Origin of the sequence: Variovorax sp. 160MFSha2.1, from assembly GCF_048305075.1 — a bacterium.
Classification (GTDB): Bacteria; Pseudomonadota; Gammaproteobacteria; order Burkholderiales; family Burkholderiaceae_C; genus Variovorax; species Variovorax guangxiensis.
Genome location: NZ_CP157624.1, coordinates 5,028,903 through 5,085,450 on the forward strand (window position 1 = coordinate 5,028,903; position 56,548 = coordinate 5,085,450).

Sequence of the window (56,548 nt, forward strand, 5' to 3'; positions counted from 1 at the left end):
CAGGCTGTTGTTCACGCTGTAGGTGCCGATGCAGCAGAAGAACAGGATCGACGGGAACAGGACCGCATACGGAATCTTGAACACCGACAGCCAGTAGCGCACCAGCGGCACGTTCAGCACCAGCAGGAACACGTTGCCGATCCACATGCTGGCCACCAGGCCCCAGAAGAGTTCGGGGTGGCTGCCGATCATGTTCGGGCCGGGCTGGATGCCCTTGATGATGAAGGCGGCCAGCATCAGCGCCATGACCGCGTTCTCGGGGATGCCGATGCTCATCAGCGGAATGAAGCTGGTGCGCGCGGCGGCTTCGTCGGCAGCGGCCTGGCCGGCCACGCCTTCGATGCAGCCGGTGCCGATCTCGTGCTTGTACTTGCTGACCTTCTTGTCGATCGCGTAGGCGGCGAACTGGGCGATGGTGGGGCCGCCGCCGGGCAGGATGCCCAGGAAGGAGCCGACCGCGCTGCCGCGCAGGGCGCTCGGAATGATCCGCTTGAACTCGGCCCAGGTCGGGATCAGGTTGATCTTGCCGTTGAAGGGCGAGCGTTCCTCGCGCGAGTCGAGGTTCTTGGTGATCTCGGCGATGCCGAAGCAGCCCAGCGCGATGCTCACGATGCCAACGCCGTCGACCAGGAACGGCAGGTCGAGCGTGAAGCGCTGCATGCCGCTGTTCACGTCGGTGCCGATGGTGCCGAGCAGCACGCCGATCATGCACATCGCCAGGCCGTTGAGCAGGCTGCCGGTGGTCACGAAGCTCACGCACACGAAGCCCACGAGCATCATCGCGACGTAGTCGGCGGGCCCGAACAGGAAGGCCACTTCACCGAGCACGGGCGCGAGGAACGACAGCACCAGGATGGCGACCGTGCCGCCGATGAAGCTGGAGAAGCCCGCGGTGAAGAGCGCGAGCCCCGTCTGGCCCTTGAGCGTCATCGCATAGCCGTCGATGCAGGCCACGATGCTGCTCGCATGCGGGATCTTCATCGTGATGGCGCTGACGCTGTCGCCGTACTGCGCGCCGTAGTAGATGCCGGCCAGCATGATGAGCGCGCCGGTGGTGGGAATGGAATACGTCAGCGGCAGCAGCAGGCTGATGGTAGCCAGCGGGCCGAGGCCCGGCAGCAGGCCGACGAGCGTGCCCACCGTGCAGCCGATGGCACAGAACAACAGGTTCTGCATGGTCAGAGCATGCGAGAACCCGAACGCGAGGTTGTTGAGGACTTCCATGATGCTCGTTCCTTCCTCAGTACAGCGGAAGGTTCAGGCCGAGCAGCTTCTGCAGGGCCAGCGCCATGACGACCAGCCCGGCGGAGATCTTCACGTTGCGCACGACCGAGTAGGACGACGCGGCGAAGCCCGAGCAGAAGACCATGAAGATGATCCCGGCGATCATGTTCACGTACATGGAGATCACCGCCAGGCCGCAGAGGCTGCCGAGGATCAGCGAGATGTTCTTGAAGTTGAACTCCAGCGCCACGCGCTCCACGAAGAACGACCGGATCACGGTGGAAACCGCGATCACCAGCAGCATCGCGCTGATCATGGCGGGGAACAAACCGGGGCCGGCACGGCTCAAGTCTCCGATGGGGTAGCGAAGCGAGGTCAGGCCGAAGGCCAGCGCTATCGCCATGAGGAACAAGCCTCTGACAAGGGTTCTGTTTTTCATCTCTTCTTGTGCGATGGGTTTCGAAATCACCGGCACCGGCAAACCGGGGCTGATCGTCTCCATCCGGGCGGAAGTCCGGACCCCTGCATGCTCTGGCGCCAAACTGATTGCAATCTGACCGGACCGTAAGGGGAATTACGTACGGGCCATGCGGCCAGTACTGCCCAGATGCCGCCCGGAGACCGCCGACCTATACTCGCCGCGCCCCAAACAGCACGGCTGGCGCCCTGCCCCGCCCCGCCGCACAGACCATGCAGACAGCTCCTTCCCTGACCGACCGCCTCCCCCGCTTCACCGCCGCCCTCGACCGCCACGAAGCCAGGGTCGAGGAACTCGCCCGGCAGGTCGCCCGGATCGAGGACGAAGACGCGGCCGAGGATTTCGGATACGCCTTCTCGGCGGTCCGCCAGGCCCCCGAGACCCCTGACGCCATCGAGCGCCTGGAGGCCCGCATCGGGATGCGCCTGCCCGAGCCGCTGAGGGCGCTCTATGAATCGCTGGGCGCCTTCTCGCTGCTGCCCGAGAACCGCATGCGCCATCTCGACCTGCTCTCCATCGACAGATTGCTCTCCTGGGCCGAGAGCCCGGACGTCGACGACGCCTGGCCCAGCCTCATGGGAGCGCTGTGCACCTTCGGCAGCCGGCGGGAGTTCGGCGGGCTGAAGCCGGCCTCGCAGGAAGCGCTGACGGAGCACTACGTGGTCTTCGGCTGGGCGCACCACCGCTATGAAGACCGCACGCTGCTGGCCTTCGACCGGAACGGCGCCTTCCACAACGTCGTCTACGAGCACGACGCGGGCGAAGAGGACTGGGTGGCGCGCTACCAGCCGCTGTGCCGGAAGGCGCTGGCCGGCATCGACCTGGACGAGATGCTCGCCGCCCATGTCGCGCTGGCGACGCGGCGCATGGAGCACCAGTTCGACGAGGGCGAGTTCTTGGGCTGAAGCGGCCCGCCCGGCGGCCTCAGGTCGGCTCGGTCGCCGTTTCGCCGGCGGCCGCCACCGCAGGCCGCGTGCGTCGCCATGCGACCCGCATGCCCACGCACAGGAACAGTGCGGCAATGAAGAACGGCGCGCCCGGCAGCTGCACCGGTGCGTCCACGCCGATGAAATAGCCGAAGCTGCCGGCGAAGGCCGCGGGCCCGACGATGCCCGCCACCGACACCAGGCTCGTCAGCGCGCCCTGGATGCGCCCCTGCTGCGCCGCGTCGACCTGCCGCGTGACCAGCGCCTGCGCTGCCGGCCCCGCGAAGGCCAGCAAGGTGCACAACGGCAGCGCGAGCATGAAGACCGCCACGGCATCGGCCACGCCGCAGATCGCGAAGCCCAGCACGCCGCAACCCAGCCCGAACAGCAGCGCCGCGCGCTCGCCGAAACGCTTCACGCCCGGCCCGATCAGCAGCGCGTTGACCACCACGCTCAGCACGCCCACCAGGCCGAGCACCCAGCCCACGGTGTCTTCCTTCCACTGGAAGCGGTAGTCGGCGAAGAGCACGAACACGCTCGGGTACACGTACTGCGCGAGGTTGACCAGGAAGATCACCGCCGCCAGGCCGAACACCTGCGGATAGCGCTTCAGCAGCATCAGCGAGCCGACCGGGTTGGCATGCGACCAGTCGAACTTCAGGCTGCGCCGCTCTGGCGGCAGCGATTCGGGCAGCACGAACCACCCGTAGCAGAAGTTGAGCATCGTGAGGCCGGCCGCGAACCAGAACGGCAGGCGGGCATCGATGTGGCTCAACTGGCCGCCGAGCACCGGACCGAGCACCAGCCCCACGCCGAAGGCCGCGCCCACGATGCCGTAGCTCCTGGCTCTTTCTTCCGGCGCCGTCACGTCGGCGATGTAGGCATTGGCGGTGGTGAGGCTGGCCGAGAACACGCCCGACACCACGCGGCCGATGAAGAGCCACGGCAGGCTGTCGGCAAGGGCCATGAACACGAAGTCGACGGCAAGGCCCAGGCATGACAGCAGGATCACAGGCCGCCGCCCGAAGCGATCGGACAGCGCGCCCAGCACCGGTGAGCACACGAACTGGATCGCCGCGAACGCCGTGCCGAACACCGCGATCCAGTACGCCGCGGTCGCGGCGCTGCCGCCGGCCAGCCGCTCCACCAGATGCGGCAGGCCTGGAAGGATCAGGCCGAACGCGAGGAAGTCGATCAGCACCGTGACGAAGATGAAGGCGAGCGCGGCGCGGCGCACGCGCGGTGCCTGGAGGGTCGGACTCATCGCTGCAACCTCAACCGCTGCGGCTCAGGTACCTGCCCACGCGCGGGCGAACCTCGCGGATGCCACCGAGCCTGCCGAGCAGGCCGTCGATGCAGCCGACCAGCAGCGCGATGCTCTTCCTGAGCCGGTCGCGCTCGAAGATCAGCATGGGCAGGATCTGCTTGAGCGTGTAGACGTTGATGAACAGGATCGCCGGAAAGGCACGCATGTGCGCCAGCGAGAGGTCGAGTGCATTGCGCGAGATGTAGTAGCGCCGCACGGCCGGATAGTTGATGACGTAGATCTTCCAGCCGAACAGCGACTTCGCCTCGAGGTCGCCGATCTGGTGCCGCAGCACCACCTGCGTATTGAGATAGAGCGGCACCTCGCTGCGCAGGGCGCGCATGCAGTAGTCGGTGTCGACGTGGTCGATCACGTAGCGCTCGTCGAAGCGCCCGACCTTGGCCCAGGCCCCGCGCGAGATCAGCGAGCCCGAGGAGATCAGGAAGGCGCAGCGCGCCAGCGGCTCGGTGAAGGGCTTGCGCAGGTCGAGCTGGTAGACGCGCCTGCCCTGCAGGCCGAATTGCGGGATCAGCGCGTCGAGGTTGGTGTCGTGGACGAGCGGGCCGATCAGGAAGGCAGCGGCTTGCTTGCCTTCACCGGAAGCCTTTCCCTGTGCCGTCTCCGCCGCCTGGCACATTGCGTCGAAGTAGCCAGCGGGCAGCACCGAATCCTGGTCGAGCAGGAAGAAGAGTTCGACGCGTTGCGCTTCGAGCTCGGTGATACCGCAGTTGAATGCGCCCGCGATGCCGCCACGGTTGCCGTTGTGCAGCACGGTGATTCCCGCATCGGCGAGTGCGCCATGCCAGTCGCCCGGCTCCGGCGTGTTGTCGACCACGCACAGACGCGGACACGAGCGCGAAAGCTTATGGAGATTCGTCAGTTGCCCGTCGGTGGGGAAGTACGTGACGACGACGGCACCGAACGAAAAGGACATCGCGGCTTCTCCGGTTGATGGAGCCGGGCGGACGCCCGGACCGGCGCGATTCTAGGTATGGGAATGCGTGCCGACGCCTCATCCGGCACGGCGGAATGCGGGTATTGCGAAAGAACAACGCGAGCGGGACTGCGAAAGTTCTAGTCCGCGCCAACGACGCGGACTCAGCTGCTTTCCAGGCTCCAGTGCACGCGCGAGAAGTCGCCCAGGGCCAGGTCCTTCTCGTGGATGCTGAAGGTGAAGGTGCCGGCATCCCAGAAGCAGAAGCCGGGCTTGTTGTCCGAATCGAGCGTGAGCAGGTTGATCCACTCCTGCGGCAGGCCGCCCCTTTCGCGCGAGGCCTGCTCCTGCGGGTTCTCGTGCTGTGTGAAGACGTGTGCGTTCATCAGGTGTGCGCCGTTCCTGCGCTCGCCATCGCCGGCGAGTTCGGCTTCGAGCGCCCAATACGCTTCCTGCAGCTTGTCGTCCCTGTCGATCTCGAGCAGCGAGGCGTCTTCACCGCTCAGGCGACCTCCTCCGGCGTTGTAGAGGTTCGGCAGCGACACGGTGGCGTCGATGCGGACCTTGTAGCCTTCATGAGCGTCGCTCACGTCGGAACCATCGGCAAACTCCGCGCCCTCCGGCCATGCATAGGGCTGCAGCTCGGCGGCAGAAGCATTCGAATGCAACACGCGCACACCGTCGCCCTCCTCCTGGCCCTCGCCGAAGAAGTAGAGGCGGCCGGTGCGCGGTAGCCACGACTGAAGCCCGGCGATTTCTGCAAGATCGATCTGCGCGTAGAAGCGCCAGAGCTTTCCGTCGGTGGCCGGGTAGTCGATGCCGGGCGGCAGGTCCGGCCTGCCGCCGATGCGCGTGCCGCCCGGGATCGCATAGTTCTCACGCTCCGTGGTGCACAGGCGCAGCGCCTGGCGCGCGTGGCGCCGAAGCGGCCCTTCGTAGGCCTTGAGATCGTGACGTGCCAGCGCATCGCTCAATAGCGCCACATGCCGCGGGCTGTTGCGTGCCATGAAAGCCTCGCGGTCGATCTTCACCTCCACGTCGGGGCGATAGCGGATGTCACGGAAGAGCGCTTCGGTCTTCCTCTCGATATTGACCTTCGCGATGTTCCGCAGCGAAGCCGGCAGCGACTCGAAGGGATTGCGGTTGATGCTCAGCAGCTGGAGGGCCGGCAGGTGGCCTACTGATTCAGGTAATGTCTTGAGCTGGTTCCCGTCCAGCAGCAGTCGTTGCAGATGCACGAGCTCGCCGATGCTGTCGGGCAATGTCTCGATCTGGCAGTACTGGAGCGAAAGCACTTCCAGCGATTCGAGCGCCCCGAGGTTCTCGGGAAGACGGGCGATATGGCGGCTGCGCAGATGCAGTTCGCGCAGGCGCGTCAGCGTGCAAAGGGATTCGGGCAAGGCCGTGACGGCCTTCTCGGGGTTGCCCGTCCACTGGTCTTCCATCGACAGGAACTCGAGCTGCGTGAAGCGCAGCAGTTCCTCGCGCCACACGGCATCCCAATGGCTGATGATCAACCGCCGCACGCGCTCTGGCGGAGCAGCCATCGCCTCATCGAAGCTGCCGTAGGTGTGCGCGCGCAGTTCCACCTCTCCCGGCGTGCAGTGCCACACCACGTCGACCGCAACGCCCTCCTCGTCCGTCTCGTAGTCGTGCCGCAGCAGGCCGTGCATTTCGATGCGGTCGGGCCGCAGGTCGATCTCGCCGAAGAAGCGCGTGCCGAAGTCGAAGCCCTTCTCCCAGAGATAGAAGCCGTGCGTCGGCTGATCCTTCAGGTAGCGCACGCACCGGTGCGGCGTGTCGTGGTTGTCATGGAAGTGAAAGGTCGAGGAGCGGAACGAAGGAGCAACCTGCCCCGGCGCCGGGTTGTCGAAGCCCTCGGGGTCGAAGGGCGGCGCGTGCAGCGCCTTGTCGAAGGCGACGGGCCGCGCCTTCAGTTCGAAGGACATGCCGCCGTCCTCGAAGACGACCTGGGTATCCGGCGCGAACTCGAATGCGCACTTGCCGATCTGGAACTTGTTGCTGGACATTGTTGAGAGACTTCTTCCGGGGGATGAGCAAGCGAGCCTGGCAGCCGATGGATGGCCGGGCTCAGGGTTCGCCGTCGAACAGCGCCGTCCAATGCTCGCCGTCGAACTCCAGCGCCCCGTGCCAACCGGCAACCAGCATCCTGCGGCCATCCGGCGACACATCGAGCCGCCGCGATGCCAGCGAGCAGCCCTTGGGCATCGGTTGCCGGCGTGCATCCATGGCCAGCACCATCCTGCTGCCCTGGAGCACGTAGCAGCCGCCCGTGCTGCCGGTGCACCAGAGCCGGCCGGCGAACCAGGCGCTGTCGAGAAAGCTTTCGCTGTGCGGCTTCGGAGTCAGGCAACGCCAGCTGTCGTCGCGCCCTTGCCATACGTGGCCGCGCTCGTCGGTGACGTAGGCCGTGCCGTCGGGCGCAACGGCTACAGTCTTCAGATCCAGCGTCGAGGGAAAGGGCAGCTGCCTCCAGAGCCCCTCATGCCGTCGCCAGGCGGCGCCGCGCGAGCCGACCACGTACAGGTCCTGCGCGGACAGGCCGGCAAGATCGTTGAAATCCGAGTTCGACAAGGTGTCGTCCGCTACGTCCGGCTCCGTGCTGCCAAGCCCCTCGGGCAGCGGGATTTCCATGTGCTCGCGCCATTGCCCGGGGCCCAGTCGCTCGAACACCCGGAACGGCGCACCGACCGAGAACACCGTGGTGCCGGCGCGCGCGGTACGCAGCACGATGCTGTCGTACATGAGTCCAGAAACGGGATGCGGCTCGCCCGCGCCATGAAACGGAATGCGCGCCTCCTGCCCCTTGTGGACTTTCGGCTTGTAGGCCAGCGTCTCCCGCCCGATGCCCACCGAGACGAACTCCGAATGGTCCGGCGCCCAGGCGCTGGACAGATCGCAGCCCAGCCCCAGCGCATGGGTGGTCAGCGTGAAGAACCGCGTCTCGACCGGATTCGCCAGCTTGACGGCGAGCAGCCGGACCTTGAACGGCTCGTCATGGTCCTTGTCCTCCTGCTCCTCGAACAGCAGGAAGCCAAGGCGGCCATCCTCGAAGCCGATGGTGCAGTCGCGGATGAAGTAGCCGTCGAAGAAGCGGCGGTAGGTGTCGCGGTCGAAGATCATCGGGCGGAAAAGACCTGGCCTTGCAATACCTTCAACCGCGCCCGCCGCTGCGCACGCGCAGCAGGTTGTCGTGTTCGTGCAGTTCGATGAATTCGCCGCTTGCCGCGGCTTCGAGGTAGATGGGCGCTTCGCCCGGCATGAGTGCGGTCATGCGGGCAATGTAGTTGAAGAAGATTGCTTCACGCCGAGAGCCGGCCGGGCTCCTTCATTTTCGGTGGCGGGCTTTCTCTTGCGGCTCGAAGCCCGTCGGAAGCCCCAGCCGCATCGCCAGGTGCGCCGCGTCGTAGGGCGCGCGCACCTTGGTGTCGTTGTCGAAGTAGCAGTACACATCGTGCCGGCCCCGCCGTGCACCGACATCCGAAGCAAGCCTGGCGTCGCCGACCTGGCGGCCCTGGCTCCACGCTTCGATGCGCTCGGCCCAGCGGTCGAGTGCGGCGTCGCCATAGCCGCTGGCGTAGAGCTCCTTGTCTTCGTGCAGCCGGATGTAGACGAAGTCCGCCGTCATGTCTTCGAGCATCGGCCAGCGGCCCGCGGTGTCGGCCACCACCAGGGCAACGCCGTGCCGGCGCAGCGTGGCGATGAAATCGGGGTCGGCAAAGCTGCGGTTGCGCACTTCGATGGCATGGCGGATGCGAAGGCCGCGCGCGGCCTTCATCGAGGACCGCCCGTTCATGCGCTCGTCGTGCTCGCGCGCCAGCGCCGACGCGGCCTTGGCATCGTGCGGCAGCAGCGAGAGAAAGCCTTCGACGCGCTCGGCGTCGTAGCGCATGCGCGGAGGAAGCTGCCAGAGGATGGGGCCGAGCTTGCGGCCCAATGTGAGCACGCCCGAGGCGAAGAAGTTGGCGAGCGCCGGGCGCACGTCCTTGAGCTGCAGCATGTGCGTGATGTAGCGCGAGCCCTTGACCGCGAACACGAAGCCGTCGGGCGTCTGGTCGCGCCATGTCTCGTACGACTCGGGGCGCTGCAGCGAATAGAACGATCCGTTGAGTTCGATGCTGGGCAGCATGCGCGAGGCGAAGGCAAGCTCGTTGCGCTGTGCCAGCCCGGCCGGATAGAAGCGGCCCCGCCACGGCGCGTACCGCCAGCCGGAGATTCCGATGCGGATGTCTCCATGCGGCTTTTTCGCCGCTCGCGTGCGCGTTCTTCGGGTGGACGGGGTTGCCAAGTCTGTGCTCCGGTGCCGGTACTCGATCCGGAGTCGATGCTTTTGCGCCGCGATGCGGGCGAATGTGGGAACGGCCGGGCAACCCGTGTAGGTGCGCAGGCATCGCCTGCCTGAATCCGCCCCGCCCTGCCCCGCCGGCCTGGCTTCAGTGCGCGGCGCCAGGCTTCATCTGCATCAGCGGCAGTTGACGTCGTAACCGACGACGTTCGGGAGGCTCTTCTCGCCCGCCGTGGTCACGGTCAGCCGGCCGGCCGGGCCGGAATAGCCGAAGTCGCAATAGGCAAGGCCGGTGCCCGCGCAGGACTCGGCTTCGGCGATGCCGCGCTTGACAAACCCGGCCTGCCGGGACTCGCTGCTGGCCCCGCCGCGCACCGGATTCCATCCGCTGGCAGCCAGGACCTTGCGCGCCTTGTCGATCGGCATGCCGTAGACGTTCGGCACCTTGGCGCGGCCCTTGCAGACCGACTCCTCGTCGGCCAGCTTGCCCAGGCGCAGGGTGCCGTCGGCCTCGACGCGCAGGTCGCCCACCGGCGAGCCGATGAGGTCGCCGTCCCACACGCGCACGGAGCCGCCTTCCAGCGCGGTCAGGTTGCCGATGGCGGGGTCTTCGGGCGACTTGCCGTAGGCCAGCGCGACCAGCCTGTCGCCATCGAACACCGCCACGTTGCCCTGGGTGATCGTGCAGGTGCCGCTGGTTCCGGCTTCCATCTGGCCAGCGAAGCTGACGGCGCGATAGGAACCCATCGGCACATCGGCGGTCACCGCCCAGCCCTGCGCGGCCACCAATTTGGCCGCTGGCGACTTCGGCTGGATCACGCGCCATGAGCAGCTATTGCGGTCGTCGGCGCTGCCGCCCGCCTTGGGCAGGCTGGTGATCGCCCGCATGCGGATGTCCTTCAGGTCGGACTGCACGCGCGGCGCCGGTGCGCCCGTTTGGGCCACGGCCGGCAAGCTCGGCGCAAAGCCGAGTGCGAGGGCGGCGGATGCAGCAATGGCGGGGAAGCAGAAGCGGGAAGACATGACGGGGATGGAGAGAAGTGGTGGGAAGGCTCCGAAGCGGCGTTGCCACTCGGGACCGGCCGGGATTATCACGACGAGTCGCGGCATGCGCGCTTCCCCGGACACCGCGTCCGGCATGGAAATATCAAATTCAATAAAAAATCAAATAGATTTTCGAGCGCAATCCATGTCAAAAATGTGATTACAACCTATACCTTAATAGCTGATTTTTAAAACTACAGCAAAATAATTCAAAGAGTATCTTTATATTACTATTTGGACATTCGGCCTGATTTAAAATTCAAATAAATTCAACCGATTGACTCCAAAATGAGACATTAAAAGGCACCCCCTTCAATTCATTTCATAAGATTTGTTTGCAGAAAATAATTTAGAAATTGCACAGGGAGCCCGAATGGCCTTGGCTATTCAACGATCTTTTAATGGATGGGACGGGGCTCATGAACAAGACTTATCGTTCGTTGTGGAACGAATCCCTCGGCGCCTGGGTAGCGGCGTCTGAAATCACTTCCGCTGGAGGAAAACGCAGCGGGAGCCGGGCGGCGGCTGCAGGGAGCGCGCTCATCCCTCCTCCGTCGGGGCATCTGCGCAACGGGATCGTGACCGCGCTGTTGGCGATGAGTGGACTCGGGTGGTCTTCGCTGGCGCAAGCACAGTCAGTGACTTGTGCTCCGGCGCCCTACAACGCTTACGACAGCACAGCCTCCTGCATGGGCCTTGGCTCCGCAGCGTCAGGCATCGGGGCCACCGCGCTCGGGGCTAGCGCACAAGCCCAATTGCTCGGCGGACTCTCAGTGGGATATGCCTCCCTGAGCGCCGGACAGAATTCCATCTCCCTGGGCTTCCAAGCCTACTCCTCGGCCATCAACTCTATCTATCTGGGCGCTCGTACCGCCCCCACGACAGGCGCTACGGCAGGCGGTGCCATCGGGATCGGTACGGACGTCACCGCCAGCGGCGCCAATGCCATTGCAACGGGCTCGGTTGCCATTGCCAGCGGCGCCAATGCCGTTGCAACGGGCTTGCTCGCCATTGCCAGCGGGGACAACGCCATCTCTTTGGGCGCCAGCTCAAAAGCGACCGGACTGCGCAGCGTCGCCCAGGGATACCAAGCGAATGCGGCCGCATTGGATGCCGTCGCTCAAGGTACCACTGCCACCGCGACGGCCCAGAATGCCGTCGCCGTTGGCTTCCAGTCGGTCGCGACCCAATTGAATTCGGTTTACATCGGCTCGCGCACCGCTGCGGGAACAGGGGCCACAGCGGTGGGGGCCGTTGCCATCGGCACGGACGTGACGGCCTCCAAGGACAACGCGACCGCGATCGGCTTCCAGAGCAAGGCGGATGCGGCAACCTCGGTGGCGCTCGGCCCCAATGCAGCGACCTCGGGCGCCGGCGGCGCGATGGCACTGGGATCCGGCACGATCGCAAGCAATGTCAATGCAGTTGCACTTGGCGCTGCCTCCCAGGCCACCGCAGCCGGAGCCACCGCACTCGGTACTTTCGCCACGGTTACGGGAGGGAATGCCACCGCGGTCGGTGTCGGCGCCAACTCCAGCGCGAACTTCGCGTTCGCCGGCGGCTATCAGGCCCACGCGGCAGCCGAGAATGCCGTCGCCGTAGGCACGCTGGCCAACGCAACAGGAATCAGCTCGGCGGCGCTCGGCAATCTCGCCAACGCTTCGGCGGACTTCTCGCTGGCCATGGGCAATCAGGCCGTGTCGGCCGGAATCGGCTCGGTCGCGGCGGGGTCGGGAGCCAGCGCCGCCGCCGATGGTGCCGTGGCGATGGGCAACAACGCCGCCGCAACCCTGACCCGCGCAACTTCCATCGGATTTGGCTCGGCGGCAAGCGGTCAGAACGCCACCGCCCTGGGCGCACTCGCCGCTGCGTCCGCCGACCAAGCAGTCGCAATCGGTAACAGCGCCAAGGCCTCGGCAATCAACGCAATCGCGATGGGCAACAGCACCGTCGCCGATTCGGCCGATGCAGTCGCGATCGGCAACAGTTCCAGGGCCACCGGCGGCAAGGCGGTGGCCATCGGCTCCGGCAATGTTGCCAGCGGCAATGGCGCCGTTGCAATCGGCGACCCGAACACCGCCACCGGCAACGGCGCGATTGCGAACGGCCTGGACAACACCGCCACCGGCAACGGCTCCGTGGCGATGGGTAATACCAACAAGGTCGGCGGCGGCGGCCAGGATGTGAGCGTACCTGGCACGCCGGCACAGGGCGCGGTCGGCATCGGCTACCAGAACACCGTAGTCGGCCAGGGCAGCGTGGCCATCGGCAGCACCAGCAAGGCGCTGGCTGCGGGCGCGGTCGCGTTCGGCGACACGGCGGTGGCGAACAATGCCGGCGACGTGGCACTGGGCTCAGGCTCGGTAACGGCGACTGCGGTGGGAACGCCAGGCATAACGATCAACGGCACGCCGTATATCTTCCAGGGCACTACGCCAACGAGCACGGTCAGCGTCGGCGCGGTGGGCTCCGAACGCACGATCACCAACGTGGCGGCCGGCAGGATTTCCGGCACGTCGACCGATGCGATCAACGGCTCGCAGCTGGCCGCCACCAACTCAGCGATCGCCGACGTGGCAACGACGGCGGGCAAGGGCTGGAACCTGAGCGCCAACGGCGGCGCGCCGCAGAACATCGCGCCGGGCGGGACCGCGGATTTCGCCAACGGCAGCAATACGACTGTCACACGCACGGGCAACCAGATCAGGGTCGACGTGGTGCCGGATCCGACCTTCAATTCGGTGACCACCGGCAACACGAAGATCGACAACAACGGCCTGACCATCGTGGGCGGTCCGAGCGTGACGCTGACTGGCATCAACGCGGGCGGCAAGGTGATCACCAATGTGGCGCCCGGCGTGGCAGGCACCGATGCCGTGAACATCGACCAGCTGACCTCCACGGTGGCTGGTAGCAAGACCAGGTACTACCACGTCAACTCCACCGGTGGGGGCAACGAAGCCAACGACGGTGCGACAGGTGCCGACGCCATCGCATCAGGCAAGAACGCGACAGCCGCTGGTGCCTCGAGCGTGGCCATGGGCCTGGGCGCCACGGCCGGCACCGCCAACAGCGTGGCGCTGGGCGCGGGCTCTGTCACTGCGACGGCGGTGGCAACACCGGGCACGACGATCGACGGCAAGGCCTACAACTTCCAGGGCATCGCGCCGGTGGGCACGGTCAGCGTCGGCACGTTCGGCGGCGAACGCACGATCACCAATGTGGCGGCCGGCAGGATCTCCGGCACCTCGACCGACGCGATCAACGGCTCGCAGCTCTTCGCCACCAACCAGTCGATCGAGAACCTGAGCAGCACGGTCACGGCCAACAAGATCAGGTACTTCAGCGTCCAGTCCACCGGGGGTGGCAACGAAAACAACAACGGCGCCACGGGTGCCGACGCTGTCGCCGTGGGCAAGGATGCGAGCGCCACCGTCGACAACGGGGTCGCACTAGGCTCGGGCTCCGTTTCCGACCGCACGGTCGCGGGCAGCACCGGCAACATCCCGGCGGGCAGTTCCCTGATCCCGTTCAACACGACCGACCGCACGCTGCTGGGCGCCCTCTCCGTCGGCAGCGCGACCACCTACCGCCAGATCACCAACGTCGCCGACGGCACGCAGGCGCAAGATGCTGTGACGGTGCGCCAGCTCAGCGGCGCGCTGCAGTCCTTCGCGGTCACGCCGATCCAGTACTTCCACGCCAACTCCACGGCGGCCGACTCGCTGGCCATCGGCGCGGAATCCGTCGCGGTCGGCCCGCAGACGGTGGTCAACGGCAACAACGGAGTGGGCATCGGCAACGGTGCCGTGGTGCAGCAGAGCGCGCCCGGCGGCATCGCGATCGGCCAGGGCTCGACCTCGCACCTGGCCGACTCGATCGCGCTGGGCACGCAGTCTTCGGCCGCCGCGGTGCAGGGCGTGGCGCTGGGCGCCGGCACCAGCGTGACGCAGGCAGGCGGCGTGGCGCTGGGCGCGGGCTCGGTGGCTTCGACGGCGGCGGGCGTGGCCGGCTACGTGCCGCCCACCGCGACCGACGCGCAGCGCATCGCCATCGGTGCGACCACGAGCACGCTGGCGGCCGTGTCGGTGGGCAATGCCGCCAGCGGCCAGTTCCGCCAGATCACCGGCGTGGCCGCGGGCACGGCCGACAGCGATGCGGTCAACGTGTCGCAGCTGCGGGGCGTGCAGGGCCAGGTGGCGGTGATCGATCAGTCGACGGTCAAGTACGACACCAACGCCGACGGCACGACCAACTACAACAGCGTGACCATGGGCGGCAGCAACGCCACCGGCCCGGTCACGGTGCACAACGTGGCACCGGGCGTGGCGGGCACCGACGCGGTCAACGTCAACCAGCTCAACGCGACCAGCGCCGGCCTGAACAACCGCATCAACGCCCTGGGCGACCGCCTCGACGGTGTCGAGAAGAACGCCTATGCCGGCGTCGCCGCCGCCATGGCGCTGCAGATGCCCGGCAGCTACGTGCCGGGCAAGACGGTCATGCGCATCGGCGCGGGCTCCTTCAAGGGCCAGAGCGCGGTGGGCGTGAGCTTCCGCCGCACCGCGGAGAACAACGCCTGGAGCATCACCGGCGGCGTGGCCACCAGCCGCGCCGGCGTGGGCGCCACCGTCGGCGCGGAATGGGTCTTCAACTGAAGGGAAAGCGATACAGATGAACCGGACGAACCCCATCATGAACAAGCTCTCCCGCTTCAGGACCCCCTGCGCTGTTTCCGCGCTCTGCATGGCGGCATTGCTGGCCGGCGGCTGCGCCAGCCCGAGCTACACCGTCACGCCCGAGATGCAGGCCCGCGCCGCTTCGGAAAACCCGGCGCCGCCGAAGGACGACGAGTTCCCCTCCCCGGACTCGGCCAAGTGGAAGCAGGGTGCGTTCCCCAGCCTCGATGCCGTGCGCACCATGCGCACCGGCATGGGCAAGGACCAGGTCCGCGAACTGCTGGGCTTCCCGCACTTCAGCGAAGGGCTGGGCGGCGTGCGCGAGTGGAACTACATCTTCCACTTCCGCACCGGTGCGGGGCCGGAGTACATCAGCTGCCAGTACATGGTGCGCTTCAACGCGGACGTGCTGACCAACGGCATGTACTGGAAAGGCCCGGGCTGCGCCGACCTGCTGCGCCCGACGCGCGCGGCGGCCACGCCCGTAGCCGCCCGGCCGGCCGCTGCCGCCACGAGGACCACGCTCGGCGCCGACGGCCTGTTCCGCTTCGACGGCCGCTCGCTGTCCGACCTGCTGCCCGAAGGACGGCGCAGGCTCGACGAACTGGCGGGCGACATCAGGGGCAGCGCCGGCCCCGTGGAGTCGATCAGGATCACCGGTCACACCGACCGGCTCGGCACCACCGCATACAACCAGGCACTCTCGCTGGCCCGCGCCGAGACCGTGCGCGACTACCTGGTGCGCTCGGGCGTGCCGGCGCAGGCCATCCAGGTGCAGGGCAAGGGCGAGTCGGAGCCGAAGGTGCAATGCGCGCAGACGGCGAAGCGGGCCGAGCTGATCGACTGCCTCGCGCCGAACCGGCGCGTGGAGATCGAGGTGTTCGTGCGGTGATGACGAGAGCCGGGAACGGCTGGCGCCTCCTCAGGCGCTCCCCCAGCCACCCCCGAGCGCCTTGTAGAGGTTCACGAGGTTCACCGCATCCTTGAGCTGCAGCTCGATCAGCTGCTGCTGCTCGGCGTACAGCTCGCGCTGCGCATCCTGGCTGGAGAAATAGTCCTCCAGGCCGCTGCGGAAGCGGGTGCGCGAGATGCTGGCGACTTTCTCGAGCGACTGCACGCGCAACTGCTGCGCTTCCAGCTGCGGGCGCAGGTGGTCGCCGGCGATCAGGGCGTTGGCGGTCTCGCGGAAGGCCACCTGCGCGGCCGATTCGTACGAGGCCATCGCGGCCGCGAGCTTCTCTTCGTTGCTCGTGACGTTGGCCGAGCGGCGCCCCCAGTCGAACAGCGGCAGCGACACGCCGAGCACGCCGGCCCAGCTCCTGTTGCCGCTGCTCAGCAGCGTCGAGAACTCGTTGCTGACGCCGCCCGCCAGCGCGGTCAGCGAGATGGTCGGCAGCATGGCCGCCTTGGCGGCGCCGATGCCCGAGTTGGCGGCTTCGACGCGGGCGCGGGCGGCCAGCAGGTCGGGCCGGCGCTGCAGCAGGCTGGAGGGCAGCCCCGCCGCCACCGACTGGGTGGAGCGCTCGGGCCAGGGCCGCGCGGAGCCGGTGTCCGGCGGCACGGGCTGGCCCACCAGCACGTTCAGCCCCTGCAGGTCCTGCGCGACGCGCATGCGGTATTCCTCCTGCCGCACGCGGGCGTTCTGCAGCAGCGACTGCGCGCGGTACACGTCGAGCTGCGCGGCGCCGCCCACGGCCTTGGCGCGGCCGATCATGTCCGCGTTGGCCGAGAGCGAAGCCGCGTTGGTGTCGGCCAGCGCGAGCAGCGCACGATCGGCGCGCAGCGTGAGGTACGCGTTGGCCACCTCGCCCACCAGGTTCATGCGGGCCGCCGCGTAGTCCTTGTCGCCGGCCTCGGCCAGGGAGCCGCTTTGCTGCGCCGTGCTCTGCTGGCGGCCGAAGAAGTCGAGCTCGTAAGACATCACGCCGGCCTGGACATCGAAGCTGTTCGACACCCGCCCGTCCGACGGAATGTTGCCCACCGGGCTGAGCGAGCCCTGCGGCGTGGTCTTCGCGCGCTGCGCGTTGCCGGACAGCCCCAGCTCCGGGAACAGCGAGGCGCGGCTTCCCGCGTAGACCGCTCGCGCTTCGCGCGCACGCGCCGCATACACGCGCAGGTCGCGGTTCTGGCGCAGGGCGGTGTCGATCAGGCCTCGCAGCTCGTCGTCCTGCACGAAGCCGCGCCAGTCGGCAGGCTCCGCCGAGGGCACGGTGGCGCCGGCGGGCCAGCTCGACGGCACCGTCAGGTCGGGCTGCTTGAGCGGCGGCGTGAGGTTGCAGCCGCTCGTCACCAGCAGCACGCACACCGCCAGCACGAGGAGCGAAAGCCGCAGGAACATGCGCACGACGCCGGCTCCCGGCGAGCCGAAGCCCGCGCTCGCGAGCAGCGCCGAGGCCGCGCCCCAGGGCCGCACCTGCACCGCGACGTGGCTCGGCGGCACGTTGAAGACATGGCTCACCAGCTGCTCGCGCTGCGCCTCGGTGGCGGCGAAGCGCAGCTCCGCGCTGGCGCGCTTGCGGCGGTCGATGAAGGCCGGCAGCCAGCCCACCGGGTCGACAAAGACCTCCAGCGGCTGGCCCACGCGCAGGCGCTTGAGCAGCGCGCCGCCTTCGATCAGGGCGCCGTCCGCGGCGATGTTGACGAAGCGCGACTCGCCCTCGCCCGCCGCCGTTCGCACCCGCGTCGCGACGCGCCACGGGAATCGCTCCTCGCCATCGGGCCTCGGCAGGTCCACGCAGGCGATGAGCGCGCCGAGGCACAGGACGAGCGCGATGCCGGTCCACACCAGGTTGAGCTGGTCGCCCGGCGCGAGCGACGGCCCGGTCATGATGGCCGTCGCACCGCCCAGCTGCAGCGCGACGAGCAGCCCGCCGAACACGGCAACCAGTTTCCAGTGCACCACCGTCTTCGATCGGTCCAGCCCCTTGGCAGTCACCTTGAACGGATGGCCGAAGGGCTTGAGCATCGCGGCGAGCAGCGTGCCCGTGACGGCCATGGCCGCGACGAGCTGGCTCACCTCGCTGAACACCGGTAGGCAGCGCCGCTGGCTGATCCAGTAGCTGTACGCCCAGAACATCATGAGCGGCGGCAGCCCGTAGGCGGCGAAGGCCTGCGGCGTCGCATGGAAGGCCGACACGTCGGCATACCAGTACAGCGCGGGCGCCAGCATGATCAGCGCCATGAACGGCTTGCCCAGCCAGTGCAGCAGCCCGTGCAGGAAGTGCAGCCGCGCCGAGAGGCTGTATCCCTTGCCGCGCAGCGGCCCGTTCGGCAGCAGCGCGAGCTGCACCGTGCCCAGGCACCAGCGGCTGCGCTGGTTGATGTAGTCGACGATGCTCTCGGCGGACAGCCCGTTCGACAGCCGCTCGCCCAGCCAGCGCGTGACGTGGCCGCGGCGCAGCAGCAGGTAGGTGGTGTGGATGTCCTCGCACACGCTGCCCACCGGGAAGCCGCCCGCGGCCGTGATCAGGTCGCGGCGCACGATGAACGAAGTACCCACGCAGAAGGCGGAGTCGACCGCATCCTTCGCGGGCTGCAGCACGTCGAAGAAGACGCGCTGCTCGTCGACCCAGCTGTCGGTGGCGCGCAGGTTGTGCTGGATGGGGTCGGCGTTGTAGTAGAACTGCGGCGTCTGCACGAGCCCTACCTTCGGGTCGTCGAAGAGCCCGAGCATGCGCCAGGCGATCTGCCGGCGCGGCGCGAAGTCGGCGTCGAGCACCAGGATGAAGGGCGCGTTGGTCGTCTGCGCAGACAGCCGCAGGCCGTTGTTGAGGTTGCCCGCCTTGGCGTGGCTGTTGTCGGGCCGGCGCGCGTAGTTCACGCCCCTGCGCGCGCAGTAGTCGCACAGCCAGTCGCGCCGGGTGTCGTCGAGCACCCAGACCTGCAGGCGCGGGTAGTCGATGGCCTGCGCGGCGATGATGGTCTTCTCGAGCACGGCCAGTTCCTCGTTGTACGTGCAGATGAACACGTCCAGCGCCGGCACATCCGCGCCGCGCGCGCGCAGCGCGGCCTCGCCCAGATCGGCGAGCCGCCGGTTGTCGCGGCGCCGCACCAGCATGTGGATGGACATCAGCGTGTAGACCACGGCCGTCATCTCGAAGAACAGGAACACCCAGGCGAACAGGGTCTCGAAGCCGAGGTCCGAGGGCGGCATGGTGGCCGTCACGCGCCATACGGCATAGCGCATGAGCAGCAGCGCGGTCAGCGCCCCGAACACGGCGCGGTGGCCCGTGCGCTCGACACGGCCCCACGTCATCAGGAGCAGCGCGAGCCCCGCCACGAGGGCGTTGAGCTGGAACTCCGGCGTGGCGATCAGGTGGGACATGATGGAATGGCTCCTGCTGCGGCGGTCTTGCCGGTGAATGGGTTGAAGCCGTTGGCGGCCAGCGCGATCCACGCGGTGGCGCCCAGGTGCGGCCAGTGGTAGTAGAAGAAGTCGGCGCCGGGCGAATCGGGCCCGATGGCCAGCCCCGTGGAAATGCGCGCGCTGGGCGTGGCGTAGTACAGGCCGTTGTCCGCCCGCTGCGATGCGAGCAGCCGCCACAGCGCCTCGGGCGCCGAGCCCTTGCGGGCCACCAGCGTCGCGGCGAACTGCGCGCTGCCTTCGGTCCAGATGCCGTCGGGATCGCGCGAGAAACCGTAGCCCTCGCCGGAGCGGTGGTGCTTCTGCGCCCAGTCGAGCGCGCCCGTCCAGGCGCAGGAGCGGTCGGTCGCCGCCAGCAGCGGCCAGAGCTGCGCGTCCAGGCCCGAGCTTTCGGTGGAGATGGTCGCGCCGTCTTCCTTGGTCCCGATGTTGAAGCGCTGCTCCGACGGGTTCCACATGCGGCCGACGAAGTCGAGTGCGGTGCGCGCCTGGCGGCGCATGGCCTCGCCCTGCCCACCCGCCTCACCCGATCGGGCGGCCCACGCGGCGGCCACCGCGATGTCGATGTTGTGCTCGGTCGACTTCCAGGTCTGCGCACGCTGCGCGTTGTCCCAGCCGTACCAGCCGCCGTTGTAGCCGTCGGGGTCGTTCTTCGCGCGCGTGCGCTGCTCGATCCAGCCGAGCAGCCTGCGCGCGCCCGCCGAATAGGCCGGCGTCGGCTCGGCCTGCGACAGGTTCAGCAGCAGCAGCGCGGCCCAGGCCACGTTGCCGGTGGCGGTGCTCACCTGGTAGGCGTCGGCGATCCACTGCTTGCGGCCCTCGTCCCAGCGGCCGGGCAGCGCGGCCTTGTCCTCGGTCATCGGGCCTGCGCGGTAGGCGTTGCGCACGCGGCCGTCGGCGGCGTTGGGGTCGCGTTCGATGGCGCGCACGACGGCATCGCCGATGCGCCTGGCGGAAGCCGCGTCGCCGCATGCGAGCAGCGCGATGCCGGCCAGTGCGTTGTCGTAGGTGTAGGCCGCGTTCGCCAGCGCCGGCTCCAGCGGCGCAGAGCCGCGGTCGTTGCCGGCAACGCGGTAGCTCGCAAGGAAGAGCGGGCCGCTGGTGGTGCTCTTCTGTGCGTCCTTGACCGCCTGGCGCAGGCCCTCGCAGCTTTGCTGCGCGAGGCGCTGCTGAGTCGATGTCGCCGCGGGCTGCTGGGCAAAGGCCGCCGCGGGCAAGGCAACCATGCAAAGCGCCAGGGCACGCAGCATCGGGATCGCTCGCATGGCTCGTCCCCTCGATCCCGGCTCAGGAGCGCAGGCTCGCCGCGACCACCTTGCCAGGAGCGCACAGGCTGCTTCCCTCGGTGGCCTTCTGCGCCGCGTTGCCCTCGAAGTCCGCGACGGCGTAGATGGAGCCTTGTTCGGCAAAGGGGAAGGGCACGCTGTAGGTGCTCTGCAGCGCATCGGACGCCACCGGCAGCAGCTGCTGCACGCGCGCCGGCATCGCGGGACCGTTCTGGTCGAGCTTCACGTCGAGCATCGAGCCGATGCTCAGCCGCTTCGCCACCCGCGCGGGAAACACCGCCACCACGCCCAGACGCCGGCAGTCGGTGACGCGCACCAGCGAAGCCCCGGCGGTGACGTAGGCGCCTTCGGGCGCCAGCACGGTATGGACCTGGCCCGGCTGGCTCGCCTTGACTTCATACGCCGAGAGCTTCTCCACCCGCTGGCGCTCCTCGTTCTCCAATGCCGTCACCTGCTTGAGCTGCGCGAGGATGGCCGTGCCGTCCTGCTTTGCGCGATTCACGCTGTTGCGCAGCACCTCGCGCCGGCTCTCCAGCGTCTGGAAGATGCTGTTGCCGCCGGTGCCCACGAAGGCGCCCTGCCCCGCGCTGGCCACCGTCTGCGCCTGGCCGGCGAAGGCCTGCTCGGCCACCGACGCATTGGCGCGCGCCGTGTTCAGCTGCGCCTCGGCCGCGTTCATCACCTGCTCGCTGATCGCGCCCTGTTCGAGCAGCGCCTTGTTGACCCGGACCTTGTTCTCCTGCTCCTCGACCACGCTGTGCGCGACGTCGCGCTGGCGCTGCGCGATCTGCCATGAGTCCCAGGCCTGCGCCAGCGAAGCCTCGCGGTGCACGTTGGCCTCGTGCCCGACGAACTTCAGCTCCTGGCTGTCGGCCTTGAAGTGGTTGCCCAGTTGGGCGAGCTGGCTCTGCAGCGCGAGGCGCTGCGAACTCAGCGTGGTGAGGATCTCCTGGTTGATGGTCGGGTTGCGCACCGTTGCCACCACGGTGCCCGGCTCGACCGTGTCGCGCGCATGCACCACCATCTGCGTGACCACGCCGTTGATCGGCGAGGTGATGAGCCCCACGGGCGCCTGCAGCACCGCCCGGGTGGCCTGAGAGGACAGCAACGGCTGCACCAGCGTCGAGACCATCAGCCAGAGCACGAACGCCAGCAGGCCATAAGCCGCGAGCTTGGGCACGAAGGCGCCGCGCTGCCGAAACCGGCCGCGCGGACCGGAAGGCGGACGCACCGCCGCACGGGCCGCGCCCCTCGGGCGCCGGGAAGGAAGAACTGAACGGAGTTTCGAAACACGCATGACCACCCCTTGGCGACGAACGTGCGCAAGGGTCGGAACTCCGGCGCACGTCCACTGGTTGAAGAGACTCAGGCACCGCGTTCGCGAACATCTCGGGTATTTCCGCCGTCCGCGTGCTTGCTGCAGTGCAATATCAAGGTAAGGCGGAACCCCCGTTTTTGGCTGCATCGGAGCGAAACAGAGTGTGCAAAGTTCACATTTGGGCCACAGCACGGTCGGGCGAAAGTCCTACATCGCCACGGCATGAGGGTCACGCGGCGACGAGGTGGCGCAGCCGTTAGGCAAGGCCGAAGCCGGCACCGCGCGTCAGAGGGAAGCGCGGAAATCGCGACGCCGATGCACCGCGATGCGGGCGCGAAGGGCGAGGTCGCGGCGGCCGGATATTCGGTAACGTTACTGACGGATCCGTCCAATCATGAACGGCTCCTGACTCACTCCCTGCTCCCGAATCGCTCGGCGCGAAGTGAATTCGTCCGACATGAGTGCACACGCCAGAGGCACAGATTGGTTTTCTTTCTGGAGGCCGCCATGTCCGGACCAGACCTGAAGAAACTCATCGTCCTCGCCGCAGCCTGCCTGGCTGCGATTCACGCAACGGCGCAGCAGGCGCCGCTTCCAGTGCCGGCGGAAATCGATGCGACCAAGCCCAAGGGCGACGGCAACGCGAACAAGCCTGCCGAGGCAGCAAGGCAGGAGGCCATCCGCCGGGCGGCCATCAAGAAGTGCGACGACCTCAGGAGCGCGGCGGAGCGATCCGCCTGCGCGGCGCAGGCCGACGCTGACAAGGCCAGGGGCGGCGCGAACAGCGATGCGTCCCTTCCCGACAAACCCGCCGCGCCGGTCGTCGCGCCGAACGGCCAGGCACCAGACAGGAACAGCAAATGAGCAAATCCCCCGGTCACCGGAAACATCCCGGCCACCAGGTCCGTGAAACGCGGCTGCAGCAATCCGTGGAGGTCGAGGCCGAAGGCGTTGTCATCGCCACGTCCAACAATGTCGTGAGGGTCGACGAAGACCACGCCCCCGCGCGCTACTACTTCCCGCGCTCCGACGTGCGGATGGAGAAGCTGGCGCGTTCGCAGACCACCACCGAGTGCCCGTTCAAGGGAACGGCGCACTACTACAGCCTGAATCTCGGCGAGAGACGGCTGGAGGACGCGGTATGGAGCTACGAAGACCCGTACGACGAGCACCAGGGCCTGAAGGCGAGGCTCGCGTTCTACGACGACAAGTTCCCCGAGATCCACGTGCGGGTCGGGTCCGGCGCATGAGCGCCCCCTGCACGTCCAGAACTAGAACTTCGTCGCCGCTCTCGGCCGCTGTTCCTCGTCGGCGCTGCTTTCGTCGTCGGCTGTCGCGATCCGCAGCCTCGCCTGCTCGTGCCGCAGCGAGAGTTCGCTGCGCCGCTCCTGCGACGGCTCGTCGTCCGCTGCCCCATCGTCGTCGTCGAAGTCGATCAGGAACTGCGATTCCTCGAAGGTGAGGCCGTGCACTTCCTGGCTCCTGGCGTTGATGGCCAGGAGGCCATCCGCCAGCAGGCGGGCGCGCCGCTCGCTCGAAATCCGGAGCATCTGCATGGGGGTCCTTTCCTGATCCAGGGTTTTACCCCTGTCCGGATGTTGAACGGCGCACGAGCGCAGCCGGTCGGAAGGCGCAGCGCATCGGCGTGAGAACAGTCCGTCACCGCATCGCGCGTCAGCATGCACTGACGGGCGCATCGCCCAGCGTCCTATCGACGCATCCTCGGTGCTTTCTAGTCTGGATTTCATGCGCCGGACAACCCGAACCGGGTGAACCAGCTATCCGATCCTTTTCCGATCCTTTTCCCGGTTCCATCCTGTGTGCAACGAGCGCCGGCGTTCCAAGGAGATGGACATGAACAAACTCATCTACAGCTGCATTGCCGCATCCTGCCTCACGGTGCTTTCGGCCCATGCGCAGATGAACGCACCCACGGCACCCGCGGCCGATCCGGCGGTCGCCGAACTCAAGGCCGGCCGCGACAAGATCGCAGCCGACTACAAGGCCGACCGCGCAGCCTGCGATGCCATGAAGGACAACGCAAAGGACGTCTGCGTGGAAGAAGCCAAGGGCAAGGAAAAGATCGCCAAGGCCGAACTCGACCAGAAGGTCAGGCCCAGCGACAGCGGCGCCCGCAAGGTGGCCGAGGCCAAGGTCGAGGTGGCCTACAGCATCGCCAAGGAAAAGTGCGACGACCAGAAGGGCGACGCCAAGTCCGCGTGCATGAAGCAGGCCAAGGCCGACGAGGACAAGGGCAAGGCCGAAGTCAAGGCCATGAAGAAGTAGGCCCGCAGCGCAGCGACAGCAGTTCCGCCGGGCATGAAGGAAGAACAGCGGCCGCAGGGTGCCGAACGCGAAGAGCGCCGCGTCTTCGCGTGGGGCATCGTGGCGGCGGTGATCGCGCTGTTGGGCGCGCTCGCCTACTTCCACGTGCTCCAGAAGCGCTTCGAGGTTCCGGTGGAACTGCCGGCCACGCCCACTGCGCCGACCGCGCCGGGCGAACCGGCTCCCGGAACTCCCCGGGGCAGTTAGCCCGGTTTCTCCAGCAGCCAGCTTGCCGGCGGCGAGCCATGGCTGCCCATTTCAGAAAAGGATTTCCAGATGCGAAAGATCAACGATGTGATGACCCGCGACGTCGAGGTCATCAGCCCCGATGCGACCATCGCCGAAGCAGCGAAGCGCATGCGCGACGGCGACTTCGGGATGATGCCGGTGGGCGAGAACGACCGCATGGTCGGCGCGATCTCCGACCGCGACATCGCCATCCGCGGCGTGGCCGAGGGCCATGACGGCAACACCAAGGTGCGCGACGTGATGTCCGACGGCATCCGCTGGGCCTACGAGGACGACGCGGCGCAGATCATGGCCGAGCACCAGATCAGGCGCCTTCCGATCGTCGACCGGGACAAGCGGCTCGTCGGCATCCTCGCGCTCGCCGACGTGGCGGTGAAGGAGCGCAAGACCAAGCCGGCCACCGAAGCGCTCTGCGGCATTTCGCAGCCGGTGCCGGCCTGAGTGCCGCGGTCCGGTTCCAGGCCGGCTTCGATGACTTCCCTGACAACGAAGTCCATGCTGGTGGCCGGCGCCCTGATGCTGTGCGCCGGACCGGCCGCCGCGCAGCCCGCGGCAGGGCAGCGGCCGCCGGCCGGCACCGGCGAAGCTCAGCCCGGCGCAGACCCGGCAATCATCGTGAAGCCGCCCGGCAACGGCGATCCGCGGCTGGTGAAGCCCGCTCCGCCGCACAGAGACCAGGGCCTGATCGAGAAGCCGCCCGCGGATGCCGTGCCGGGCGAGCGCGATCGCGCCAAGCCCCGCGCCGGCCCTCCCCCGCGGTCACGCGCGGACCGCCCATGCAAGGGGTCCACCGAGGATTGCAGGCGGTGAAGCAAGTCACGTCCACAGGAGCTCCCGCAGATGAAGTTCAAGATTCTCAACAAGCAGCCCGAGCGGACCATCGCCCTCGTGTTCGAAAAAGGCGACGACGTCATCCCCATCCTCGAGAGATTCGCGAAAGAGCACGCACTGACCGCCAGCCGCTTCAGCGCCATCGGCGCGCTGCGGTCCGCCGAACTCGGGTATTTCGACTGGGAGCGCAAGGACTACGAGCGCATTCCGGTCGATGAACAGGTCGAGGTGCTTTCGCTCAACGGCGACATCGCACTGGATGGCGACCGGCCCAAGGTGCACGCGCATGCGGTGCTGGGGCGGCGCGGCGGCAGCACCATCGGCGGCCACGTGCTGCAGGCCACGGTGCAGCCCACGCTGGAGGTACTGCTTGTCGAATCGCCAGGCTACCTGCGCAAGACCTGCGACCGCGAAACGGGGCTGGCGCTGATCGACGTCGACGCCTGAGCGGCGTCATTCGCCCTCGTCCTTCGCCTCGTCCTTCGCCTCGTCCTTCGCCTCGTCTTTCGGTTTCTTCGCCTGGATGTCCTCGGTCCACGCCGCCACGTCCTCCTGCGTCATGCCGCTGGCCGGGGTGAGGCGCATGTCCACGTAGCCCATCTGGCGCACGTCGGGCAGGTACTGCTCACGCGAGAGCAAGGTGCCGGCGCAGACGTGGTCTTCCGGATGCGGCGCCTCGCGCATCTCGTCGGCGAGGCGGTCGATCAGGCGGGCGACCAGCCATGCGGGAATGCGGTGGCGCTCGCCGGGATAGATGTAGCCGAACAGCGTCACGTGGGCCATCAGCACCCGCCAGTGCACGCCGAAGCGCTCCAGCAGGCCGGCCCAGTCGAGCCGCTCCGCGCACGCGAGCATCAGGTGGGCGATGTCGCCTCCGTCGAAGCGCTCGCGCTCCATGATGAAAGCCTTGGACAGCACGCAGTCCTCGGCATTGGCCACGAGCACCGGCACGCCCAGGACCTCGGCACTGCAGTTGCCCCTGAACCAGCGCTCGTCCACCGGGAACAGGCCGTTGCCCGAATTGAAGATCAGGTCGATGAACTCGCGGCCGTCGTGCACCTTGGCCAGCCAGTGCGGGTGGCGCATCTCGGCGCGCCAGCCGTACTTCTGCAGCAATAGCTGCGCGATGCGCTCATAGTCCTCGCGCCGGATGAAGAGGTCCAGATCCTTGGTCGGGCGGCGGATGCCCGTGTAGCAGGCCTGGGCGAAAGTGCCGCCCACCAGAAAGGGAATTCCGGCGCTGGCCAGCGCGCGCAAGGTCCGGCGGTAGAAGTCGGCCACGCGGGGATCGACCTCGTCCTCGAGCGAAGGCGCGAGAGCGGGAGCAGCAACTGCTGCCGCGGCAACTGCAACGGCCGGATGATCCATGTCGGGCAGCGTAGGTACCGCGAGCGAACCCGGGCCCGGCGCGAAAGGCCCCATCGAACGTCGGCGGGCACATACAGGCGCAGCGGGATGGGGCCGATGAGCATCCATCGCGTGCTGGCGCAGGCTGGCATCGCCATGGCTCATCCCAAGTCTTCTTCTCACGTCCGCTTTGCCGCGGTGGGCGATCTCCATGTTCATCGCGACTCTGCAGGCTCGCTGCACGGCTTCTTCGCGCAGGCCGCCGACGAGGCCGACGCGCTGCTTCTGTGCGGCGACCTCACCGACTATGGCACCGCGGAGGAAGGCAGGATCCTCGCCGCGGAACTGAGCGGCGTGTCCGTTCCCATCGTCGCCGTGCTGGGCAACCACGATTTCGAATCCGGCACACCCGGGCAGGTGGTCGAGGTGCTGACCCAGGCCGGCGTGCGCGTGCTCGACGGTTCCATCTGCGAGATCGAGGGAGTGGGCATCGCCGGAGTCAAGGGCTTCGGCGGCGGCTTCGGGCGCGGCTCGCTCGGCGCCTGGGGCGAGCCGGCGATCAAGCTCTTCGTGCAGGAAGCACTGAACGAAGCGATGAAGCTCGAGTCGGCGCTCGCCAAGTTGCGCACCCGGCGCCGCATCGCGCTGCTGCATTACTCGCCCATCGTCGGCACGGTGCAGGGCGAGCCGGTGGAGATCTTTCCCTTTCTCGGCAGCAGCCGGCTCGAGGAGCCGCTGCTGCGCTATCCGATGGATGCCGTGTTCCACGGCCACGCGCACCGCGGCACGCTGCAGGCGCGCACCATCAACGACGTGCCGGTCTACAACGTGGCGAGGCCGCTGCTGCTGCGCAGCCGGCCGGGCGAGCCGCCATACTTTCTGTACGAGCTGCCGCGCGAGGCAGCCGAAGAAGCGGCACCGCCACCCGCCGCCTGACCTGGCGTTCAACAACGGGCGCGGCTGCCGGCCATTTCCCCGCCGGCCAGCCTGCCCCGTGCCCGGGAATACCCTCTGACGCCCTCCTTGCCATCTTGCCTACATTTCTTGCATGCAAGAAATGGCATTGCTTGCATGCAAAACCAGGCAAGACAAACAGCAGGTAGACAGACAGGAGACACCCCATGCCCCGCTTCGCCAAGTCGCTTTTCGGTCAGGTGGTCATCGCGCTGGTGCTCGGCGTGCTCGCGGGGCTGCTGGCTCCCGAGTACGCCATCAAGCTCAAGCCGCTCGGTGACGGTTTCATCAAGCTGATCAAGATGATCATCCCGGTGCTGGTGTTCTGCGTGGTGGTGCATGGCATCGCCGGCGCGGGAGACCTCAAGCGCGTGGGCCGGGTGGGCGTGAAGTCGCTCATCTACTTCGAGGTGCTGACGACCATCGCGCTGGCCATGGGCCTGGTGCTGGCCTTCGTGTTCCAGCCGGGCACGGGCATGAACGTCGACCCGTCGAAGCTCGACCCGGCCGCGATGAGCGCCTATGCCTCGAACGCCGACAAGCTCACGAGCGGCGGCACGGTCGAGTTCCTGATGAAGCTCATCCCGACGACGGTGGTGAACGCCTTCGCCACCGGCGACGTGCTGCAGGTTCTGCTGTTCGCGGTGCTCTTCGGCTGCGCGCTCACGCTGCTGGGCGATCGCGGCAAGCCGGTGGCGGCGGTGATCGACGCAACGTCGCTGGTGCTCTTCAAGATCATGGGCATCATCATCAAGCTGGCACCGCTGGGCGTGCTGGGCGCCATCGCGTTCACGGTGGGCCAATACGGCATCGGCTCGCTCAAGCAGCTGGGCATGCTGGTGGCGCTCTTCTACGGCGCGGTGCTGGTCTTCGTGTTCGTGGTGCTCGGGCTGGTGATGCGCATGTCGGGCTTCAGCCTGATCAAGCTGCTGCGCTACCTGCGCGAGGAACTCACCATCGTCTTCGCCACCACCTCTTCCGACAGCGTGCTGCCGCAGGTCATGGCCAAGCTGCGCCGCATGGGCATCCGCGATTCGACGGTGGGCCTGGTGATTCCCACGGGATACTCGTTCAACCTCGACGCCTTCTCGATCTACATCACGCTGGCGGCCGTGTTCATCGCACAGGCCACCAACACGCCGATCTCGATGGCCGACCTGCTGACCATTCTGGCAATCGCGCTGGTCACCTCCAAGGGCGCCCACGGCGTGCCCGGCTCGGCCATCGTGGTGCTGGCGGCCACGCTGCACGCGATTCCGGCGATTCCCGCCATCGGGCTGGTGCTGGTGCTGTCGGTCGACTGGTTCATGGGCATCGCCCGCGCGCTGGGCAACCTGATCGGCAACTGCGTGGCGACCGTCGCCATCGCCGCCTGGGAAGGCGACATCGACCGCGAACGCGCCCATGCGGTGCTCGACGGCAACTATTCGCCCGACGACGAGCCGCTGGCCGAAGCCGAATCCGGGGCCAGGCCCGTGGTAAACACCGCAGCACACTAATTGATAGAGAAAGAAGCCGGACCATCAACATGCCCGCCCCCGACGTCAGCCCCACCGTCATCGCCGAACGCGTCGTCGAGGCCATCCTCGCGCAGAAGCTCGCGCCAGGCGAACGGCTGGGCGAGCAGGCGCTGGCGGAGAACTTCTCGGTAAGCCGCACCATGGTGCGCGAGGCGCTGATGCAGCTGCAGGCACGCGGTTTCGTCGAAGTGCAGTCGCGCCGCGGCTGGTATGTGGTGGAGCCCTCGGCCGAGGAAGCGCGCGACGCCTTCTCGGCCCGGCGCATCGTCGAGGCCGGCATCCTCGAGGCCAGCGAAGGCCGGCCGCTCGCGAAGGTGATCCGCAAGCTGCGCGACCACATCGCCGACGAACAGCGCGCCATCGAGGGCGCCGACGCCGCCACCCGCGCTTTCCTGCTGGCCGACTTCCACGTCTGCCTGGCCGAGCAGATGGGGCATCAGTTGCTGGTGGATGTGCTGCGCGACCTGACGGCACGCACCACGCTGGCGGCCACGCTTTACCAGTCCAAGCATGAAGCCGGGCAGTCTTGTGCGGAGCATGGCGCGATCGTCGCGGCGCTGGAGGCCGGCGACACGGCCGGGGCGCGGCGGCTGATGCTGGAGCACATCGGCAATGTCGAGCGGGCGCTGGAGGTGGATGCGGCGGCGGAGCCGGATGCGACGAGCAGGTTGAGGGCTACGCTGGCGCCGGTGGCGTTGCCGCGGGCGCGGCGGTGAGTGCTGCACGGCCACTCGCTTCGCAACGCGCGGTGTAGCCGGCAATGACCCCGGATTTCCATTGGTCCGTCGCAGTCGGGGCAATGCGCTCCTCATGGTCCGTGAATTCATGCGGCGTGCTCAGGTGGTCACACTGGCAAAACGCAATTAATCCCTTCATCTGACCTGATTGAGCTGCTCGATGGCGATTTGAAGATCCGCATTCACTGAGTCAGAGGGTTTCAATTCATTTCCTGATGCAAAAAAAATCCTTTAGGCCCGCATAAAGAGCATTAAAAAAATCAATCTTGCCACAAACAATTTTCGCCTCTTCTTTCCGAGAGATCTCAAACTGCTTTCCCCTGGATTTAAAGCTCATCCAAAAAGAAGAATCTGCCCCCACAAAATCAAAGGTACCGCGCGCATCATTCAATCTCAAAACGCCGAATATCAAATCAGAAATTGCTATATAGATCATCATCAAATCTCGAGAACTTCCTTGAGATGATATTTTTTCACATCCCAGCTCAATCGAGATATTTCCCATATCGAAGCCTCGAGGCTCGGAGTTTGGATCTACCCTAGAAAACGAAATCTTCATCCTCGCTCGCTCCTCACCACTCAAATAACTTGCCTTAGGCGCGAAAGAACTTTGAAAATCAATTCATCTCGCCGCACACTCAATTCCTTTTCAAGAGAAAACTCCTCGCCAACGAAATTAAAAATCTCCTCACCCTCTTTGCCTTCCTGGTTCATTATTTCCGCGACAACCAGACAATTTCCGTCCTCGAGATTATTAAGCTGAATTATTAAATCGAGCTCCTGCGGATAAAAACTTGCATAAGCATAAAAAACCCGTCCGTTGTCATTCACTCCAGAATTAGCTTTCATCACGTTACCCACAGTTAGGAAGTGCGCTCCGATTTCTTTAATATAGTTTTCCAAAAAATACTTCATTTGCGATTACTTCCTGCCTTTTGATCGAATTCTGCCAAGCAAGCCTTCTGTATATAAATGTGGTCTTCCGATGCCGCGAGTAGCCGACCAGGATTTGAGCCTTTCATCATTTGGATCATTTCTTGGCCGTATGGTGACATGCCCATCAGATTTATCATGGATTACGTCCAATCCGAAGGAGCATGCATGTGCGACGTCTAGTTCGACATATTTCCCCGAGTCCAATCCGTCAACACTTGTAGCAGCAGAAAGCCCGGGCAGTCGACTTCCTTTTCTAACATCATCAACCCCTGGACGAGGAGTCATGCTATCGGCGGTTCCAGAGGCATTTCGATAAATGCTTCCGGCTTTAAGCGGTTTGGGTAGAAATACGCTTAAACCACGTGGATCGATCCACATTATTGAGTTGGGGGCATACGCATGCAAATTGATGCCACCCAAGATGCCAATTGGATCTTTCGAGACGAACCGTCCACTCACCGGGTCGTAATACCGATACCGGTTGTAGTGCAGCCCCGTCTCGTAGTCAAAGTCCTGCCCTTGGAAGCGGATAGGGTTGCGGAAGCCAGCCCTCCTGCCCACCTCACTGATCGCCTGCTTCGCTTCCCCCAAGCCTTGTAGCTCGCCGACCACGCCACACGTCCCTCGTGATCCGTCAGCTCCTGCGGCGTGCCCAGATGGTCGCACTGGTAGAAGGCGATTTCTTCCTCGCTGAACGGCGCAGGTGCTCGGTTCTGTTCTCCGTTCCATAACAGGTCCAGCTCGATGTCGAAGCGTTCGCCTTTGTCGGCCCTCAACGCTCTCGCATCTGTCGTCCGGCTCAACCCAACTGCTTGGGCCTTGCCGGATCAGCGCCAGCGGCACGAATAAGTCAGGTTCTTGGATGCAATGGACGCCGATTATTGATATCAGCCTTCAAACCTAAATCCGAAGATGCCATTCGAAAGGAAATATTGCCCCCCATGATTTGGAGATCAAAAATCTCACAAGCAGCACTTTCATGACTCTTAGAAATCACGAAAAAACCCATGCTTGCAAATTTCAAATCCATCTCATCAACTGCTGAAAATTGCTGAGACTCAACGAGTATCTCATACTCCAAAAATATGGCTTTATATTTTTCAAAAGAATCATTTGGAGAAAATTTTCCAATATAGATTCCATTCTCCAAAGAATTAATCGATATGACTCCCAAGTCAACAAAAGCAAAATCCAAAAGATCAAAATTCATTTCTTCAGAGGACATGATGTTTGAACTCCAAGTGCGCTGGAAAGACTTCGAAGATTCTCATCGTTGAACCCTTCAGTACCATGTGGGTGCACTATTCGCGCATGATTTGGAAATTTGCCTGTTGGGTCAGAGATAACATCGAAGCCGGAATTTCTTATTTGATCTGAAGTTCCAGAGGCTATAGTACCTGCAGCTTGCTGCAGTCCTGTCGCCCGAGGAAAAGCATCTCTCATCTGAGTTGATGCCGTGCAGGGGCAGCAGCTGTGAAGCACCGAAATTCCTGGCGGATTCAGATTTTTCTCGCCAGGTTTTAGCCGCAAATTCTCTATCGAATTACCACCAATACGATTGACAGACGTTCCATTCGGGAGGGATTTCCCAACCAGACCCAACGGATCAATCCATTCGAGCGGGTTCGGCGCGTAATGTTGGAGATTGATTCCACCCGCCAATTTGATCGGATCGCTGCTTACGAACCTCCCTACCAGCGGATCGTAATAGCGATACCGGTTGTAATGCAGCCCCGTCTCTTCATCCCAGTACTGACCTTGAAAGCGGATGGAGTTTCGAAAGCCAGCCCGCCGTCCAGCCTCACTGATCGCCTGCTTCGCCTCCCCCCAAGCCTTGTAGCTCGCCGACCACGCCACACGCCCCTCATGATCCGTCAACTCCTGCGGAGTGCCCAGATGGTCGCACTGGTAGAAGGCGATTTCCTCTTTGCTGAACGGCGCAGGTGTTCGGCTCTGTTCCCCGTTCCATAGCGGGTCCAGCTCGATGTCGTAGCGCCCGCCGTTGTCGGCCATCAGTGCCTTCACATCCGTAGTCCGGCTCAACACGACGGCCTGGGCCTGCCGGATCTGCACCAGCGGCACGAACGAGCCGGGTTCATGTATGTAGTGAACGCTGTCGCCAAGCCAGCCACCCTCCTGCCAGCCCTCGATGCTCTGCGTGCTCTCGAACGCCAGCGTGTCCCCGTCCCAGCCGAACAAGGTGCAGGCATGCCGCGTGCGCTTGGCGATGCGCCGGCCCAGGGGGTCGTAGCTGAAGCTCGTGGTTTCGCCGAAGGTCTCGGCGCTGCGCAAGCGGTTGTAGCCGTCCCAGGTGAACACCGTTTTTTCGCCGTTGCGGCTGCGCTCGATGAGGTTGCCGCGCTCGTCCCACTTGTAGCGGGTGCCGGCGTAGTCCTTGAGCAGGTTGTCCATCAGCTTGCCGGCCAAGCTGAGGCCGTCCCCGCCCGCGCGAACGGCGGCTCGATTGGTGATGCGGCCTGTCGGCTGCACCGTGCCTTCCGCTTCTGAAGAAGGGTTGCCGATGTTCCCCGCCGGATCGAACGCGAAGGTCTCCCGTCCCAGTCGGCTGTTGGCTTCGAGCAGGCGGCCTACCGGGTCATAGCGGTAGCTCAGGTTGCCGCGGCGGCTGTCGCCAATGGCGATCAACTGGCCCGCCTTGTCGTACTGGTAGCTGCGGCGGATGCCGGTGGGCTGAAGAGCGTCTCGCCTGGTCTGGGATATCTGCTGCTCCAGCAGTCGGCCGGCCGGGTCGTAGCTCTGTTTCTGCAGGAGCCCATTGGCCTGTTCGCGCCCGATCTCGCGGTGCAGGTCGTCGCGCTCGAAGCCGACGATGTCCTGCCCGTCGACGAGCAATCCGTGCACGTGGCCGGAGCCATAGGTGAGCCACTGCGTCACGTGGCCGTCGGGGCGGATGGTCGCAACGCGCTGGTTGAGTTCGTCGTAGCCGTGCTGCCAGACTGCGGTGAGAGCGCCCTCCACATAGTGCTGATGCTCGCGCGTCAGGTTACCCGCGGGGTCATAGAACCATTGCAGCTTGGCGTCGCTGTTGCCGGCTTCGACCAACCGGCCGTTCCGGTCGTAGGCGAAGCTCTCGGCAACACCGCCGGCCCTGCGCTCGGTCAGGCGGCCGATAGCGTCGAATTGCAGCATCGTGGTGTGATCGCCCTCGGCCACTTCCGCCAAAACTCCCGTGGAGTCTTCATAACGGTACCGTGTGGTCTTGCGGTCGAAGCCCACTTCTTCCAGCAGACGGCCCACGGGGTCATAACGGAAGTCGTAGCGGCTGCCGTTCTCGTTGTGCAGTTCGCTCAAGCGTCCGAGCAGGTCCCAGCGGTACTTGAGCGTGTGCCCCGCCGCATCGGTGCGCCTGGACACGAGGCCGGAGCGCGTGTAGTCATAACTCGTCCTGCGCCCCAGCGCATCGGTGTGCGCAAGCAGGCGTCCCTCGGCGTCATGCACGAAATGCTCGCTGCTGTTGTCCGGCAGGGTGATTTCCTCGAGCTGACCTGGACGGTTGGCGTTCGCCGCAGCGGCAGCGTTCCCGTGCCCGTTCGCCCCGGTGTAGCGATATCGCGTGCCCTGGCCCATGGCATCGATCGCCTTGATAAGGCGCCCCTGCGCGTCGTATTCCCACCGCGTGGTCTTGCCCGAGCAATCGGTGTGGCTGGCAAGTTGCCCAGCGCAGGTGTAGGTCAGCGTCTTGGCGCCGCCCTTCGCATCGGTGATTCGCACGGGCCGGCCGGCCTTGTCGTAGGCGTATGCGGTCTTGTGCCCCAGCGGGTCGATCTCTTCGACGAGGTTGCCGTCGGCGTCGTAGTCGCGCTTCCAGACACCGCCCTCGGCGTCGCGCAGGCCCGTCACGCGTCCGCGCTTGTCGTGCGCGAAGTGCACCTGACTGCCGTCGGCCCGCGTGTGGGTCCGCAGGTTGCCGTCGGCGTCGTAGCTGAAGTCGTCGGTGCTGCCGTCGGTGTGGACATGGCGCGTGATGTTCTTCGCCTTATCGCGAAAGAACCACTCCTGGCGCTTGTCGGGATGGATGATCCGGTAGGTGTAGCCGAGGATGTCGTAGTAGTACCAGGTCTCACCGCCGAGCGCATCGGTCGCATAGGTCAGGCGGATGTTCCTGTCCCACTCGAGCCTGAGGGCGAAGCTCCCGTCATCGCTCCACTCGCGAACCGCCCTGGCATCGACGCCGGTGCCGTCGTACTCGAGGTTGATGCCCCGGCCCGTGCGGTCGGTGTACCGGGTCACGAGATGGCGGCTGTAGCTGTAGTTCCAGGTTTCGCCGTTTTCGTCCTGGGCCGCGACGAGGTCGCCTTCGGCGCCGTGCACATAGCCCGCGAGTTGTCGCACGACCTGGCCGCCCTTGATCTCCCACAGGCTGGCGATCAATCCGCTTCTCGCATCGGGGCGAGTGCCCACGTGGGCCACGGTGACATCACCCTGCTTGCTGACGATGTCGCTCAAGACCTGTTCGCCGGTGGCTGCGATCACATGGTCGTAGCGCAGGCCGATGCTGGCCTCCTTGCCGGCGTGCAGCGCGACAAGCCGGAAGTGCTGTCTGCCTTGCGTAGCGACCTTGCGGGCGGAGGTATCCACCAGCTCGTAGACCTCGCGCCAGTCGCCGGATTCGCCGCTCGATACGGGCTTGCCGAAATCCAGAGCCAACAGCCTCTCGCTCAGCCGCGTGAGCGTCACTTCTTCGATGGCATCGCGGTAGCTCCGGCCCACGGCCAGCAGCGGATAGGCATGGCTGCGGCCGTCCGCGCCGTGATAGACCAGGCTGGGCTCGCCGGCCCGCGGGCCCTGCGTCGGTGTGGCGATGTCCACGCGCGTGCTGTAGGGAGTGAGCCATCTCGCGCCAAGGGTGCCCTCGTCGAAAGCGCCAAGATTGCTGCGATAGGTGCGCGCCCAGGTGATGGGCAACGGCGCAACCAGTGTGAAGTCGACGTGGGTGAAGCTTTCGCAGCCGGTCGCCAGGCTGATGGCGAACCTGCTTGCCGAAGGGACCGTTGTGCCCGAAAGCGGGCAGTTCTTGCAGCCGGGGTCGCCGTGGGCCGGCGCCTGTACACGCACGTGCTCGACCCGGGTGCCGGGCCTGCTCTTGGTTGCTTCGGCACCTGCACCTGGCGACATGATGGCCGCGCGCAGGCTCTTCTTCTGCGCCATGGCCGACAGCAGCTGGCGCAGCAGCCACATGATGCTGCCCTGCAGTTCCTGGTTGGCGAGGTCGGTCAGTTGCCTGCGGAAGTCCGCCTTCAAGGCAACCAAGCTCTCGATCACCTCGCTGACCCTGGCCCTGACGCTTTCGGGCAGGTAGGCTGCGGCCTTCCTTGCGGCGTAGTTGGCGGCGCGCCTGGCCGTGCCCTCGGAGTACTTCACCGCGCGGCGCCACATACCGCTCCATGTGCTTTGGGTCCTGGGGTCGTAGTCGTTGGTTTCGGGGGCACCCGGCCTGGCGACGGTGAAGAGGTCCTGCCCGCCGAGCACGCGCTGAAGAATGCCGATCAGGTTGTCCAGGATGCTGTCGGAGAGCCTCGCGCAATCTTCCAGAATGCCCGAGAGCCTTGCGATGGCGCCGTCGATGAAGGTCTCCAGCTCACCGACGATGGATGCATTCAGGTGCCCCACCAGCATGGTGACGATGGTCTGGCCGAGATTCCTGGCCCCGTGCAGGAGTTCCTGCCTGACGAGGTGCAGCGTGGGCCGCAGGCTCATGCGCGCCGCGGCCATGGTGGGCGGCGCTGGAATCAGGCCGATGAGATTGATGCCGAGGCTCGCCCAGTTCAGGAACCTCGTGACGGCATCGGTGGACTTCTTGTCGAGGATAGTGACGATGTCGAGAAACACATCCACCAGCGCCATGATGTTGCCCACGATGGGGATGCCGCCCAGCACAGTGGTCAGCCGGTCGAGCGTGACATAGCCGCCGGTGAAGGACCGCAGCCACTCGTCCACCGCCTTGCTCGCGGCGGCGATGTCTTCCTTGGCGATGGTGTTCAGCGGGGCGACGGCCGTCTGGGGCTCGCGCTCGGCGATAGATGTCGGCGCGGGCTGGCCTTGACGTGTGCCCGATGGTGGCCGCTGCGGCGTGCCTGGTCCCATAGTCCAGTCTCCCTGACTGCGTCTGTTTGTTTCGTGAAGATCAATTGGGAAAGAAAAGAGGCTCGGCCGCGCAATCGGGCTGCCGGCTTGCAGAGTTACGGCGCCTCTGCCGACGGGTTCTGAATCCGGACGTGCAGGACCATTGCCGAATCAATGCCTGCAGGCACGACAGGAATCCCGGAGCAATTCGTGCTGCACGAATTGCAATTGCAAATTGAGCTCACGCTCACCTCCCTCTTTTATTTCTTGCAGAAAATCCTAGGACGCAAGCCGACGCGAATGCGGGCATCTGAAATAAACGAGCGGGCTTTGGTGCGATTTGTCTCGATATTCCCAACGCAGGAGAGCAGATCCTCGATCGCTCGAGCGAGCCGAAGCCGGCAAATGGGTTCTGCTGTCGCTGCGCTCGGCTACAGTCCGAGACACTTATGAACTCACCCCAACTCCAGCGCGGCGTGTTCCTCGCCCTTCTCGCCGCCGTGACCGTCGCCTTCCTCTGGGTGCTGATGCCGTTCTTCGGCGCGGTGCTGTGGGGCGTGGCGCTGGCGATCCTGTTCACGCCGCTCTACAAGCGGCTGCTGAAGACGATGCGCGGCAAACCCAATGCGGCGGCGCTGTCGACGCTGGCGATCTGCCTGTTCATCGTGATCCTGCCGCTGGCCATGGTGGGGGTGTCGCTGGTGCAGGAGATCGCGCTGGTCACACAGAGCATCCGCTCGGGCCAGATCAACTTCGCGGCCTACTTCCAGCAGATCCTCGACGCCTCGCCGCAGTGGCTGCTGAACCTGGTGGAGCGCTTCAACCTGGGCGACATGGCGGCATGGCAGGCACGCATCTCGGCGGCCGCCGGGCAGGCCAGCCAGATCATCGCGAGCCAGGCACTGGCCATCGGCCAGAACACTTTCGACTTCATCGTCAGCTTCTTCGTGATGCTGTACCTGCTGTACTTCCTGGTGCGCGACGGCTCCGACCTTTCCAAGCGGATGCGCGACGCGCTGCCGCTGGCCAAGCCCCACACGCACTACCTGCTGAACAAGTTCACCACCGTGATCCGCGCCACGGTCAAGGGCAACGTGGCCGTGGCGGTCGCGCAGGGCGCGCTGGGCGGGCTGGCCTTCTGGTTCCTCGGCGTGCAGGGCGCACTGCTGTGGGCGGTGCTGATGGCATTTCTCTCGCTGCTGCCGGCCGTGGGCGCGGCGCTGATCTGGGGGCCGGTGGCCATCTACTTCCTGGCCACGGGGCATTTCTGGCAGGGCGGCGTGCTGATCTTCGTGGGCGTATTCGTCATCGGCCTGGTCGACAACATCCTGCGCCCCGTGCTGGTGGGCAAGGACACGCAGATGCCCGACTACATCGTGCTGATGTCGACCATCGGCGGCATGGCGATCTTCGGCATCAACGGCTTCGTGATCGGGCCGGTGATCGCGGCGCTGTTCATGGCGGCATGGAGCCTCTTTGCCGACTCCGGCCATGTGGGCCCAGGGCACGAGCAGGCCGAGGACGCACAGCCCAGACAAGTCGCCAAGGACGAAAAAGCCGGCTGAAGCCGGCGCCGTCCGCTCCCCGCCGCGCGCATTTCGCGCGCGCAATCCCGCATTCCGTCGCATGAGGCTGGGCGCCGCGCCCGGCCTGCGGGATCGTCGGGCCTCCAACAACCAACGAGGCCCGTCATGCAACTCCGCCTTCCCCCGTTCCGCCCCGCCGTGCGCGCCCTGTGCGCGGCCGCGATCCTCGCGCCCCTGGGCGCCCTCGCCGCCGACCTGAGCCTGAGCGTCGCCGACGGCCCGGCCGCGGACGCCACGCTCTACGTCGCGGTGTACGGCGACGCCGCCAGCTACACCGACGGCAAGCCCGTGGCCTCGCAGACCGCACCGATGCGCGAGGGCAAGGCCCGCCTGCTGTTCACCGGCCTGGCGCCCGGGCGCTACGCGCTGCGCGTGTTCGCCGACGAGAACGGCAACGGCAAGCTCGACACCAACCTCATGGGCATGCCCATCGAGCGCTACGGCTTCTCGAACGACGCCAAGGGCAACCGCGCGGCGCCCGGCTTCGACGCGGCGGCGATCAGTGTCGAGGCCGACATGCAGACGGTCATCCACCTGCACTGACGACGAAGGGAGACAGCCATGGAACGACGCGAACTCCTGCGCCTGCTGGCTTCGGCCGGTGCCCTCCCCCTTCTGGCGCCGCTGGCGCGGGCAGCCGGCACGGCGGACGACTGGCAGGTCCAGTTCGAAGCCTCCGGCGCCCCCTGGAAGACCGGCTTCGCCACGCCCCGGGACGACTTCCCTCCGACCCGCGCCACCGTGCGCGGCCGCTTCCCCGATGCCGTCGCTGGAACGCTGTTCCGCATCGGCCCGGCCGGCCATGACCTGGGCGGCGAGCGCTACCACCACTGGTTCGACGGCGACGGCATGGTGCACCGCTTCGTGATCGAGGGCACCGACGTGCGGCACCAGGGCCGCTACGTCGCCACGCCCAAGCGCGTGGCCGAGACGAAAGCGGGCCGCCGCCTGTGCGAGGCCTTCGGCACCACGCCGCCGGGCGTCGAGCCGCCGACCTCGGCCGACAGCATCAACGTCGCCAACACCAGCGTGCTGCCGATGGGCGGCGAGGTGCTGGCGCTGTGGGAAGGCGGCTCGGCCACGCGCATCGACGCGAGCACGCTCGACACGCTGGGCGTGAAGACCTGGCGCGCCGATCTCGCGGGCATGCCGTTCTCGGCCCATCCCAAGATCGATCCGGACGGCACGGTGTGGAATTTCGGCGTGAGCTCCGGCCAGGGCCTGCTGGCGCTGTACGAGATCGCGCCCGAAGGCACGCTGCGTCGCGCTGCTGTGGTGCCGGTGGCCGACATGCCAATGGTCCACGACTTCGCCGTGACCGAGCGGCACCTGGTGTTCCTGCTGCCGCCGCTGGTCTACGACGGCAAGCGCAAGACGGACGGCACGAGTTTTCTCGATGCGCACGTCTGGCGGCCCGAGCTCGGCATGCGCGCGCTGGTGGTCGACAAGCAGAACTGGGAGCGCCGCCAGATGCTCGCGCTGCCGGCGGGCTTCCTGTTCCATGTCGGCAACGCCTGGGAGGAAGACACGCCGCGCGGCACGCAGATCCACATCGACTACGTGCGCTCTGACAACGCCGACTCGGTGTTCATCAGCAACCGCGAGGTGATGCGCGCGCGCCGCGTGAAGACCACCGAGCCGCACCTGACTGTCGCCACGCTGAATCTGTCCACCGGCCGGGCCACGCAGACGGCGCTGGCGCAGGAGGCCGAGTTCCCGCGCATCGATCCGCGCCGCGTCGGCCTGCGGCATCGCCAGGTGGTGCACGCCACGCAGATCCGGCGCGACCTGCCCGGCTTCGGCGCCGTCGCGCGCACCGACGTGGAAACCGGCCGCAGCCAGCGCTTCAGCTACGGCGCGCAGACCATGGTGGAAGAGCACGTCTTCGTGCCCGACGGCTCGAAGCCGGGCTGGGTGCTGGGCACGGCCTTCGACTTCGGGCGGCAGAAGACGGTGCTCTCGTGCTTCGCGGCCGACAATCTGGCGGCGGGACCGGTGGCACAGGCTACGCTGCCCTACGCCCTGCCGCTGGGGCTGCACGGCGCCTTCGTGGCGGCCTGAGGCCATGGCGAGGAGGCGCTCAGGCCTCCCACCAGCCCTCGTCGAAGCGCCCCTGCAGGAAGGCCACGAAGCCCGACACCTTGCCCGGCACCAGCTTGGGCGAGGGGAAGACGGCGTGGATCTCCTGCTCGGGCAGCGCATGGTCGCCCAGCACCTCGCGCACCTTGCCGGCTGCCAGCGAATCGCTGGCCACGTAGCGCGGCATGAGCGCGATGCCCAGGCCGTCGCGCGCCGCTGCCAGCACGGCCGAGAGGTTGTTCGAGCGGAACCGGCCCGACACTGGCACCGTGACCGGCTCGCCGCGCGGCGTGTGCATGCGCCAGAACTCGTCGCCCACCACGCTGCTGTAGATCAGCGCCACGTGCGCGCTGAGGTCCTGCGCGCGTTTCGGCGTGCCGTGCTTCTTCAGGTAGGCGGGCGAGGCGACCATGACCCACGGATTGGCGCCCAGGTAGCGCGCGCCCAGCGACGAGTCGGCGAGCTTGCCCATGCGGATGGCCACGTCGATGCCTTGCGCGATCAGGTCCACGTAGCGGTCCTCGAAGCTCAGGTCGAGCTGCACCTGCGGATGCCGGTTCATGTATTCGAGCGCCAGCGGCACCACCACGCGACGCCCGAAGGCCACCGAGGTGCCCACCCGCAGCAGCCCCTGCGCCTGGGTCTGCCGCAGCTGCACGATGCTGTCGGCCTCCTCGGCCTCGCGCACGATGGTCTTGCACTTCTCGTAGTAGAGCGCGCCCGGCTCGGTGAGGCTCACGCCGCGCGTGTTGCGGTTGAGAAGGCGCACCTTCAGCCGCTCCTCGGTGGCGGCGATCTGCTTGGTCACCGTGGGCTGCGTGGTGTTGAACTCGCGCGCGGCCTTCGAGAAGCTGCCCGTCTCGACCACGCGCACGAACATTTCCATTGCAAGCAATCTGTCCATGGGCCGGATGGTAGTCACTTATTCCAGCCTGGAATAGGTTTTATGGTCCGCAGCCGTCTTCTTGGAATCCGCCCGGATTTCTACAGTGAGCCCATCCCAAAGGAGACTTCACAATGGCAAAGATGACAGCGGTCCAGGCCGCGGTTCTGGTGATGGAAAAGGAAGGCGTGACGCAGGCCTTCGGCGTGCCGGGCGCGGCGATCAACCCGATGTATTCGGCGCTGCGCCAGCGCGGCAGCATCGCGCACATCCTGGCGCGCCACGTCGAGGGCGCATCGCACATGGCCGAGGGCTACACCCGCGCCGTGGCCGGCAACATCGGCGTGTGCATCGGCACCTCGGGCCCGGCGGGCACGGACATGATCACCGGCCTGTACTCGGCCTGGGCCGATTCGATCCCGATCCTCTGCATCACCGGCCAGGCGCCGCGCGCGCGGCTCTACAAGGAAGACTTCCAGGCGGTTGATATCGAGTCGATCTCCAAGCCCGTCACCAAGTGGTCGGTCACGGTGCGCGAGCCGGGCCAGGTGCCGCAGGTGTTCCAGCAGGCCTTCCACCTGATGCGCTCGGGCCGCCCGGGCCCGGTGCTGATCGACCTGCCCTTCGACGTGCAGATGGCGCAGATCGAGTTCGACATCGACAGCTACGAGCCGCTCAAGCCCTACAAGCCGGCCGCCACGCGCGCCCAGATCGAGAAGGCCATCAGCATGCTCAACGCGGCCGAGCGCCCGCTGATCGTGGCCGGCGGCGGCGTCATCAACGCCGATGCCTCCGACCTGCTGGTGCGCTTTGCCGAAGCCACCGGCGTGCCGGTGATCCCCACGCTCATGGGCTGGGGCTCCATTCCGGACAACCACCCGCTCATGGCCGGCATGTGCGGCCTGCAGACCAGCCACCGCTACGGCAACGCCACGATGCTGGCCAGCGACTTCGTGCTGGGCATCGGCAACCGCTGGGCCAACCGCCACACCGGCTCCATCGACGTCTACACCAAGGGCCGCACCTTCGTGCACGTGGACATCGAGCCCACGCAGATCGGCCGCGTGTTCACGCCCGACTTCGGCATCGTGTCCGACGCCAAGGCCGCGCTGGAGCTCTTCGTCGAGGTGGCCGAGGAAATGAAGGCTGCGGGCCGCCTCACCGATCGCCGCGACTGGGCCAAGGCGTGCATCGAGCGCAAGAAGACGATGCTGCGCAAGACCAACTTCGACGAAGTGCCGATGAAGCCGCAGCGCGTGTACCAGTGCATGAACAACAACTTCGGCAACGACACCTGCTACGTGAGCACCATCGGCCTCTCGCAGATCGCTGCGGCGCAGTTCCTGCACGTGTACAACCCGCGCCACTGGATCAACTGCGGCCAGGCCGGCCCGCTGGGCTGGACCATTCCCGCCGCGCTGGGCGTGCGGGCCGCCGACCCCACGCGCAAGATCGTCGCGCTCTCGGGCGACTACGACTTCCAGTTCATGATCGAGGAGCTGGCCGTGGGCGCGCAGTTCAAGCTGCCGTACATCCACATCGTGGTCAACAACTCCTACCTCGGCCTGATCCGCCAGGCGCAGCGCGGCTTCGAGATGGACTACTGCGTGCAGCTCGCGTTCGACAACATCAACGCGGCGCCCGACGCGGGCATCGAGAGCAGCTACGGCGTCGACCACATGAAGGTGGTCGAGGGCCTGGGCTGCAAGGCGATCCGCGTGAACCGGCAGGAAGAGATCGCGCCGGCCATCCGCCGCGCCGAGGCCCTGATGGCCGAGTTCAGCGTGCCGGTGGTGATCGAGGTGATGCTGGAGCGCGTGACCAACATCGCGATGGGCACCGAGATCGACAACATCACCGAGTTCGAGCCGCTGGCCGAGACGCCGGCCGACGCGCCGACGGCTGTTGCGGCGCTGCTGGACTGATCAAGGACCGCTGAATACGGGCAGCCGAACGCAGAAGGAATACAAAAACTACGCAGAAGTCGCAGAAGAAAACTTCTTTGGTTTTTCCTTCTGCGACCTCTGCGAAACCTTCGCGACTTCTGCGCTCGGTTCCCGATCCCTCATGAACGACTGAAAGACCCGACATGCCCAAGTTCGCAGCCAACCTCACGATGCTCTTCACCGAGCTGCCCTTCATGCAGCGCTTCGAGGCCGCCGCCAAGGCCGGCTTCAAGGGGGTGGAGTACCTCTTCCCCTATCCCTTCGAGAAGAAGGAACTCGCCGCCGCCCTGCGCGCCAACGGCCTGGAGCAGGTGCTGCACAACCTGCCGGCCGGCGACTGGGACAAGGGCGAGCGCGGCATCGCCTGCCATCCCGACCGCACGGGCGAGTTCGCCGAAGGCATCGGCGTGGCGATCGACTACGCCACCGCCCTGGGTTGCCCGCAGGTCAACTGCCTCGTGGGCAAGGTGCCTGCCGGCGTCGACAGGGACGCGGCGCACAAGACCGTGGTCGCCAACCTGCGCCTCGCCGCGCGCGAGCTCGAAGCGGCGGGCCTGCGCCTGCTGATCGAGCCCATCAACACCTTCGACATCCCGGGCTTCTTCCTCACGCGCACCGACCAGGCGCTGGCGCTGATCGACGAGGTCGGCTCGGCCAACCTGCGGGTGCAGTACGACATCTACCACGCGCAGCGCATGGAAGGCGAGCTGGGCAACACGCTCTCGAAGAACCTGGCGCGCATCGGCCACATCCAGCTGGCCGACAACCCGGGCCGCGGCGAGCCGGGCACGGGCGAGATCAACTACCCGTGGCTGTTCGGGCACATCGACGCGCTGGGCTACGACGGGTGGATCGGCTGCGAATACAAGCCCCGCGCCACCACGGTCGAGGGCCTCGGATGGCGCCACGCGCTCACGCAGCAGCAATGAAATGAATGACTGACATCGGACAAGGAACAAGAGACATGACGACCCAGCAACAGAAGATCGGATTCATCGGCCTCGGCATCATGGGCGCGCCCATGGCGGGCCACCTGCTCGAGGCGGGCTACCAGCTCTTCGTGAACACGCACGGCAACACGCCCGAGCCCTTCGTGTCGAAGGCCACCATCTGCGCCTCGGCGGCCGAGGTGACGCGCCAGTCCGACGTGGTCTTCATCATGGTGCCGGACACGCCCGACGTGGAGAAGGTGCTCTTCGGCGCACCCGGCGCCGAGGGCGTGGCCGACGGCCTGAAGGGCTCCAGCGGCAAGATCGTGGTGGACTGCAGCTCCATCGACCCGATCGCCACCAAGGACTTCGCGCGCCGCATCACCGCGCTGGGCGCCGGCTACATCGACGCACCGGTCTCCGGCGGCGAGGTGGGCGCCAAGGCCGCGAGCCTCACGATCATGTGCGGCGGCGACGAAGGCACCTTCGGGCGCGTGAAGCCGCTGCTCGACAAGATGGGCAAGAACGTCACGCTCGTGGGCGGCGCCGGCGACGGCCAGGTCTGCAAGGTGGCCAACCAGATCATCGTGGCGCTGAACATCGCCGCCGTGGGCGAGGCGCTGGTGTTCGCATCGAAGGCGGGCGCCGATCCGGCCAAGGTGCGCCAGGCGCTGATGGGCGGCTTCGCGAGCTCGCGCATCCTCGAAGTGCACGGCGAGCGCATGATCAAGCGCACCTTCGCACCGGGCTTTCGCATCGGGCTGCACCAGAAGGACCTGAACCTCGCGATGCAGAGCGCCCGTTCATTGGGCGTCTCGCTGCCGCAGACGGCCGGCGCGGCGCAGCTCATGAATGCCTGCGCAGCACTGGGCTACGGCCAGCTCGACCACTCGGCGCTGGTGCGCGCGCTGGAGGCGCTGGCGCAGCACACAGTCACGCCTGATTGAGGTTCTTCGAAAGCGGACTTCCGAACGCAGAAGAAATACAAAAGCTACGCAGAAGTCGCAGAAGAAACCATGAAATCCTTTTTTGGTTTTCCTTCTGCGACTTTCGCGAAACCTTCGCGACCTCTGCGTTCGGCTGTCCGCTTTACTTCAACGCTTCCAGCGATTCCTTCAGGTTGCGGCGGCGCCAGGCCCAGGTCTTCACGGCCTGCGGAAGGATGCCCAGGCAGGAGGCGTAATAAGTCACCTTGAAGCCCCAGAAGCGCGGGCCGATGGGCGTGTTGCGGAACAGGTCGCCCGCCAGGATGGACAGCAGCGCCTCCTGCATGCGCCAGATGTTGCGTGGGGCCATGAACAGGCGCCGGATGGCCGGCGAGGTGATGCGGTAGATAAACCACGAGAACATCTTCGGTCCGTGCTTCATCACCTTCTCGTAGTGCCTGAAGGCCTTCTCGGCTTCCTTCGCCTCGCCCTTGAGCCAGAGGTCGGCGCAGGTGGCGGCCTCGAAGCCGCTGTTCATCGCCAGGTACACGCCCGAGGAGAACATCGGGTCGACGAAGGCATAGGCGTCGCCCACCATCATGAAGCGGTCGCCGCGACAGAACTTGGAGTCGTAGGCGTAGTTGCCGGTGGAGGTGGCGCCTTCCATCAACGTGGCGTTCTTCAGCCGCGCGGCCAGCTTGGGCGCGAGCGCGATGGTTTCCATCAGGAACTCCTCGAGCGAGCCCTTGCGGCGCTTGAAGTAGGCGGGAGAAGCCACCGCGCCGACGCTCACCGTGCCGTCCTTCAGCGGAATGTACCAGAACCAGCCGTGATCGAACCAGAACAGCGTGATGTTGCCCTCGAAGCGGCCAGGCCGCCGCTCGGCGTTGGCGAAGTGGCCGAACAGCGCCGCGCTGGCGTGCTTGCGGTTGCGCCGCTTGGCGTCGAACTGGTTCGACAGCAGGGTGTCGCGCCCGCTGGCGTCGATCACGAAGCGCGGGCGCCAGGTGGTCTCGGTGCCGTCGTCGGCCTTGACCTTCACCAGCGGCCTGTTGTCGGGCGTTCCCTTGCCGGCATCCATGTCCACGCCGGTGACGCGCTGTCCCTCGAAAGTCCGCGCGCCGCGGTTGCCGGCGTGGCGGAACAGCAGTTCGTCGAACTCGGAGCGGCGCACATGCACCGCGTAGGGAAAGCTCTTGTCCATCGCCTCGGCGAAGTGGAACTGGCTGGAGTGGTCGTGCCAGGGCGAGACGAACTCGGCACCGTGCTTGCGGATGCCGATGGCCTCGACCTCGGTGCGCACGCCGAGGCGGTCGAACAGCGGCATGTTCATCGGCAGCAGCGATTCGCCGATGTGGAAGCGCGGATGCTGCGCCTTCTCGATCAGCACCACGTCGTGCCCTTTGTCCGCGAGCAGCGCGGCCACCGTGGAGCCCGATGGGCCGCCTCCGATGACGACGACGTCGGGATCGTTGCTGTTGAAAGGTCCGGATGCCATGCGAGTTGCCCCTCTTTTCGCGGTGTTTTCGTTGTCGGCGATACCCCCGGCTCGATGTCCGGCTGGACGGCCGGTCTGTTAACCAGTTGGTAACGATCGGCAGTTTAGCGAACCCCAGAGCCCCCTCCCATCCGCCGGAACCCCGCCTTATCGAGCGGAAGCTATGGGTCCAGGCGTTTTCGGCATTTCCCCAGTAATAGGAGGCCCTGCTTTTGCGGTAGCCTCATTGCCCGTCAGAAACAAGGAGACTTTCATGGCTGCACCCCTTTCCCCCGCAGAAGAAGCACTTCGCGAGGCAGCGCGCGAATACCACCGCTCGCCCGTCAAGGGCAAGATCTCGATCACCCCGACCAAGCCCCTGCTGAACCAGCGCGACCTGTCGCTGGCCTATTCGCCCGGCGTGGCCTATCCCTGTCTCGACATCGCCGCCGACCCGGCAACCGCCTCCGAATACACCGCCCGCGGCAACCTCGTGGGCGTCGTCACCAACGGCACCGCCGTGCTGGGCCTGGGCGACATCGGCCCGCTGGCCGCCAAGCCGGTGATGGAAGGCAAGGGCTGCCTGTTCAAGAAATTCGCCGGCATCGACGTGTTCGACATCGAGCTGGCAGAGCGCGACCCCGACAAGCTGGTCGACATCATCGCGGCGCTGGAGCCGACGCTGGGCGGCATCAACCTGGAAGACATCAAGGCGCCCGAGTGCTTCTACATCGAGAAGAAGCTGCGCGAGCGCATGAACATCCCGGTGTTCCACGACGACCAGCACGGCACGGCCATCATCTCGGCCGCCGCCCTGCTCAACGGCCTGGAGCTGGTGGGCAAGAAGATCGAGGAAGTGAAGATCGCCGTCTCGGGGGCGGGCGCAGCCGCCATCGCCTGCCTGGACGTGATGGTCGGCCTGGGCGCCAAGCCCGCCAACATCCACGCCTGCGACTCCAAGGGCCTGATCTACATGGGCCGCGCGGGCGGTTTCGACGAATCCAAGGCACGCTACGCCCAGAAAGACACCGGCGCCCGCACCCTGGCCGACGTGGTGAAGGACGCCGATGTGTTCCTGGGCTGCTCGGCCCCGGGCGTGATGACCGCCGAGATGGTCAAGACCATGGCGAGCCAGCCCATCATCCTGGCGCTGGCCAACCCCGAGCCCGAGATCCGCCCCGAGCTCGCCAAGGCCGTGCGGCCGGACTGCATCATCGCCACCGGCCGTTCGGACTACCCGAACCAGGTCAACAACGTGCTGTGCTTCCCGTACATCTTCCGCGGCGCGCTCGACTGCGGCGCCAGCAAGATCACCGAAGAGATGAAGCTGGCCTGCGTGCGCGAGATCGCCGAGCTCACCAAGGCCGACATCAGCGAAGAGGTGGCCACCGCCTACGCCGGCCAGGAACTCTCCTTCGGCCCCGACTACATCATTCCCAAGCCCTTCGACTCGCGCCTGATCCTGCGCATCGCGCCGGCCGTGGCCAAGGCAGCGGCCGCCTCGGGCGTGGCCACGCGCCCGATCGAGGACATGGACGCCTACCGCCAGCACCTGACGCGCTTCGTCTACCAGACGGGCATGTTCATGCGCCCGGTGTTCAGCGCCGCCAAGATCGCCACCGCCAAGCGCGTGGCGTACGCCGAGGGCGAGGACGAGCGCGTGCTGCGCGCCGCGCAGTGGGCCGTCGACGAAGGCCTGGCCAAGCCGATCCTGGTGGGCCGCCCCGCCGTGATCGACGCGCGCATCAAGAAGGCCGGCCTGCACATCCGCGCGGGCGTCGACTTCGAGATCGTCAATCCCGAGGACGATCCGCGCTTCCGCACCTACTGGGAGAGCTTCCACAAGATCATGGGCCGCCGCGGCGTGACGCCGGAGGCCGCCAAGACCATGGTGCGCCGCTCGAACACCACCATTGCCGCGCTCATGATGCACCTGGGCGACGCAGACGCCATGATCTGCGGCCTGGTCGGGCGCTTCGACGTGCACCTGGAGCACATCCGCAACCTGATCGGCCTGAAGCGCGGCGCGCCGGGCTTCGCGACGCTGAACGCGCTCACGCTCGACAAGCGCACGGTGTTCATCACCGACACCAACGTGAACGAAGACCCCAGCGCCGAGCTGCTCGCCAGCATCGCGGTGATGGCCGCCGAGGAAGTGCGCCGCTTCGGCCTGCCGCCGAAGGTGGCCTTCCTGTCGCACTCGAACTACGGCACCTCCAGCCGCTCGTCGGCCCGCAAGATGCGGCTGGCGCGCGACCTGTTCGCGCAGATGGCGCCCGACATCGAATGCGACGGCGAGATGCACGGCGACGCGGCGCTGTCGGAGGAAATCCGCCGCACCGCACTGCCCGAGACCACGCTCAGCGGCGAGGCCAACCTGCTCGTGTGCCCGAACCTCGACTCGGCCCACATCCTCTACAACGTGCTGAAGATGACCGGCGCCAACGGCATCACCGTGGGCCCGGTGCTGCTGGGCGCCGCGAGTTCGGCGCACGTGCTCACGCCTTCGTCGACGGTGCGCCGCATCATCAACATGACTGCGCTGGCGGTGGCGAAGGTCACGGTCGACAAGTAAGAAGCGGGAAAGAAGCGGGCCTGGCGCCCGCTTTGAGTGCTCGAAACGCGGCCTCGGCCGCGTTTTTGCATTGACGGGGTGCAGATCGCGCCCTTGGCGCACTACTTCGATTCGCGAGGAAGGGTTCGCACCAATCACGTGCGGGCACCGTTTTTGCTTGAATGCAGAAGCATTCAATCCCCTTTCATCCAACGGATCGATCTCCGCATGAACAAGCGCCAACTGCTCCAGTCCTTCCTCGCCGCCTCGGCCATCAGCTTCGGCCTCGCACCGGCCTTTGCGCAGAGCCCGACGCCGATCAAGTTCCAGCTCGACTGGCGCTTCGAGGGACCGGCGGCGCTGTTCCTCCACCCGGCCGCCAAGGGCTACTTCAAGGCCGCGGGCCTCGACGTGACCATCGACGCGGGCAACGGCTCCGGCGGCACGGTCACGCGCGTGGCCTCGGGCGCCTACGACATGGGCTTCGCCGACCTTGCGGCGCTGATGGAGTTCCACGCCAACAACCCCGACAGCCCCAACAAGCCTGTCGCGGTGATGATGGTCTACAACAACACGCCGGCCTCGGTCATGACGCTCAAGAAGAGCGGCATCACCAAGCCTTCGGACCTCACGGGCAAGAAGCTCGGCGCGCCGGTGTTCGACGCGGGCCGCCGCGCCTTCCCGATCTTCGCCAAGGCCAACAACATCGGCACGGTCAACTGGACCGCCATGGACCCGACGCTGCGCGAGACCATGCTGATGCGCGGCGACATCGACGCCATCACCGGCTTCACCTTCACCTCGCTGCTCAACCTGGAAGCGCGCGGCGCCAAGACGGCCGACGTGGTGATCCTTCCCTACCCCGACTACGGCGTGAAGCTGTACGGCAACGTCATCATCGCCTCGCCCAAGCTCATCAAGGAGAACCCGGCGGCGGTGAAGAAATTCCTCTCGGCCTTCGCCAAGGGCGCGAAGGAGGTCATCGCCAATCCAGCCGTGGCCATCGAGTCGGTGAAGGCGCGCGACGGCATCATCGACAGCAAGCTCGAGACGCGCCGCCTGCAGCTGGCCATCGACACCGTCATCAACAGCGCCGATGCGCGCGCCGAGGGCTTCGGCGCGGTCAACGCGGGCCGCATGTCGCTGATGGCCTCGCAGGTTTCGGACGCCTTCAACACCAAGACGCGCGTGAGCCCCGACGCGGTGTGGACCGCAGCACTGCTGCCGCCCGCGGCCGAACTGAACATCCTGAAGAAGTGATGGCAGCCGCATCACAGGACGCGGCCCCCTTCGTCGACTTCCAGGACGTCTGGCTCGCCTACAACGAGGAGCTGCTGCGCGCCAACCACTTTGCGGTCGAGGCCATCGACCTGAAGGTGAAACGCGGCGAGTTCATCGCCATCGTCGGGCCCTCGGGCTGCGGCAAGTCGACCTTCATGAAGCTCACCACCGGGCTGAAGATGCCGTCGATGGGCAAGATCCGCATCGACGGCCAGCCGGTGACCGGGCCGCTGAAGATCTCGGGCATGGCCTTCCAGGCGCCCTCGCTGCTGCCCTGGCGCACCACGGTCGACAACGTGCTGCTGCCGCTGGAGATCGTCGAACCCTACCGCTCCAGCTTCAAGGCGAAGCGCAAGGAGTACGAGGAGCGCGCCCGCCGCCTGCTGCAGAAGGTGGGCCTGGGCGGCTATGAAGACAAGTTCCCGTGGCAGCTCTCGGGCGGCATGCAGCAGCGCGCGAGCATCTGCCGCGCGCTCATCCACGAGCCCAAGATGCTGCTGCTCGACGAGCCCTTCGGCGCGCTCGACGCGTTCACGCGCGAGGAGCTGTGGTGCATCCTGCGCGACCTCTGGACCGAGCAGCAGTTCAACGTGATCCTGGTCACGCACGACCTCCGCGAATCGGTGTTCCTGGCCGACACGGTCTACGTGATGAGCAAGAGCCCGGGCCGCTTCGTCGTGAAGCGCGAGATCGACCTGCCGCGTCCGCGCGAGCTCGAGCTCACCTACACCAAGGAGTTCACCGACATCGTGCTGGAGCTGCGCGGCCACATCGGCGCCATCCGCAACACCGGCGCGAGCGCCGCACAGTCCGCCGCGGCTGTTTCCCACTGAGGCGAGAGATCTCATGAGAAACACCAGGCAAATCGAACGCTGGTCGCCCTGGCTGCTGCTCGTGGCGGTGATCCTGCTGTGGCAGGTGATCTGCTCGGCCTTCGAGGTTTCGGACTTCATCTTCCCGAGCCCGTGGCGCATCTGGAACCAGTTCTGGGAATTCAAGGAAGTCATCGCGGGCCACGCGTGGCGCACCTTCTGGGTCACGATGGCGGGCTTCGGCCTCGCGATCGTGGTGGGCGTGCTGCTGGGCTTCGTCATCGGCAGTTCGCGCATCGCGTACGCGGCGATCTACCCGCTCATGACGGCCTTCAACGCGCTGCCCAAGGCAGCCTTCGTGCCGATTTTGGTGGTGTGGTTCGGCATCGGCATCGGGCCGGCGATCCTCACGGCATTCCTGATCAGCTTCTTCCCTATCATGGTCAACATCGCGACCGGCCTCGCCACGCTCGAGCCCGAGCTCGAGGACGTGCTGCGCGTGCTCGGCGCCAGGCGCTGGGACGTGCTCATGAAGATCGGCCTGCCGCGCTCCATGCCCTACTTCTTCGGCTCGCTCAAGGTGGCGATCACGCTGGCGTTCGTGGGCACCACGGTCAGCGAGATGACGGCTGCCAACGAAGGCATCGGCTACCTGCTGATCTCTGCAGGCTCGGCCATGCAGATGGGGCTGGCGTTCGCGGGGCTGATGGTGGTGGGGGCGATGGCGATGCTGATGTACGAACTCTTCAGCGTGGTCGAGAAGCACACGACGGGGTGGGCGCATCGGGGGTCGCAGAACCAGTAGATCCCGAAGCCGATGCGGCCGGCAGCTACGCCCCCGAACGCTGCAGCCGCATCGACACCGAGAACCGGTCCGCCGGATGGACCGACACCGAAACCTCGAAGGCCAGCCCCTCCGCATCGAGGTAGCGGCGTACGATCTTCAGCACCGCCGCACCCTGCTCCACCTGCAACGCCTTCGCCAGCACTGCGTCCTTGACGGTGTCGGCGCGCACGTCCTGGTGGATCTCGGCGATCTGCCGGCCGTAGCGCTCGGCGATCAATGAACTGACCAGGGTGTCGGGCGACTCGCGCACGAGCGCCCCAACTTCCGAGTACGCCGGGTCCACGTACACATCGGTCCACCCGATGGGGCCGACTTTTCCGCTGCTGTCGAGCCGCAGGCTGGAGATCCGCAGCCAGCGCGCACCGGGCGCGCAGCCCAGGTCCTTCGCCACCGAAGCGGAAACCGCCACCTCCTCTATCGATTGCACCTGCCGCAGGTGCTCGGTGCCGAACTGCACCAGATCGTCCACCGACGCGAGAGAAGGACGGAAGGTGTCGCGCGGCTTCGTCGCCTCCACACGGGTTCCGGCGTTCTTGCGGCGCGACACCAGCCCCACGCGCTGGAGCTCGGCCAACGCCGCCCTCACGGTGTGCCGGCTGGTCTTGTAGTGCTCGCAGAGCTCCAGTTCCGTCGGGAGCACCGAGCCGACGGCGAAATGGCCGCTGGTGATGGCTTCGGTCAGGTGGCGCGAGATGTCGCTGTGATGAGGCTTGGATGGGGAAGACATGTTGCCCCCGAGGATCGCATTCATGGCGTCAAGGGTAAACCCTGATTTTCCATATATGTCCGAACATATTTAATCCAATATGTCCGGACATACAAACCCTACTCTCGCCAGGCCATCCATGAACAACACCCGCCTCTCCCTCCCGATGGCCAGCACCGTCGTCGATTCCATCCTTTTCCGCAACGCGTTCGGCACGCAGAAGATGCGGCAGCTCTTCTGCGACAGCGCACTGGTCCAGCGCTACATCGATACCGAGGTTGCTCTTGCCAAGGCACAGGCGCGCGTGGGCGTGATCCCGTCCGAGGCGGCGGAGACGATTGCGCGCGAGTCTAGGATCGAGCGCATCGACTTCGACCACATGCGCGAGGAGACCGACATCGTCGGCTACCCCATCCTTCCACTGGTGCACCAGTTGGTCGGGATGTGCGGTGAGGCCGGCCGCTACGTGCACTGGGGCGCGACCACGCAGGACATCATGGACACCGCCGTCGCCCTGCAGGTGCGCGACGCGCTCGACAGCATCGCAGCGGACATCCGCGAGCTGCGCGGCATCCTCGCTTCGCTCGCGAAGAAGCACCGCGACACACCGATGGCCGGCCGCACGCACCTTCAGCAGGCGCTGCCCGTGACCTTCGGCTACAAGGCCGCGATCTGGCTCGCCATGTTCGACCGGCACCAGAAGCGTATCGCCGAGCTGCGTCCGCGCGTGGCGGTGGTCGAGTTCGCCGGCGCCGCAGGCACGCTGGCTTCGCTCGGCGACAAGGGCTTCGAAGTGCAGAAGGCCCTGGCCGAGGAACTGGGGCTGGGCGTGCCCGCCACCACCTGGCACGTGGCACGCGACGGTTTCGCGGAGGCAGTGAATCTGCTCGCACTTGTCACGGGCTCGCTCGGCAAGATCGCGCTCGACATCATGATCATGGCCTCCACGGAGTTCGCCGAGGTCTACGAGCCCTTCGTCAAGGGCCGTGGCGCGTCGAGCACGATGCCGCAGAAGCGCAACCCGATCTCCAGCGAGCTGATGCTGGCCGCCTCCAAGGCCGTTCGGCAGCACGCCGGGCTGATGGTCGACGCCATGGTGCAGGACTTCGAACGCGCCACCGGCCCCTGGCATGCCGAGTGGATCGCCATCCCCGAGAGCTTCATCCTCACATCGGGCGCCCTGCACCAGGCCAAGTTCGCGCTCGGCGGGCTGATCGTCGACGAAGCGCGCATGAAGCACAACCTCGGCATCAGCCGCGGCCTGATCGTGGCCGAGGCCGTGATGATGGGCATGGCGCCCCACATCGGCCGCCAGCAGGCGCACGACGTGGTCTACGACGCCTGCCGCACCGTCAACGAGAAGGGCGGCACGCTGGCCGAGGCGCTGGCGGCGCTGCCCGAGGTCACGAAGCACTTCGACCGCGCGGCCATCGACCGCCTGACCGATCCGGCGAACTACCTGGGCCTCGCGCCGCAGATGGTGGACCGCGCACTCGCACTTTCCGCCGAAGTGGCGGCCTGAACCACCAACCCGAGGAGACAAGACAGATGATCGACATCAGGAAGCTGGCCGCCCGCGCGCTGCTGGCCATGAGCTTCGCAGCCGCGGCGCACGGCGTGAGCGCGCAGACCTACCCGTCACGGCCCGTGACCTGGATCGTTCCCTTCGCGGCGGGAGGCCCCACCGACGCACTCGCGCGAGCCATCGCTGAAAGGGTGGCACGCGAACTGGGCCAGCCCATCGTGATCGATAACGCACCCGGTGCCGGCGGCACCGTGGGCGCCGCGAAGGCATCGCGCGCGGTGCCCGACGGCTACACCATGCTGGTCGGACACATGGGCTACATGGGCGCCGCGCCGGCGCTGTACAAGAAGCTCGCCTACGACCCGGTCAAGGACTTCGCTCCGGTCTTCCGCTTTCCGGACACGCCGCTGGTGCTGATGGTGCGCAAGGAGCACCCGGCGAAGGACATCAAGGCGCTAGTCGACTTCGGCAAGGCCAATCCCGACAAGCTCTTCATCAGCAATGCCGGCGTGGGCTCCAGCTCGCACCTGATCGCGGCGCTGTTCGCCGCCTCGGCCGGCATCAGGATCTCGCAGGTTCCGTACAAGGGGGCCGGCCCGGCGCTGATCGACGTGATCGGCGGACAGGTCGACGGCATCTTCGACCAGACCAACACCGCCCTGCCGCAGATCAAGGAAGCGAAGGTGCGCGCGCTGGCCGTGACCTCGAAGGTGCGGCTGCCGCAGCTGAAGGACGTGCCGACGCTGGGCGAGACGGTGCTGCCCGGCTTCGAGGCATCGACCTGGTACGGCATCTACTCGCCCAAGGGAACGCCGCAGGCGGTGCTCGACAAGGTGCAGCGTACCTGAAGGTGATGAGCGACAAGACCTTCACCGACCGCCTCGCCGAGCAGGCGATCCAGATGCTGCCGGCCGAGCAGTACACCGGCGCTGCACTCGGCAAGCACACCGAGGCAGAAGTGGCGCGCTGGAGGGCGGTAGCGGCCAAGGCCAACATCGCCCTGGACTGACCCGCATGACAGCCGTCACCCGCATCGAGCACGACGCGTTCGGTCCGGTCGAAATTCCCGCGGGCAGATATTGGGGCGCTCAGACGCAGCGCGCGGCCGGCGTGTTCGAAGTGGGAACGGAGCGCTTTGCCGCCTGCCTGCTGCACGCGTTCGGTCTGCAGAAGATCGCGGCCGCGAGAGCCAACGCGCGCTGCGGCGCACTCGAAGCGGCGCTGGCCGGGACCATCGCCGCCGCGGCCGGGGAAGTGTCTCGCGGCCTGTTCGACGATCACTTCCCGCTCACGATCTGGCAGACCGGCTCGGGCACGCAGACGAACATGAATGCCAACGAGGTGATCGCGAACCGGGCCAACGAACTGCTCGGCCAGCCGCTGGGCACGAAGTCGCCGGTGCATCCGAACGACCATGTGAACGCATCGCAGTCATCGAACGACAGCTTTCCGACGGTGATGCACATCGCCGCCGCGACAGAGCTGACGAAGCGGTTGATTCCCGCCCTCATCATCCTGAAGGAGGCCCTGGAGGACCGGGCTCGTGCGTTTGCCGGTGTCGCGAAGGTAGCCCGCACGCACCTGATGGACGCCGTGCCGATGACGATGGGCCAGGCATTCGAGGCATTCGCATGGCAGGTGTCCAGCGGAATTTCGCGGCTGCAGGATGCCTTGCCACGGCTGCTGCTGCTCGCCCAGGGTGGCACGGCGGCGGGAACGGGGCTCAATGCGCCGGAGAACTTCGACACGTTTTTCTGCGAGGAAATCGGCAGGCTCACCGGCCTGCCGTTCGCGCCCCATCCGTGCAAGTTCGAGGGCATATCGGGCCACGACGCGCTGGTGGAACTGTCGGGCGCATTGAACGTGATCGCCACGTCGCTGATGAAGATCGCCAACGACATCCGCTGGATGGGGTCGGGCCCGCGCTGCGGCATCGGCGAGCTGGTGATACCGGACGACGGGCTGACCTCCTCGATCATGCCCGGCAAGCGCAACCCGACCATCGCGGAGGTGGTCGCCCAGGCCGCCATGCAGGTCGCCGGAAACCACGTGACGGTGACGATGGCCGGCGCATCGGGCAGCTTCGAACTCAACGTGGCCAAGCCGGTGCTGATCCACAACGTGCTGCAGTCGATCCGCATACTGTCGGA

The 56,548-nt window shown here is 66.3% G+C and carries 47 protein-coding genes and 2 pseudogenes (2 of these 49 only partly in view); 27 read left to right on the plus strand and 22 right to left on the minus strand.

Translation table 11 applies throughout. The features are described 5' to 3' along the window. Together ABL838_RS22815 and ABL838_RS22820 are read right to left on the minus strand one after the other, a co-directional pair. Positions 1–1,224, minus strand: partial view of a tripartite tricarboxylate transporter permease gene (locus ABL838_RS22815; protein WP_184642724.1) — the 5' portion only. It extends 303 nt beyond the left edge of the window; only the first 1,224 of its 1,527 coding nucleotides appear in the window; it begins with the start codon at positions 1,222–1,224; its stop codon lies off the left edge, out of view. Between the two features lie 16 nt (positions 1,225–1,240). Beyond that, positions 1,241–1,627 carry a tripartite tricarboxylate transporter TctB family protein gene (locus tag ABL838_RS22820; RefSeq protein WP_184642743.1) on the minus strand — a complete coding sequence of 129 codons (387 nt, stop codon included), beginning with the start codon at positions 1,625–1,627 and terminating at the stop codon, positions 1,241–1,243. Between the two features lie 287 nt (positions 1,628–1,914). On the opposite strand from ABL838_RS22820, the gene ABL838_RS22825 reads away from it, so the two are divergent. Beyond that, complete coding sequence (locus tag ABL838_RS22825; protein WP_184642723.1) at positions 1,915–2,607, plus strand: SMI1/KNR4 family protein; 693 nt, start codon at positions 1,915–1,917, stop codon at positions 2,605–2,607. Positions 2,608–2,626: 19 nt separating this feature from the next. On the opposite strand, the gene ABL838_RS22830 is transcribed toward ABL838_RS22825, so the two are convergent. The 6 genes from ABL838_RS22830 to ABL838_RS22855 all read right to left on the minus strand — a co-directional run bounded on the left by ABL838_RS22830 (position 2,627) and on the right by ABL838_RS22855 (position 10,197). Beyond that, positions 2,627–3,892 carry a TCR/Tet family MFS transporter gene (locus ABL838_RS22830; RefSeq protein WP_418122048.1) on the minus strand — a complete coding sequence of 422 codons (1,266 nt, stop codon included), beginning with the start codon at positions 3,890–3,892 and terminating at the stop codon, positions 2,627–2,629. Positions 3,893–3,902: 10 nt separating this feature from the next. Beyond that, positions 3,903–4,868, minus strand: coding sequence for a glycosyltransferase family 2 protein (locus tag ABL838_RS22835; protein WP_418122050.1), 966 nt, complete (start codon positions 4,866–4,868; stop codon positions 3,903–3,905). Positions 4,869–5,032: 164 nt separating this feature from the next. Beyond that, positions 5,033–6,898 (minus strand): DUF1963 domain-containing protein, encoded by a 1,866-nt coding sequence (locus tag ABL838_RS22840; protein WP_418122052.1) that lies wholly within the window; start codon positions 6,896–6,898, stop codon positions 5,033–5,035. A 61-nt stretch (positions 6,899–6,959) separates the two neighbouring features. Further along, positions 6,960–8,012 (minus strand): hypothetical protein, encoded by a 1,053-nt coding sequence (locus tag ABL838_RS22845; protein ID WP_418122053.1) that lies wholly within the window; start codon positions 8,010–8,012, stop codon positions 6,960–6,962. Positions 8,013–8,217: 205 nt separating this feature from the next. After that, positions 8,218–9,177 carry a DUF72 domain-containing protein gene (locus ABL838_RS22850; RefSeq protein WP_418122055.1) on the minus strand — a complete coding sequence of 320 codons (960 nt, stop codon included), beginning with the start codon at positions 9,175–9,177 and terminating at the stop codon, positions 8,218–8,220. 174 nt (positions 9,178–9,351) lie between these two features. Then, complete coding sequence (locus ABL838_RS22855; protein WP_418122057.1) at positions 9,352–10,197, minus strand: PASTA domain-containing protein; 846 nt, start codon at positions 10,195–10,197, stop codon at positions 9,352–9,354. Positions 10,198–10,637: 440 nt separating this feature from the next. Here ABL838_RS22855 and ABL838_RS22860 point away from each other — a divergent pair. The 3 genes and pseudogenes from ABL838_RS22860 to ABL838_RS22870 all read left to right on the plus strand — a co-directional run. After that, positions 10,638–11,393, plus strand: a pseudogene (locus tag ABL838_RS22860) (ESPR-type extended signal peptide-containing protein); the annotation flags it as partial. A gap of 69 nt (positions 11,394–11,462) precedes the next feature. Continuing rightward, complete coding sequence (locus tag ABL838_RS22865; protein WP_418125898.1) at positions 11,463–14,876, plus strand: beta strand repeat-containing protein; 3,414 nt, start codon at positions 11,463–11,465, stop codon at positions 14,874–14,876. Positions 14,877–14,913: 37 nt separating this feature from the next. Continuing rightward, positions 14,914–15,789, plus strand: coding sequence for an OmpA family protein (locus ABL838_RS22870; protein ID WP_418122058.1), 876 nt, complete (start codon positions 14,914–14,916; stop codon positions 15,787–15,789). A gap of 30 nt (positions 15,790–15,819) precedes the next feature. Here ABL838_RS22870 and ABL838_RS22875 read toward each other — a convergent pair whose 3' ends face one another. The 3 genes from ABL838_RS22875 to ABL838_RS22885 are packed head-to-tail and all read right to left on the minus strand — an operon-like array spanning position 15,820 to position 21,726. Next, positions 15,820–19,221, minus strand: a complete 3,402-nt coding sequence (locus tag ABL838_RS22875) for an efflux transporter outer membrane subunit (protein ID WP_418122059.1) — start codon at positions 19,219–19,221, stop codon at positions 15,820–15,822. Then, positions 19,209–20,525, minus strand: a complete 1,317-nt coding sequence (locus tag ABL838_RS22880; RefSeq protein ID WP_418122060.1) for a hypothetical protein — start codon at positions 20,523–20,525, stop codon at positions 19,209–19,211. The genes ABL838_RS22875 and ABL838_RS22880 overlap by 13 nt, the downstream gene beginning before the upstream one ends. A 22-nt stretch (positions 20,526–20,547) precedes the next feature. Then, positions 20,548–21,726 (minus strand): HlyD family secretion protein, encoded by a 1,179-nt coding sequence (locus ABL838_RS22885; protein ID WP_418122061.1) that lies wholly within the window; start codon positions 21,724–21,726, stop codon positions 20,548–20,550. Positions 21,727–22,347: 621 nt separating this feature from the next. Between ABL838_RS22885 and ABL838_RS22890 the strand changes: the two genes are divergently transcribed. Both ABL838_RS22890 and ABL838_RS22895 read left to right on the plus strand, forming a co-directional pair. Continuing rightward, positions 22,348–22,728 (plus strand): hypothetical protein, encoded by a 381-nt coding sequence (locus ABL838_RS22890; RefSeq protein ID WP_418122062.1) that lies wholly within the window; start codon positions 22,348–22,350, stop codon positions 22,726–22,728. After that, positions 22,725–23,114 carry a DUF427 domain-containing protein gene (locus ABL838_RS22895; protein WP_418122064.1) on the plus strand — a complete coding sequence of 130 codons (390 nt, stop codon included), beginning with the start codon at positions 22,725–22,727 and terminating at the stop codon, positions 23,112–23,114. Before ABL838_RS22890 ends, ABL838_RS22895 begins: the two co-directional genes overlap by 4 nt. 21 nt (positions 23,115–23,135) lie before the next feature. Here the strand turns inward: ABL838_RS22895 and ABL838_RS22900 are convergent, their stop codons facing one another. After that, positions 23,136–23,420 carry a hypothetical protein gene (locus ABL838_RS22900; protein ID WP_418122065.1) on the minus strand — a complete coding sequence of 95 codons (285 nt, stop codon included), beginning with the start codon at positions 23,418–23,420 and terminating at the stop codon, positions 23,136–23,138. Between the two features lie 298 nt (positions 23,421–23,718). Here ABL838_RS22900 and ABL838_RS22905 point away from each other — a divergent pair, with 298 nt between their 5' ends. The 5 genes from ABL838_RS22905 to ABL838_RS22925 all read left to right on the plus strand — a co-directional run bounded on the left by ABL838_RS22905 (position 23,719) and on the right by ABL838_RS22925 (position 25,716). Further along, positions 23,719–24,150: a hypothetical protein gene (locus ABL838_RS22905; RefSeq protein WP_184641200.1), complete on the plus strand. Its 432-nt coding sequence runs from the start codon at positions 23,719–23,721 to the stop codon at positions 24,148–24,150. A 33-nt stretch (positions 24,151–24,183) separates the two neighbouring features. Next, entirely contained in the window at positions 24,184–24,396 is a 213-nt protein-coding gene (locus ABL838_RS22910) for a hypothetical protein (RefSeq protein WP_418122066.1), read from the plus strand. Positions 24,397–24,465: 69 nt separating this feature from the next. Beyond that, entirely contained in the window at positions 24,466–24,879 is a 414-nt protein-coding gene (locus ABL838_RS22915; RefSeq protein ID WP_418122068.1) for a CBS domain-containing protein, read from the plus strand. Between the two features lie 30 nt (positions 24,880–24,909). Next, positions 24,910–25,248 carry a hypothetical protein gene (locus tag ABL838_RS22920; RefSeq protein ID WP_418122069.1) on the plus strand — a complete coding sequence of 113 codons (339 nt, stop codon included), beginning with the start codon at positions 24,910–24,912 and terminating at the stop codon, positions 25,246–25,248. A gap of 30 nt (positions 25,249–25,278) precedes the next feature. Beyond that, positions 25,279–25,716 carry a PPC domain-containing DNA-binding protein gene (locus ABL838_RS22925; RefSeq protein WP_126023479.1) on the plus strand — a complete coding sequence of 146 codons (438 nt, stop codon included), beginning with the start codon at positions 25,279–25,281 and terminating at the stop codon, positions 25,714–25,716. Between the two features lie 6 nt (positions 25,717–25,722). Here the strand turns inward: ABL838_RS22925 and ABL838_RS22930 are convergent, their stop codons facing one another. Beyond that, the gene (locus tag ABL838_RS22930) at positions 25,723–26,637 is read right to left on the minus strand and encodes a nucleotidyltransferase (protein WP_418122071.1); all 915 of its coding nucleotides are present in this window, start codon (positions 26,635–26,637) and stop codon (positions 25,723–25,725) included. A 96-nt stretch (positions 26,638–26,733) separates the two neighbouring features. Here ABL838_RS22930 and ABL838_RS22935 point away from each other — a divergent pair, with 96 nt between their 5' ends. From ABL838_RS22935 to ABL838_RS22945, 3 genes are all read left to right on the plus strand, one after another. Then, positions 26,734–27,552 (plus strand): metallophosphoesterase family protein, encoded by an 819-nt coding sequence (locus tag ABL838_RS22935; protein WP_418122072.1) that lies wholly within the window; start codon positions 26,734–26,736, stop codon positions 27,550–27,552. 185 nt (positions 27,553–27,737) lie between these two features. Further along, positions 27,738–29,069: a C4-dicarboxylate transporter DctA gene (locus ABL838_RS22940; protein ID WP_418122073.1), complete on the plus strand. Its 1,332-nt coding sequence runs from the start codon at positions 27,738–27,740 to the stop codon at positions 29,067–29,069. Between the two features lie 29 nt (positions 29,070–29,098). After that, entirely contained in the window at positions 29,099–29,806 is a 708-nt protein-coding gene (locus ABL838_RS22945) for a GntR family transcriptional regulator (RefSeq protein ID WP_019657009.1), read from the plus strand. A 226-nt stretch (positions 29,807–30,032) separates the two neighbouring features. Here ABL838_RS22945 and ABL838_RS22950 read toward each other — a convergent pair whose 3' ends face one another. Genes ABL838_RS22950 through ABL838_RS22975 form a run of 6 tightly spaced genes read right to left on the minus strand, consistent with a single transcriptional unit; the run spans position 30,033 to position 36,868 of the window. Beyond that, positions 30,033–30,386, minus strand: coding sequence for a hypothetical protein (locus ABL838_RS22950; protein WP_418122074.1), 354 nt, complete (start codon positions 30,384–30,386; stop codon positions 30,033–30,035). Between the two features lie 20 nt (positions 30,387–30,406). Further along, positions 30,407–30,742, minus strand: a complete 336-nt coding sequence (locus ABL838_RS22955; RefSeq protein WP_418122075.1) for a hypothetical protein — start codon at positions 30,740–30,742, stop codon at positions 30,407–30,409. 6 nt (positions 30,743–30,748) lie between these two features. Beyond that, on the minus strand, positions 30,749–31,324 hold the full coding sequence (locus ABL838_RS22960; RefSeq protein ID WP_418125899.1) for an RHS repeat-associated core domain-containing protein: 576 nt from the start codon (positions 31,322–31,324) through the stop codon (positions 30,749–30,751). Continuing rightward, positions 31,219–31,566, minus strand: coding sequence for an RHS domain-containing protein (locus tag ABL838_RS22965; RefSeq protein ID WP_418122077.1), 348 nt, complete (start codon positions 31,564–31,566; stop codon positions 31,219–31,221). The genes ABL838_RS22960 and ABL838_RS22965 overlap by 106 nt, the downstream gene beginning before the upstream one ends. 47 nt (positions 31,567–31,613) lie before the next feature. Then, positions 31,614–31,988: a hypothetical protein gene (locus ABL838_RS22970; protein WP_418122078.1), complete on the minus strand. Its 375-nt coding sequence runs from the start codon at positions 31,986–31,988 to the stop codon at positions 31,614–31,616. Further along, positions 31,970–36,868 (minus strand): RHS repeat-associated core domain-containing protein, encoded by a 4,899-nt coding sequence (locus ABL838_RS22975; RefSeq protein ID WP_418122080.1) that lies wholly within the window; start codon positions 36,866–36,868, stop codon positions 31,970–31,972. The genes ABL838_RS22970 and ABL838_RS22975 overlap by 19 nt, the downstream gene beginning before the upstream one ends. A 428-nt stretch (positions 36,869–37,296) precedes the next feature. Here ABL838_RS22975 and ABL838_RS22980 point away from each other — a divergent pair, with 428 nt between their 5' ends. From ABL838_RS22980 to ABL838_RS22990, 3 genes are all read left to right on the plus strand, one after another. Continuing rightward, entirely contained in the window at positions 37,297–38,412 is a 1,116-nt protein-coding gene (locus tag ABL838_RS22980) for an AI-2E family transporter (RefSeq protein WP_184641193.1), read from the plus strand. Positions 38,413–38,538: 126 nt separating this feature from the next. Then, on the plus strand, positions 38,539–38,976 hold the full coding sequence (locus tag ABL838_RS22985; protein WP_418117470.1) for a DUF2141 domain-containing protein: 438 nt from the start codon (positions 38,539–38,541) through the stop codon (positions 38,974–38,976). Positions 38,977–38,994: 18 nt separating this feature from the next. Beyond that, entirely contained in the window at positions 38,995–40,494 is a 1,500-nt protein-coding gene (locus ABL838_RS22990; protein WP_418122081.1) for a carotenoid oxygenase family protein, read from the plus strand. 19 nt (positions 40,495–40,513) lie between these two features. Here ABL838_RS22990 and ABL838_RS22995 read toward each other — a convergent pair whose 3' ends face one another. Then, positions 40,514–41,416 carry a LysR family transcriptional regulator gene (locus ABL838_RS22995; RefSeq protein WP_184641190.1) on the minus strand — a complete coding sequence of 301 codons (903 nt, stop codon included), beginning with the start codon at positions 41,414–41,416 and terminating at the stop codon, positions 40,514–40,516. A 113-nt stretch (positions 41,417–41,529) separates the two neighbouring features. Between ABL838_RS22995 and gcl the strand changes: the two genes are divergently transcribed. The 3 genes from gcl (at position 41,530) to ABL838_RS23010 (ending at position 45,217) form a co-directional block, all read left to right on the plus strand. After that, positions 41,530–43,320, plus strand: coding sequence for a glyoxylate carboligase (gcl, locus tag ABL838_RS23000; protein ID WP_418122082.1), 1,791 nt, complete (start codon positions 41,530–41,532; stop codon positions 43,318–43,320). A 164-nt stretch (positions 43,321–43,484) separates the two neighbouring features. Then, positions 43,485–44,270 carry a hydroxypyruvate isomerase gene (gene hyi / locus ABL838_RS23005; RefSeq protein ID WP_418122083.1) on the plus strand — a complete coding sequence of 262 codons (786 nt, stop codon included), beginning with the start codon at positions 43,485–43,487 and terminating at the stop codon, positions 44,268–44,270. A 35-nt stretch (positions 44,271–44,305) separates the two neighbouring features. Beyond that, entirely contained in the window at positions 44,306–45,217 is a 912-nt protein-coding gene (locus ABL838_RS23010) for a 2-hydroxy-3-oxopropionate reductase (RefSeq protein WP_126023465.1), read from the plus strand. 142 nt (positions 45,218–45,359) lie between these two features. Here the strand turns inward: ABL838_RS23010 and ABL838_RS23015 are convergent, their stop codons facing one another. Then, entirely contained in the window at positions 45,360–46,694 is a 1,335-nt protein-coding gene (locus tag ABL838_RS23015; protein ID WP_126023464.1) for an NAD(P)/FAD-dependent oxidoreductase, read from the minus strand. A gap of 253 nt (positions 46,695–46,947) precedes the next feature. On the opposite strand from ABL838_RS23015, the gene ABL838_RS23020 reads away from it, so the two are divergent. The 4 genes from ABL838_RS23020 (at position 46,948) to ABL838_RS23035 (ending at position 52,125) form a co-directional block, all read left to right on the plus strand. Then, positions 46,948–49,248 carry an NADP-dependent malic enzyme gene (locus ABL838_RS23020; RefSeq protein WP_126023463.1) on the plus strand — a complete coding sequence of 767 codons (2,301 nt, stop codon included), beginning with the start codon at positions 46,948–46,950 and terminating at the stop codon, positions 49,246–49,248. Positions 49,249–49,455: 207 nt separating this feature from the next. After that, entirely contained in the window at positions 49,456–50,487 is a 1,032-nt protein-coding gene (locus tag ABL838_RS23025; protein ID WP_184641186.1) for an ABC transporter substrate-binding protein, read from the plus strand. Then, a complete protein-coding gene (locus ABL838_RS23030) occupies positions 50,487–51,341 on the plus strand; it encodes an ABC transporter ATP-binding protein (protein WP_126023461.1) in 855 nt (284 codons plus the stop codon). The genes ABL838_RS23025 and ABL838_RS23030 overlap by 1 nt, the downstream gene beginning before the upstream one ends. Positions 51,342–51,354: 13 nt before the next feature. After that, positions 51,355–52,125: an ABC transporter permease gene (locus tag ABL838_RS23035; protein ID WP_418122084.1), complete on the plus strand. Its 771-nt coding sequence runs from the start codon at positions 51,355–51,357 to the stop codon at positions 52,123–52,125. A 25-nt stretch (positions 52,126–52,150) separates the two neighbouring features. On the opposite strand, the gene ABL838_RS23040 is transcribed toward ABL838_RS23035, so the two are convergent. After that, positions 52,151–52,918, minus strand: coding sequence for a GntR family transcriptional regulator (locus ABL838_RS23040; RefSeq protein ID WP_418122085.1), 768 nt, complete (start codon positions 52,916–52,918; stop codon positions 52,151–52,153). A gap of 94 nt (positions 52,919–53,012) precedes the next feature. Here ABL838_RS23040 and ABL838_RS23045 point away from each other — a divergent pair, with 94 nt between their 5' ends. The 3 genes and pseudogenes from ABL838_RS23045 to ABL838_RS23055 all read left to right on the plus strand — a co-directional run. After that, on the plus strand, positions 53,013–54,395 hold the full coding sequence (locus tag ABL838_RS23045; RefSeq protein ID WP_418122087.1) for a class-II fumarase/aspartase family protein: 1,383 nt from the start codon (positions 53,013–53,015) through the stop codon (positions 54,393–54,395). A gap of 26 nt (positions 54,396–54,421) precedes the next feature. Continuing rightward, a pseudogene (locus ABL838_RS23050) lies at positions 54,422–55,407 on the plus strand (tripartite tricarboxylate transporter substrate binding protein BugD). Positions 55,408–55,412: 5 nt separating this feature from the next. Then, positions 55,413–56,548: the 5' portion of a class II fumarate hydratase gene (locus ABL838_RS23055; RefSeq protein ID WP_418122089.1), read on the plus strand. The gene runs 262 nt beyond the window's last position; the window shows 1,136 of its 1,398 coding nt (coding positions 1–1,136); the start codon lies at positions 55,413–55,415; the stop codon falls past the right edge of the window.

What these genes read in the sequence shown, in the direction of transcription:
- ABL838_RS22895 (WP_418122064.1), top strand. Translation starts at nt 22,725, where the DNA reads ATGAGCAAATCCCCCGGTCACCGGAAACATCCCGGCCACCAGGTCCGT.
- ABL838_RS22840 (WP_418122052.1), bottom strand. Translation starts at nt 6,898, where the DNA reads ATGTCCAGCAACAAGTTCCAGATCGGCAAGTGCGCATTCGAGTTCGCG.
- ABL838_RS22930 (WP_418122071.1), bottom strand. Translation starts at nt 26,637, where the DNA reads ATGGATCATCCGGCCGTTGCAGTTGCCGCGGCAGCAGTTGCTGCTCCC.
- ABL838_RS22830 (WP_418122048.1), bottom strand. Translation starts at nt 3,892, where the DNA reads ATGAGTCCGACCCTCCAGGCACCGCGCGTGCGCCGCGCCGCGCTCGCC.
- ABL838_RS23015 (WP_126023464.1), bottom strand. Translation starts at nt 46,694, where the DNA reads ATGGCATCCGGACCTTTCAACAGCAACGATCCCGACGTCGTCGTCATC.
- ABL838_RS23030 (WP_126023461.1), top strand. Translation starts at nt 50,487, where the DNA reads ATGGCAGCCGCATCACAGGACGCGGCCCCCTTCGTCGACTTCCAGGAC.
- ABL838_RS23035 (WP_418122084.1), top strand. Translation starts at nt 51,355, where the DNA reads ATGAGAAACACCAGGCAAATCGAACGCTGGTCGCCCTGGCTGCTGCTC.
- ABL838_RS22935 (WP_418122072.1), top strand. Translation starts at nt 26,734, where the DNA reads ATGAGCATCCATCGCGTGCTGGCGCAGGCTGGCATCGCCATGGCTCAT.
- ABL838_RS22915 (WP_418122068.1), top strand. Translation starts at nt 24,466, where the DNA reads ATGCGAAAGATCAACGATGTGATGACCCGCGACGTCGAGGTCATCAGC.
- ABL838_RS22910 (WP_418122066.1), top strand. Translation starts at nt 24,184, where the DNA reads ATGAAGGAAGAACAGCGGCCGCAGGGTGCCGAACGCGAAGAGCGCCGC.
- ABL838_RS22820 (WP_184642743.1), bottom strand. Translation starts at nt 1,627, where the DNA reads ATGGCGATAGCGCTGGCCTTCGGCCTGACCTCGCTTCGCTACCCCATC.
- ABL838_RS23020 (WP_126023463.1), top strand. Translation starts at nt 46,948, where the DNA reads ATGGCTGCACCCCTTTCCCCCGCAGAAGAAGCACTTCGCGAGGCAGCG.
- ABL838_RS22945 (WP_019657009.1), top strand. Translation starts at nt 29,099, where the DNA reads ATGCCCGCCCCCGACGTCAGCCCCACCGTCATCGCCGAACGCGTCGTC.
- ABL838_RS22845 (WP_418122053.1), bottom strand. Translation starts at nt 8,012, where the DNA reads ATGATCTTCGACCGCGACACCTACCGCCGCTTCTTCGACGGCTACTTC.
- ABL838_RS22925 (WP_126023479.1), top strand. Translation starts at nt 25,279, where the DNA reads ATGAAGTTCAAGATTCTCAACAAGCAGCCCGAGCGGACCATCGCCCTC.
- ABL838_RS22855 (WP_418122057.1), bottom strand. Translation starts at nt 10,197, where the DNA reads ATGTCTTCCCGCTTCTGCTTCCCCGCCATTGCTGCATCCGCCGCCCTC.
- ABL838_RS23045 (WP_418122087.1), top strand. Translation starts at nt 53,013, where the DNA reads ATGAACAACACCCGCCTCTCCCTCCCGATGGCCAGCACCGTCGTCGAT.
- gcl (WP_418122082.1), top strand. Translation starts at nt 41,530, where the DNA reads ATGGCAAAGATGACAGCGGTCCAGGCCGCGGTTCTGGTGATGGAAAAG.
- ABL838_RS22835 (WP_418122050.1), bottom strand. Translation starts at nt 4,868, where the DNA reads ATGTCCTTTTCGTTCGGTGCCGTCGTCGTCACGTACTTCCCCACCGAC.
- ABL838_RS22870 (WP_418122058.1), top strand. Translation starts at nt 14,914, where the DNA reads ATGAACAAGCTCTCCCGCTTCAGGACCCCCTGCGCTGTTTCCGCGCTC.
- ABL838_RS22995 (WP_184641190.1), bottom strand. Translation starts at nt 41,416, where the DNA reads ATGGACAGATTGCTTGCAATGGAAATGTTCGTGCGCGTGGTCGAGACG.
- ABL838_RS22940 (WP_418122073.1), top strand. Translation starts at nt 27,738, where the DNA reads ATGCCCCGCTTCGCCAAGTCGCTTTTCGGTCAGGTGGTCATCGCGCTG.
- ABL838_RS22900 (WP_418122065.1), bottom strand. Translation starts at nt 23,420, where the DNA reads ATGCAGATGCTCCGGATTTCGAGCGAGCGGCGCGCCCGCCTGCTGGCG.
- ABL838_RS23025 (WP_184641186.1), top strand. Translation starts at nt 49,456, where the DNA reads ATGAACAAGCGCCAACTGCTCCAGTCCTTCCTCGCCGCCTCGGCCATC.
- ABL838_RS22970 (WP_418122078.1), bottom strand. Translation starts at nt 31,988, where the DNA reads ATGTCCTCTGAAGAAATGAATTTTGATCTTTTGGATTTTGCTTTTGTT.
- ABL838_RS22880 (WP_418122060.1), bottom strand. Translation starts at nt 20,525, where the DNA reads ATGCGAGCGATCCCGATGCTGCGTGCCCTGGCGCTTTGCATGGTTGCC.
- ABL838_RS22875 (WP_418122059.1), bottom strand. Translation starts at nt 19,221, where the DNA reads ATGTCCCACCTGATCGCCACGCCGGAGTTCCAGCTCAACGCCCTCGTG.
- ABL838_RS22985 (WP_418117470.1), top strand. Translation starts at nt 38,539, where the DNA reads ATGCAACTCCGCCTTCCCCCGTTCCGCCCCGCCGTGCGCGCCCTGTGC.
- ABL838_RS23040 (WP_418122085.1), bottom strand. Translation starts at nt 52,918, where the DNA reads ATGAATGCGATCCTCGGGGGCAACATGTCTTCCCCATCCAAGCCTCAT.
- ABL838_RS22975 (WP_418122080.1), bottom strand. Translation starts at nt 36,868, where the DNA reads ATGGGACCAGGCACGCCGCAGCGGCCACCATCGGGCACACGTCAAGGC.
- ABL838_RS22950 (WP_418122074.1), bottom strand. Translation starts at nt 30,386, where the DNA reads ATGAAGATTTCGTTTTCTAGGGTAGATCCAAACTCCGAGCCTCGAGGC.
- ABL838_RS23010 (WP_126023465.1), top strand. Translation starts at nt 44,306, where the DNA reads ATGACGACCCAGCAACAGAAGATCGGATTCATCGGCCTCGGCATCATG.
- ABL838_RS22980 (WP_184641193.1), top strand. Translation starts at nt 37,297, where the DNA reads ATGAACTCACCCCAACTCCAGCGCGGCGTGTTCCTCGCCCTTCTCGCC.
- ABL838_RS22905 (WP_184641200.1), top strand. Translation starts at nt 23,719, where the DNA reads ATGAACAAACTCATCTACAGCTGCATTGCCGCATCCTGCCTCACGGTG.
- ABL838_RS22825 (WP_184642723.1), top strand. Translation starts at nt 1,915, where the DNA reads ATGCAGACAGCTCCTTCCCTGACCGACCGCCTCCCCCGCTTCACCGCC.
- ABL838_RS22990 (WP_418122081.1), top strand. Translation starts at nt 38,995, where the DNA reads ATGGAACGACGCGAACTCCTGCGCCTGCTGGCTTCGGCCGGTGCCCTC.
- hyi (WP_418122083.1), top strand. Translation starts at nt 43,485, where the DNA reads ATGCCCAAGTTCGCAGCCAACCTCACGATGCTCTTCACCGAGCTGCCC.
- ABL838_RS22920 (WP_418122069.1), top strand. Translation starts at nt 24,910, where the DNA reads ATGACTTCCCTGACAACGAAGTCCATGCTGGTGGCCGGCGCCCTGATG.
- ABL838_RS22955 (WP_418122075.1), bottom strand. Translation starts at nt 30,742, where the DNA reads ATGAAGTATTTTTTGGAAAACTATATTAAAGAAATCGGAGCGCACTTC.